Annotated in this window: 50 protein-coding genes and 1 tRNA gene; 34 read left to right on the top strand and 17 right to left on the bottom strand. The window is 51.1% G+C overall.

Going from position 1 to position 57,671, the window contains the following annotated elements; translation table 11 throughout:
* Positions 1-114: 114 nt before the first annotated feature.
* Complete coding sequence (locus AAF564_00255) at positions 115-1,248, bottom strand: L-dopachrome tautomerase-related protein (GenBank protein ID MEM8483942.1); 1,134 nt, start codon at positions 1,246-1,248, stop codon at positions 115-117.
* A gap of 131 nt (positions 1,249-1,379) precedes the next feature.
* On the opposite strand from AAF564_00255, the gene AAF564_00250 reads away from it, so the two are divergent.
* A complete protein-coding gene (locus AAF564_00250) occupies positions 1,380-3,158 on the top strand; it encodes an FG-GAP-like repeat-containing protein (protein ID MEM8483941.1) in 1,779 nt (592 codons plus the stop codon).
* Between the two features lie 68 nt (positions 3,159-3,226).
* Here AAF564_00250 and AAF564_00245 read toward each other — a convergent pair whose 3' ends face one another.
* Positions 3,227-4,714, bottom strand: a complete 1,488-nt coding sequence (locus AAF564_00245; GenBank protein MEM8483940.1) for a sulfatase — start codon at positions 4,712-4,714, stop codon at positions 3,227-3,229.
* A 27-nt stretch (positions 4,715-4,741) separates the two neighbouring features.
* Positions 4,742-6,139: an FAD-dependent oxidoreductase gene (locus AAF564_00240; GenBank protein ID MEM8483939.1), complete on the bottom strand. Its 1,398-nt coding sequence runs from the start codon at positions 6,137-6,139 to the stop codon at positions 4,742-4,744.
* 245 nt (positions 6,140-6,384) lie between these two features.
* On the opposite strand from AAF564_00240, the gene AAF564_00235 reads away from it, so the two are divergent.
* Together AAF564_00235 and AAF564_00230 are read left to right on the top strand one after the other, a co-directional pair.
* On the top strand, positions 6,385-6,579 hold the full coding sequence (locus AAF564_00235) for a type II toxin-antitoxin system VapB family antitoxin (protein ID MEM8483938.1): 195 nt from the start codon (positions 6,385-6,387) through the stop codon (positions 6,577-6,579).
* Positions 6,576-6,977, top strand: a complete 402-nt coding sequence (locus AAF564_00230; GenBank protein MEM8483937.1) for a PIN domain nuclease — start codon at positions 6,576-6,578, stop codon at positions 6,975-6,977. The genes AAF564_00235 and AAF564_00230 overlap by 4 nt, the downstream gene beginning before the upstream one ends.
* A gap of 30 nt (positions 6,978-7,007) precedes the next feature.
* Here the strand turns inward: AAF564_00230 and AAF564_00225 are convergent, their stop codons facing one another.
* The 4 genes from AAF564_00225 to AAF564_00210 form a co-directional block, all read right to left on the bottom strand.
* Positions 7,008-8,042 (bottom strand): serine hydrolase, encoded by a 1,035-nt coding sequence (locus tag AAF564_00225; protein ID MEM8483936.1) that lies wholly within the window; start codon positions 8,040-8,042, stop codon positions 7,008-7,010.
* A 298-nt stretch (positions 8,043-8,340) separates the two neighbouring features.
* Positions 8,341-10,137 carry a GAF domain-containing protein gene (locus AAF564_00220; GenBank protein ID MEM8483935.1) on the bottom strand — a complete coding sequence of 599 codons (1,797 nt, stop codon included), beginning with the start codon at positions 10,135-10,137 and terminating at the stop codon, positions 8,341-8,343.
* Between the two features lie 176 nt (positions 10,138-10,313).
* Positions 10,314-10,859: an NUDIX hydrolase gene (locus AAF564_00215; GenBank protein ID MEM8483934.1), complete on the bottom strand. Its 546-nt coding sequence runs from the start codon at positions 10,857-10,859 to the stop codon at positions 10,314-10,316.
* Positions 10,860-10,886: 27 nt separating this feature from the next.
* Positions 10,887-11,492, bottom strand: coding sequence for a protein-tyrosine-phosphatase (locus AAF564_00210; GenBank protein MEM8483933.1), 606 nt, complete (start codon positions 11,490-11,492; stop codon positions 10,887-10,889).
* 228 nt (positions 11,493-11,720) lie between these two features.
* Here AAF564_00210 and AAF564_00205 point away from each other — a divergent pair, with 228 nt between their 5' ends.
* The 3 genes from AAF564_00205 (at position 11,721) to AAF564_00195 (ending at position 13,618) form a co-directional block, all read left to right on the top strand.
* Positions 11,721-12,572, top strand: a complete 852-nt coding sequence (locus AAF564_00205) for a hypothetical protein (protein ID MEM8483932.1) — start codon at positions 11,721-11,723, stop codon at positions 12,570-12,572.
* 148 nt (positions 12,573-12,720) lie between these two features.
* Entirely contained in the window at positions 12,721-12,873 is a 153-nt protein-coding gene (locus AAF564_00200) for a hypothetical protein (protein ID MEM8483931.1), read from the top strand.
* Positions 12,874-13,147: 274 nt separating this feature from the next.
* Positions 13,148-13,618: an aspartate carbamoyltransferase gene (locus AAF564_00195; GenBank protein MEM8483930.1), complete on the top strand. Its 471-nt coding sequence runs from the start codon at positions 13,148-13,150 to the stop codon at positions 13,616-13,618.
* Positions 13,619-13,757: 139 nt separating this feature from the next.
* Here the strand turns inward: AAF564_00195 and AAF564_00190 are convergent.
* Positions 13,758-13,831, bottom strand: a tRNA-Val gene (locus AAF564_00190).
* 183 nt (positions 13,832-14,014) lie between these two features.
* Between AAF564_00190 and rpmH the strand changes: the two genes are divergently transcribed.
* The 5 genes from rpmH to AAF564_00165 all read left to right on the top strand — a co-directional run bounded on the left by rpmH (position 14,015) and on the right by AAF564_00165 (position 19,965).
* Positions 14,015-14,170 (top strand): 50S ribosomal protein L34, encoded by a 156-nt coding sequence (rpmH, locus tag AAF564_00185; protein MEM8483929.1) that lies wholly within the window; start codon positions 14,015-14,017, stop codon positions 14,168-14,170.
* 14 nt (positions 14,171-14,184) lie between these two features.
* The gene (locus tag AAF564_00180; protein MEM8483928.1) at positions 14,185-14,625 is read left to right on the top strand and encodes a ribonuclease P protein component; all 441 of its coding nucleotides are present in this window, start codon (positions 14,185-14,187) and stop codon (positions 14,623-14,625) included.
* A gap of 79 nt (positions 14,626-14,704) precedes the next feature.
* Positions 14,705-16,558: a membrane protein insertase YidC gene (gene yidC / locus AAF564_00175; GenBank protein ID MEM8483927.1), complete on the top strand. Its 1,854-nt coding sequence runs from the start codon at positions 14,705-14,707 to the stop codon at positions 16,556-16,558.
* A gap of 23 nt (positions 16,559-16,581) precedes the next feature.
* Entirely contained in the window at positions 16,582-17,961 is a 1,380-nt protein-coding gene (mnmE, locus tag AAF564_00170) for a tRNA uridine-5-carboxymethylaminomethyl(34) synthesis GTPase MnmE (GenBank protein ID MEM8483926.1), read from the top strand.
* Between the two features lie 135 nt (positions 17,962-18,096).
* The gene (locus AAF564_00165; protein MEM8483925.1) at positions 18,097-19,965 is read left to right on the top strand and encodes a GspE/PulE family protein; all 1,869 of its coding nucleotides are present in this window, start codon (positions 18,097-18,099) and stop codon (positions 19,963-19,965) included.
* Positions 19,966-20,635: 670 nt separating this feature from the next.
* On the opposite strand, the gene AAF564_00160 is transcribed toward AAF564_00165, so the two are convergent.
* Positions 20,636-21,424 (bottom strand): response regulator, encoded by a 789-nt coding sequence (locus tag AAF564_00160; protein MEM8483924.1) that lies wholly within the window; start codon positions 21,422-21,424, stop codon positions 20,636-20,638.
* 245 nt (positions 21,425-21,669) lie between these two features.
* On the opposite strand from AAF564_00160, the gene AAF564_00155 reads away from it, so the two are divergent.
* The 10 genes from AAF564_00155 to AAF564_00110 all read left to right on the top strand — a co-directional run bounded on the left by AAF564_00155 (position 21,670) and on the right by AAF564_00110 (position 30,063).
* Positions 21,670-22,122 (top strand): hypothetical protein, encoded by a 453-nt coding sequence (locus AAF564_00155; GenBank protein MEM8483923.1) that lies wholly within the window; start codon positions 21,670-21,672, stop codon positions 22,120-22,122.
* A 70-nt stretch (positions 22,123-22,192) separates the two neighbouring features.
* Positions 22,193-24,091, top strand: coding sequence for a tRNA uridine-5-carboxymethylaminomethyl(34) synthesis enzyme MnmG (mnmG, locus tag AAF564_00150; GenBank protein ID MEM8483922.1), 1,899 nt, complete (start codon positions 22,193-22,195; stop codon positions 24,089-24,091).
* A gap of 81 nt (positions 24,092-24,172) precedes the next feature.
* On the top strand, positions 24,173-24,823 hold the full coding sequence (locus AAF564_00145) for an RsmG family class I SAM-dependent methyltransferase (protein ID MEM8483921.1): 651 nt from the start codon (positions 24,173-24,175) through the stop codon (positions 24,821-24,823).
* A 36-nt stretch (positions 24,824-24,859) separates the two neighbouring features.
* Positions 24,860-25,843: a YafY family protein gene (locus tag AAF564_00140; GenBank protein ID MEM8483920.1), complete on the top strand. Its 984-nt coding sequence runs from the start codon at positions 24,860-24,862 to the stop codon at positions 25,841-25,843.
* A 94-nt stretch (positions 25,844-25,937) separates the two neighbouring features.
* Positions 25,938-26,354: a response regulator transcription factor gene (locus AAF564_00135; GenBank protein ID MEM8483919.1), complete on the top strand. Its 417-nt coding sequence runs from the start codon at positions 25,938-25,940 to the stop codon at positions 26,352-26,354.
* 106 nt (positions 26,355-26,460) lie between these two features.
* Entirely contained in the window at positions 26,461-26,997 is a 537-nt protein-coding gene (locus tag AAF564_00130; protein MEM8483918.1) for a DUF4199 domain-containing protein, read from the top strand.
* A gap of 47 nt (positions 26,998-27,044) precedes the next feature.
* On the top strand, positions 27,045-27,518 hold the full coding sequence (locus AAF564_00125; GenBank protein ID MEM8483917.1) for a DUF1579 family protein: 474 nt from the start codon (positions 27,045-27,047) through the stop codon (positions 27,516-27,518).
* A gap of 36 nt (positions 27,519-27,554) precedes the next feature.
* On the top strand, positions 27,555-28,010 hold the full coding sequence (locus AAF564_00120; protein MEM8483916.1) for a DUF1801 domain-containing protein: 456 nt from the start codon (positions 27,555-27,557) through the stop codon (positions 28,008-28,010).
* Positions 28,011-28,181: 171 nt separating this feature from the next.
* A complete protein-coding gene (locus AAF564_00115) occupies positions 28,182-28,706 on the top strand; it encodes a hypothetical protein (protein MEM8483915.1) in 525 nt (174 codons plus the stop codon).
* Between the two features lie 142 nt (positions 28,707-28,848).
* Complete coding sequence (locus tag AAF564_00110) at positions 28,849-30,063, top strand: HAMP domain-containing sensor histidine kinase (GenBank protein ID MEM8483914.1); 1,215 nt, start codon at positions 28,849-28,851, stop codon at positions 30,061-30,063.
* A gap of 126 nt (positions 30,064-30,189) precedes the next feature.
* On the opposite strand, the gene AAF564_00105 is transcribed toward AAF564_00110, so the two are convergent.
* On the bottom strand, positions 30,190-32,664 hold the full coding sequence (locus AAF564_00105) for a S8 family serine peptidase (protein ID MEM8483913.1): 2,475 nt from the start codon (positions 32,662-32,664) through the stop codon (positions 30,190-30,192).
* Between the two features lie 322 nt (positions 32,665-32,986).
* Here AAF564_00105 and AAF564_00100 point away from each other — a divergent pair, with 322 nt between their 5' ends.
* Entirely contained in the window at positions 32,987-36,229 is a 3,243-nt protein-coding gene (locus AAF564_00100) for a two-component regulator propeller domain-containing protein (protein ID MEM8483912.1), read from the top strand.
* 29 nt (positions 36,230-36,258) lie between these two features.
* On the opposite strand, the gene mfd is transcribed toward AAF564_00100, so the two are convergent.
* Both mfd and murQ read right to left on the bottom strand, forming a co-directional pair.
* On the bottom strand, positions 36,259-39,669 hold the full coding sequence (gene mfd / locus AAF564_00095; protein MEM8483911.1) for a transcription-repair coupling factor: 3,411 nt from the start codon (positions 39,667-39,669) through the stop codon (positions 36,259-36,261).
* Positions 39,670-40,473: 804 nt separating this feature from the next.
* Complete coding sequence (gene murQ / locus AAF564_00090; GenBank protein MEM8483910.1) at positions 40,474-41,388, bottom strand: N-acetylmuramic acid 6-phosphate etherase; 915 nt, start codon at positions 41,386-41,388, stop codon at positions 40,474-40,476.
* Between the two features lie 353 nt (positions 41,389-41,741).
* On the opposite strand from murQ, the gene recF reads away from it, so the two are divergent.
* Both recF and AAF564_00080 read left to right on the top strand, forming a co-directional pair.
* Positions 41,742-42,884, top strand: coding sequence for a DNA replication/repair protein RecF (gene recF / locus AAF564_00085; protein MEM8483909.1), 1,143 nt, complete (start codon positions 41,742-41,744; stop codon positions 42,882-42,884).
* A 539-nt stretch (positions 42,885-43,423) separates the two neighbouring features.
* Complete coding sequence (locus tag AAF564_00080; GenBank protein ID MEM8483908.1) at positions 43,424-44,917, top strand: M48 family metalloprotease; 1,494 nt, start codon at positions 43,424-43,426, stop codon at positions 44,915-44,917.
* A gap of 128 nt (positions 44,918-45,045) precedes the next feature.
* On the opposite strand, the gene AAF564_00075 is transcribed toward AAF564_00080, so the two are convergent.
* Positions 45,046-45,552, bottom strand: coding sequence for a hypothetical protein (locus AAF564_00075; GenBank protein MEM8483907.1), 507 nt, complete (start codon positions 45,550-45,552; stop codon positions 45,046-45,048).
* A 384-nt stretch (positions 45,553-45,936) separates the two neighbouring features.
* Positions 45,937-47,376, bottom strand: a complete 1,440-nt coding sequence (locus AAF564_00070; GenBank protein ID MEM8483906.1) for a PLP-dependent aminotransferase family protein — start codon at positions 47,374-47,376, stop codon at positions 45,937-45,939.
* Positions 47,377-47,522: 146 nt separating this feature from the next.
* Here AAF564_00070 and AAF564_00065 point away from each other — a divergent pair, with 146 nt between their 5' ends.
* The 10 genes from AAF564_00065 to AAF564_00020 all read left to right on the top strand — a co-directional run bounded on the left by AAF564_00065 (position 47,523) and on the right by AAF564_00020 (position 54,909).
* Entirely contained in the window at positions 47,523-48,041 is a 519-nt protein-coding gene (locus AAF564_00065; GenBank protein ID MEM8483905.1) for a DinB family protein, read from the top strand.
* 30 nt (positions 48,042-48,071) lie between these two features.
* Positions 48,072-48,719 (top strand): MOSC domain-containing protein, encoded by a 648-nt coding sequence (locus tag AAF564_00060; GenBank protein MEM8483904.1) that lies wholly within the window; start codon positions 48,072-48,074, stop codon positions 48,717-48,719.
* Positions 48,720-48,777: 58 nt separating this feature from the next.
* Entirely contained in the window at positions 48,778-49,665 is an 888-nt protein-coding gene (locus AAF564_00055; GenBank protein MEM8483903.1) for a PhzF family phenazine biosynthesis protein, read from the top strand.
* A 9-nt stretch (positions 49,666-49,674) separates the two neighbouring features.
* Positions 49,675-50,088, top strand: a complete 414-nt coding sequence (locus AAF564_00050; protein MEM8483902.1) for a GNAT family N-acetyltransferase — start codon at positions 49,675-49,677, stop codon at positions 50,086-50,088.
* Between the two features lie 6 nt (positions 50,089-50,094).
* On the top strand, positions 50,095-50,436 hold the full coding sequence (locus AAF564_00045) for a cupin domain-containing protein (protein ID MEM8483901.1): 342 nt from the start codon (positions 50,095-50,097) through the stop codon (positions 50,434-50,436).
* Between the two features lie 106 nt (positions 50,437-50,542).
* Positions 50,543-51,100 (top strand): GNAT family N-acetyltransferase, encoded by a 558-nt coding sequence (locus AAF564_00040; GenBank protein MEM8483900.1) that lies wholly within the window; start codon positions 50,543-50,545, stop codon positions 51,098-51,100.
* A gap of 102 nt (positions 51,101-51,202) precedes the next feature.
* Entirely contained in the window at positions 51,203-52,468 is a 1,266-nt protein-coding gene (locus AAF564_00035; protein MEM8483899.1) for a hypothetical protein, read from the top strand.
* A 108-nt stretch (positions 52,469-52,576) separates the two neighbouring features.
* Positions 52,577-53,023 (top strand): hypothetical protein, encoded by a 447-nt coding sequence (locus AAF564_00030; GenBank protein MEM8483898.1) that lies wholly within the window; start codon positions 52,577-52,579, stop codon positions 53,021-53,023.
* Positions 53,024-53,142: 119 nt separating this feature from the next.
* Entirely contained in the window at positions 53,143-53,601 is a 459-nt protein-coding gene (locus AAF564_00025) for a hypothetical protein (protein ID MEM8483897.1), read from the top strand.
* Positions 53,602-53,637: 36 nt separating this feature from the next.
* Complete coding sequence (locus tag AAF564_00020) at positions 53,638-54,909, top strand: sterol desaturase family protein (GenBank protein MEM8483896.1); 1,272 nt, start codon at positions 53,638-53,640, stop codon at positions 54,907-54,909.
* Between the two features lie 3 nt (positions 54,910-54,912).
* Here AAF564_00020 and AAF564_00015 read toward each other — a convergent pair whose 3' ends face one another.
* From AAF564_00015 to AAF564_00005, 3 genes are all read right to left on the bottom strand, one after another.
* The gene (locus AAF564_00015) at positions 54,913-55,941 is read right to left on the bottom strand and encodes an acetamidase/formamidase family protein (protein ID MEM8483895.1); all 1,029 of its coding nucleotides are present in this window, start codon (positions 55,939-55,941) and stop codon (positions 54,913-54,915) included.
* A 62-nt stretch (positions 55,942-56,003) separates the two neighbouring features.
* Positions 56,004-57,110: a carboxypeptidase-like regulatory domain-containing protein gene (locus AAF564_00010; protein ID MEM8483894.1), complete on the bottom strand. Its 1,107-nt coding sequence runs from the start codon at positions 57,108-57,110 to the stop codon at positions 56,004-56,006.
* Positions 57,111-57,310: 200 nt separating this feature from the next.
* A partial coding sequence (locus tag AAF564_00005) for an MMPL family transporter (GenBank protein MEM8483893.1) occupies positions 57,311-57,671 on the bottom strand: 361 nt, incomplete at its 5' end.

Below are 57,671 nucleotides of genomic sequence, written 5' to 3'. Positions count from 1 at the left end.
TCGAAACGCGGCAATCCTATCTGGATACCGGATCAAGTCCGGCATGACGTGTGGAGATGGTACTGCGTTAACCAACAACCACTCGACAATCGGCATTCGACAATCGGCATTCATCTACCCTCCCGGCACTCCTTCCACATCAGCCCGGAACCGATAGATGTAAAACGGCGCCCGCGCATCAATGTGTGCCCTGGATTGCAGCATCAGGTCGGGGATTGCGCTGTCGGTAAAGTATATGTATCCATCCCCGCCATAACTGATCCCGTCAGCCCAACGTACGCGATCGTCGTCAATCAGGGACTCGAGGTTGCCGTCGGGGTTCATGCGAATGACCCCATTGTGTTCAACGGCTGTGATGTACACATTATTGTCAACGTCAATGGTAAGGCCATCGTTGAGGGGCTTGGTACCCACGCGTTCCACTCGGCTCCCCAACGTTGCTGCATCGAGGGTTTGATCGAGCAAGTCGGCAGTGCGTACCCGGTACAGGCCGTCGTGTGTCATGGCGCCGTAGTACAACCACGCGTCGTCTTTGCTGAGAGCCAGGCCATCGACGCCGGGCTTAAGTGCAACGAGGCCGCCAACAAACACCATGTCTTTGATATCAGTGCGCACAATCCAGTCTTGCGCGACTACCGATTCGTGGCCTTCGAGAAGCCGGCGGGCTTCCTTGCTTTCTATGTCATAGACCACCAGGGCCGGATTTTGTCGCCAGAAACTCACATCAGCAATGTAAATTGTTTGACCATCTGAAGAGACCTGCAAGTCATTCATAAAAGAAAGCGACTCCGCAATATCTTTGGGGAAGGTGTGGTCGTGAACGACGGCGTTGGTGTGCAGATCGAACGCCAACAGGCGGACTGGCTCCAGACCCTGGTTACCTGTGTCGAGGGTCCACAACCGGTTTTGCTGGTCGATGAACATGCCAAGCACGGCTATGAAGTTCGATTGAAAATCCTGACTCGGGTAGGGTACCGGGGCGCCGTCTACCCATTCAAACACTGTGCTACCTCCGACGGGTTTGGACTCGGGGTGGTAGTTGAAAAACAGCCGGTTATCTGCAGAGACCGCGAGGTTACCTGGCGGTTGTTCGAGTGTGGCAGCAACCTCAAGAGAATCTGGACCCCAAAGCGGTGGAGTACTCAGATCGGGGTAGTATTCGCCACCGCCGTAGCGGACGCGCAGCAGGATGGCGAGTACAACAATGAGGAAAAGCGCAAAAGCAATTGCCCTTAGAAACCATTTCATGGTGTATCGTTCATTTAAAAGGGTATCGCAGGTCTTTATTCAACTGTATTGTGATGTGGTTGTGTAGATAGTGCGACCTGGCTGCCGGTAATAAAGAAAGCGAAAACAAACCAGCGAAAACAAACGGGATTATGAGAAAAAAATATGCACTGGGCTGGGTGATTCCTATTTATGTCATGCTGTGCACGCCGCTGGCACTCGGACAGGCCCCGACTGTTACTTCTTTGTTTCCGGCATCGCAAACTGTTACAGCAGCCGCGACTACTGAGCTTATGCTTACATTTGATCTCCCTGTAGACCCCATCTCGGTTGATGCATCTGCCATTTTTGTGTTTGGGCGATGGTCTGGTGTGCGGGAGGGGGCAATCTCGCTGGAAAGCGATAATACTGTGCTTCGGTTTGTGCCGAACAAACCGTTTATGGCCGGCGAATGGGTAACGGTGTCTCTGGCCCGCAGCATCCAGAGCATGGCTGGCGAACCAATGGCCCACGGCTACACCTGGAATTTTTGGACCCGATCTGCGCCAGCTGGCTTTGATTTCTCTCAGATAGACGATATCTCTACTCGCTTTGCTAATGAAGGGCGTGTCCGTTCATACGGTGCGTATGCCGGCGACCTGAACCGGGACGGGTACAGCGACCTCATGATTCCCAACGAAGACGTCAATGACATACGCATATTTCTAAACGATGGCGCCGGCGGCTACAGTGATTTTGATGTGTATCCAATCCCGGAAGGCGACACCCCCAGCCCGATTGAGGGTTCGGATTTCAACCGCGATGGGATGATTGACTTTGCTGTTGGCAACACCCAAAGCGATAAAATTAGTGTGTGGATGGGGCAGGCAAATGGCTCGGTTAGTCACGAACAAAATGCGCAAGCAGACACTGAAGTACGCGGCCTTTGTACCCTCGACCTGGATGGCGACACGATGATGGATATTGTGACTACCAACAGAAGCGGCGTCCGGGGTACCGGCACAATATCGCTGCTGCGCAACAACGGCAGTGGCTCATTTACTGCGCCAGTTAACATCGAAACGGGAAGTTCTGGCGAAACGGCTTGCGCTTCGGCGGATGCAAACAACGATGGCATCCTGGATGTTTTTATAGGCACCTACACCGGCAATGAACTGCTTTTGTACCTGGGTGACGGACAGGGCAATGTCGTGTTTTCCGAAAAAGTATCGGTAGGGGCACGCCCGTGGATGCTGGCCGCCGGCGACGTGAATGGCGACGGATTTGCCGATGTGGTTTCGTCTAATACAGGCAATGCCACAGTTTCTGTAGTCCTTGGTAACGGAGACGGGACGCTGCAAGAGGCTGCAAACTATGAAACCGGCGTTTTCCCGTTGGCGCTAGATTTGGGAGATTTGGATGGCGATGGTGATCTCGATCTGGTTACCAGCAACTTCTCCAGCAACGACTACACGGTACTGGAAAATACCGGCGACGGTGCTTACATCCACCGGCTCACGCTGCCGGCCACAACCGCAGCCTCCTGTACGATCCTGCACGACCGCGATAACGACGGTGACCTCGATATCACCGCCATCGATGAACTTGCTGACCGCATTTTCCTTTTTGATAACATTTCAACAGCCACGGCAGTGGAGGAAGAAACACAGCCCACTGCGTTTAGCCTGAATGCGCTCTATCCCAATCCTTTCAGTACACAAACAACCTTCGACTACCAGCTGGAAAAAGAAGCCGTGGTAAGTGTAGCAATCTATAATCAACTGGGCCAACAGGTACGGCGTATCAATACAGGCGCCCAGGCCCCCGGCAGGTACACGCTAGCCTGGGATGGAAGAAACACAGCCGGCATAAAAGTACCAGCCGGCGTTTACGTTACCTTATTCCAAGCCGGTAATGAGACAATCCGCCAAACCATAGTCTTCACCCCCTAAGCTACAAGCCCAAAGGAAAATAACCTGCAACTTTCAACCTTCAACAGCAAACGAACCATTCGTTTGCCTCAGTCACTGTCGACCCAGTCGGGGGTGCCAAACCAGTCGTGCATTTCTTTTTCGAACGGGGCGACAATTTCTCTAGCCTCTGGCCATTCACCCAGATCACCGGTTTCAGCAATCCAGGTATCAAGCGCAGCCCGCATACTGAGCAGGGCTTCCCGGTGTTCGGGGTTGGTTGATGTTGCGATGTTGTTGATTTCGTGTGGATCAGCTTCGGTGTCGTACAACGATTCGTATGGCATCGGCTGCATGAGATCGAGTGCAGGGCCAGTGAGTTTGCCTTCCGCCATTAACTCGCGCATCAACGGCTTGATCATGAAGCACTTCTCTTTGTAGCGATTCAACGTGGCAAATCCTTCGCCTTCGCTGTAATTGCGGATGTAGTGGTACTTTTTGCCCCGCACCGACCGCATGCGCAGTTCTGTTTCGTCGATTCGGTCGCGTGCGCTGAAAGCATATGTGCGGGGAGGATCTGCTTTTTCGCCGATAATGCGCCGGCTTTGCATACCGCGCGGTTTTTCGAGGCCGGCCATTTCCAGGGTTGTGGCTGTAAGATCGAGCAAGCTGATCACATCGTCATTAACGCCACCCACTTCATATTGCGGAGGCGTATCCATGCCCGGCGGATAATAAATGATCATCGGTACGTGCAGGCCTGTATCCCAGGGCCAGTGGATGCCGCGTGGCTCCATGCGGCCGTTGTCGCCAAAAAATACGATGATGGTGTTGTCCGCCAATTCTTCTTCCCGCAGCCGTTCGAGAATCCAGCCAATCCGGATGTCCATGCCCGAAGTAGAATTCAAGTACCGCGCCCACTCTTCCCGTACAATTGGGTGATCCGGGTAGTAGGGTGGTGGATTTACATTCTCTGCAGTGGCAATTTGTGGGTGTTGCTCTTCGCCGTACCATTTTACGCGGGGATGCTTCCACGTCTGGCGGTCGTAAATGTCGTATTCGCTTTCCGGCATGTTGATCTGCGCAAAAAACGGTTGGCTGGATTGCAGCTGCGACCAGTCATTGGATTGATAAACCGGACCTTCATTGACAAAGTTGAGATCGAGTTTAGCGGTGCCTACTTCGAGCGAATCGATGTACTTGATGTTGGCGGTAAAGTAGCCGGCATCTTGCAAGCGGTGCGTGAGCGGGCGGACGCCTTCGGGCAGCCGATAGTCATCATCCCGGTGCGAGCGCATGTGATGCATGTCGGTGGTGGTCTGGTACATACCAACCATAAACGCAGACCGGCTCGGGGCGCAAACGGGGGAAGTTGCAAACACGTGGGTGTAGCGGAGCCCGTTTTCGGCAAGTGAATCGAGATGCGGTGTGTGGACGTTCGGCATACCGTACACACCCAGGTCGAGGTTCATGTTTTCGCCAACCAACCACAGAATATTGGGTTTGTCGGATTGCCCGGGTTCTGCAACAGAGATTACAGGGGTGTCGCAACTCAGGGCCAATGTACCCAGCACGAGTACAGCAATCAGGCGCATCATATTATTGTAGGGTTTGGCAGGATAAATTTATTTGACAGCAGCAACCATCGAGGGAATGTCAGTAAACTTGAGTCGGGGCCGGCCAAGTGCTACTCCATTGCTTGTTTCGAGCGCATCCAGTTGTTGCCACTCAGCATAGCTGAAATAATCCGGTTGCCGCTCTTTGAGTAAGTTCACAATGGCTTCCGGATTGGTATGGGCGGGCTCTAGTGTTTTGCCGGCCATATAATCTTCGAGCATGCAGTTGGCTGTTTCAACAGCATCTGCTTTGTTGGTGCCGATCACCCCGCTTGGGCCACGTTTGATCCAGCCGGCGGTGTATTCGCCGGTTTGGGGTGCCCGGGTATCTTCGCGCAACACGCGGCCCTGCTCGTTGAGGATCAGATTCCAGTCGCTGTTGAAAGGCACACCCGGCAGGGGCAGGCCACGGTATCCAACAGAGCGGAAAACGAGGCCGGCGTTGAGTATTTCTGTGGTCTCGGTTGACCGCGGCCGTAAGACGCCTTTGTCGTTCAGGTAGAGCTCATTTTTGACGAGCTTCATGCCGCCAACACTCCCCGTCCCATCATCAATAATTTCTGTTGGAGAAACCAGGAAGCGGATAACCAGCTTTTTTGATTTTCCAGACACAGGTGTGCTGGTCATGCCCTGCATGATTTCAAGCTTGCGTGATATTTTACGATCCGGACTGGCTTCCAGGTTGGCCTGGCTTAGCGGGTCCAGTGCGGCTTCTTCTGGCAGGACAAACGCGTCGGCGTCTTCCATTTCGCCAAGCTCTTTTACTTCCGGATTGGTAAACGCAGCCTGTGCCGGCCCGCGCCGGCCAAGCATGTGCACTTCTTTCACGTTGCTGTTGCTCAGCACTTCTAATGCGTAGTCTGCAATATCAGTTTTTGCCAGTTCGTCAGCTGTACGGCACAGAATCCGCGCAACGTCTACTGCTACATTGCCCACACCGATCACAGCAACGCTTTCCTGTGAAAGATCAAACGAAAGGTGTTTGTATTCAGGATGGCCGTTGTACCAGGCAACAAATTCTGTAGCGGAATGGCTACGGTTCAGGCCTTCGCCCGGGATGCCCAGGTTGCGGTCGGTCTGGGTGCCCGTGGTATAACAAATCTGGTGGTAATACTTGCGGAGGTCTTCCACCGAGACGTGTTCACCCAGTGTAACGTTACCGAAGAAACGGAAATTCTCGTGGCTGGCTGTTTTGTCGTACTGCCGTGTGACCGACTTAATTTTCTGGTGATCCGGGGCAACGCCTCCGCGGACGAGGCCAAAAGGTGTCGGCAGTTTGTCGAACAAGTCGACATGGATGGTGTGTTCGGATTGCTTCAGCAGGTGGGCTGCGGCGTAAAATCCAGCAGGGCCGGCGCCGATGATTGCAACACGAAGGGGGGATGCAGCGCTTCCAAGCTTTGCCATATCACGTGCAATATGTTCTGGTAGAACAAACGGGTGGGTTGCATTAAGAAAAGTGCTTTTTTGTTGATTGTAAAGGGTTGCGTGAAAAAGGAGGTATGTATGGCGCAGGAATAGCGTCTATTTAGTGCACGTGGAATGGTGATTCTTTTCTTCGAGCCCAACCCGGTTGTACTTGATTTGCCAGGAAACTCGGTTGAGTTGGGATGTGTATGATGTTTGGGATATATACACATTGGGTTTTGGATATGCGCACCAACATAGTTATTGATGATCACTTGATGAGCGAAGTACTCAAGCTTACGGGTTTGAAAACGAAGCGAGAAGCCGTTGAGTTTGGATTGAAAACAGTTGTTCGACTTGCGCGACAAGAAAAGATAAAGCAACTCCGCGGCAAGGTTCGTTGGGAAGGAGATCTCGACCAAATGCGAACGGACTCATGATCATCGTCGACACAAGTGTTTGGATCGATTTCTTCAATGGAAGAGACACGCCACAAACAAATACGCTCGATCGACTGCTGGGAAACGAGCCTGTCGCAATTGGTGATTTAATCCTTCTTGAAATCCTTCAGGGATTTCGGTCTGATAAAGACTATCAGCAGGCAAAGCAGTTGTTGTCTTCCCTGACAATTTTTGAGCTGCTTGGCAGGGAGAACGCTATCAAAAGTGCAGCATTTTTTCGAACACTAAGAAAGCAGGGGATAACCATCCGAAAGTCGGCAGATGTGATCATCGCTACGTTCTGTATTGTAAAAAAACACGCATTGCTTTTCTCCGACAAAGACTTTCTGCCGTTTGTAGAAGTTTTTGGATTACAAACGATTGGGGCGAGTGTTTAAGTTGAGGCCTGGCGTAGCACTTTATCTCGTTTACCTGTCGCCGCTCGCCCTGAGGGTGGGGATAATCTCTTCAGACAAAAATTGCTGCACTGCCTGGTTGTGATCAACACCGCGTGGCCGATTTCGCAGCGATGAAGTGACTATTACAATCGATTCAAGCTCGGGTAAAATGAAAATGTATTGCCCGCCGTATCCCCAGGCAAAATAGGTTTGCTCACCACCAAACACCCGGGACCACCACAGGTAGCCATAGCGGTGCCCATTCCAGGGGGAGATGGTACGCGGCTCCCAGGAAATTTCTATCCACTCCGCCGGCACCAGTTGCTCACCTTTGTAGCGCCCCTTGTTCAAAAACACCTGCCCGAACCGCAACATGTCGCGGGGACGCAGCGCCATGTTGTTGCCGCCGAGGTAGTACCCCTGCGGATCCTGGTCCCACTTGTGCATCGGGATGCCCAGTTTCCTGAAAAATGCCTCGCGCGCATAAGAACGCAGGTTTTTACCACTGGCGCGTGAAAGGATCACTGAAATCAAATGCGTGTTGCCCGTGCTGTACGTCATGCACGCACCAATCTCACAAGCAATATCCCGGTCAAGCGCATACTTGACCCAGTCCTTCGAAGCGACCCATGCGCCATAGGTCCCAAAGCTTGTGCCTTCGAGTCCGGTTGTCATCGAAAGCACATCGCGCAATGTGATTTGATTTCGATGGGCATCGTCTATTTCTGCATAATATTCGGGGAGAAAGTCAGCAATTTTCTGATCAGGACCTTCCAGTAACCCATCTCGCATTGCAATACCAACAAGTGGAGAAAGCAGTGTTTTAGAAACGGACTTCATGTTTACCGCTTTGTCTGCTTTCATCCCGCGATAATACCGCTCAGCTACAATTTCTCCTTTCTGGTAGATGATCAGGCTGTTAAGCGGCGCGAGTTCGTCCGCGCGATCGAGGAGGGGTGCAAATTTATCTGCGGGTTGTGCCTCAGTGATGGTGGGGAGAACGGCAACAAATAGCCACAGCAGAAGGGTTCTTATCGAAAATGTAGTTGATGCAGACCTGATCATATCAGTATTGGCAATTTGCAAATGATGAAGGGCTTGGCGGTTAACCTGAGACCGTCCATTATAGGTTGACACTTTGATCGCCATGTTGCCCCGTTGACCGTCATCCCCAACTTGATTGGTTATCCACCCGGATAGCATTAAACATCCCTGTAGAGCATCATGCCTGTGGATCCCCCGTCAAGCTGAGGATGACAGTGTGCTGGATCAGGAAGTAGTGCGTAATAGAAAAGACCCATCAAGATTAAATAGGTCGCCGCTAACGTAGATGACGGCCCTTTTCCTGGTGAGCTATTGACGCTCAACCAGGCAGCGCCGTTTCATCTGCCATTTCTTCTTCGCGTTTGGGTAGGGTAACGCGGAAGCAGGTGCCTTTGTCGGGTGTGGAGGAGAAGGCGATTTTGCCTTCGTGGTCTTCGACAACCTTCTTTACGATGGCGAGACCAAGGCCGGTGCCTTCTGCCTTGCCGGCAGTGGTAAAAGGTTCAAAGAGCCGGCCCTGCATTTCTGTGGGGATGCCCGGTCCGTTGTCTTTGAATTCAAAGATGAGGCTGTCGTCAGTTGTGCTGGTTCGAATCCTGAACTCGCCGCCATCGGGCATGGCCTGCATCGCGTTGCGCGCCAGGTTATGGATAACGCGCATGATTTTGTTTTCGTCGAAATGCGCTACACCATTATATGCTGCTTCAAGCTTGATCTGCACGTTTTTGTCGGCAAGCTCGTGTTCGAGCTGTTTGACCATGTCATCCAGAAAACGCGAGAGGTATACCTTTCGGATAATGAGATGGGATTCTCCGCGTGCAAATGCGAGTACTTCGCGCGTCATCCCATCCATCATGTCGAACTGGCGTTTGATCAGTTCTGTGTAGGATTTCCGCTCGTCCTCATTTTCTATCTCCGCCATCATATCTGCATACCAGGAAACGACGGTCATCGGCGTTTTGAGGTCGTGCATCACGCCGGCCATCATCTGGCCGATGGTGGCAAGGCGATTTTCATTTTCGCGTTCTACATTTGCACGGGCAAGCTGCACCGCGCGAGAAACCTGGCCGGCAATCAATTCGAGCAGGCGTAAATCATCTTCATCAAAAACAGGGGAATCGCCCCGTGTTGACGGGCCAAGCTTGTCAATGATCTCGATGGCGCCAAGCGTTTCGCCGCCATAAACAAGCGGCGCGCACAGAATATGATTGGGGTTCAGTCCGATCCGGTCAGCAATTTCAGCAGCGTGACGCGGATCTGCGTCTGGGTTGTTGACGATGGCCGGTTTGCCATTTGCTGCAACCCAGCCGATGACGCCTTTACCAAGTTGTAGCCTGTGTTTGAGAACGCTGTCGCCGTGCTGTCCGGCTGTGGTATGGAAACGCAGGTCGCCCATGCGTTTTGAAATCAACGCAATGGAGCCGGCTGTAGCGCCAACAATTTCGATGGACCGACGCAAAATGCGTTCGAGCAACTCATCGAGATCGTGCAGCGAGTTCATTTCGCGCTCTATATCATAGAGCACGTTTAGTTCGAAGCCACGCTGTTTGAGCTCTTCCTGGGTTTCGTAGAGCTCTTCGTTCTTTGTAACAACCGACTGGTAGAGTTTGGTATTCTCGATGGCACTGGCTGCGAGGCTGGCGAGGGCTGCAAGGAGCTCTTCGTCGTCCTGCATAAACGGGCCGGCTTTTTTATTGAGTACCTGAACGGCCCCAATGATATTCCCGACGTGGTTGCGCATCGGGATGCATAAAATCGATTGGGTGCGGTAGCCCGTTTTCTGGTCGTACGCCGGCTGAAACCGATCGTCGCTGTAGGCATCGGGGATGTTGATGGTTTCTCCCGAAGAGGCAACCCAGCCGGCGAGGCCTTCTCCAATTTTGAGATGTATCTCTACCTCTTCGTTGCCCTGGGCGAGCCGCGACCATAAAAACTGCCCGTCTTCCGAGAGCAGATATAACGTAGACCGGTCTGCCTCCATCAACAGCGTAATATTCTCCACGATGAGCTTGAGCAAAGACTCAAGGTCCATCGCAGAGGAAAGCGCGCGCCCGACTTCTTTTACAAGCGCCAGCTTCTTTTTTTCTGCTGATAGTTGGGCTTCTATCGTAGGCATTGGAAGATAAAGTTAGGGTTTCAGGCTGAGGGGGTAGTTATGAGATTGGTATCTGATGCCTGAAACTACCTCATGATTTCGTGCCAAGTTAGAACTATTCCAGACGTTTCTCAACTGTTTTAGCCAAACGTTGGGTTGACTCGCTCAAAATTGACCGTACTGAAAGGGCAAATAGTCTAGCCTAACAGGGCCAATACCCTGGGGCGCGCTAACATCCAGGCGGCGAGTGTCATGCCGTCCCAAATGGTATTCTCACGGATGAGGGCATCAACTTCGTGAATGCTGTACTGGTGTATTTCAAACTCTTCGGTCAGATCTGGTTTTGCTTCCGTTGGCGTGAGGTCTGATCCTACGTATACGTGGCAAATCTCACTGGTGACGCCGTTGTACGGGTTGAAGTGGCCAACATCAACGAGGGTGCCGGCTTCAAAGCCGGCTTCTTCAGCCAGTTCATGGTGTGCTGTTTCTTTATGGTCGCTGCCTTCATTAATGCTGCCACAAGGGAATTCAAGGCTTTCGCGGTCGCACAAATATCTATACTGCTTAACCAGTAAAATTTTGCCGGCAGCTGTTACTGGTACCACGGCACTGGAACCGCGTGTATAAACAAAATGATATTCTCCGCTTACGCCATCGGGAATTTGAAAGGTATCAACTTTGTACGTCCACCATGGATTTACAAATCGAACGGTTTGGCCGAGTTTTTTCCAACGTTTTAACATGTTATACCGTCTGAAGGCAGGGCAGCGTTAACGCGCAGCACTGTGCATGGCGTAGAAGAGTTCGGTGCCAATTTGCCGTACACGTTCATCGTAGCGTGCGGTTTCCTCTGGGGTGTCGTCAGCTTCTTTTGGGTCTTTGTAAGTCAAGGCAATGCGTGTAGCGCCGGGGATGAAGGGGCAATGGGCGTCTGCATGATTGCAGGTCATGACTGCTGCAAATCCCGTTGATGGGTTAACCGGATCGTCATAGGTTTTGGAAAAACAGGTTAGCGCCGGCGCGTTTTTTGCAAAGCTTACCAGGTACTGCGGATTGATACCGCCGGGATTGTGAATCATGAACCCGGCCCGCTCCATAGCTGCTACTGCCCGCGGGTTAAACGCTGTTGCTTCGGTACCGCCGGAGTAACAGGTGGCCGCTATATTATAATAGTGTGCTGCTGTAGCGGCCCATATCTGGCTGATATGGCTGCGTCGCGAATTATGGGTACAGATAAAATTCAGCTTAGCTGGTTGTGGCTGTGTATTTATATAAGCAGCCAATTGTTCGAGGGCAACCTTCCGTGCAGCCGGAATCTGATCGAAACTATGGATCAGGGACGCGATGTAGGTTGATAATCCGGGGTAAATTTCCACAATAATCAAGTGTTGTAAAAAACAAACTACGAATGCCTGCATATCATAGGCATCAGCTCCCCGGCTGGATGTTAAGGCAATGATAAATTGTGCTGGCATTTGTTATGGGACACCTGAAAAGACACTTCAAATCAGCACTTCATGCGCTCAGGGATGACTAATAAGTACATGTCCAGGACCCACATGTCTGTTTAGCTCTACCCGTACCTAACACCTTGGTGTAGCTAAATGTATGCGAATCAAAACGCACTGGATCGAGATACAGCGCGCCAGAACGGCATGGTTGTGATTGTACCTGAGAAGGGAGATCACTCGATTTTGCTGTTGAATGATGTATTTGCCACTGTTGAATTACGTAGCCTCTCCAAATTGGGCGGGCACGGATTTGGGTATGGTATTGTTGCTACCGTACGGGCAACCGGTCACTATAAACTTGTACTGGAAGCCTCTAGCCACAACGATGATGCGGGATTCTTTTTTGTGTTTCCATCAAAAACCATCGTTGCAGAAGCTGTGACCCAGGGTAAACGTTGGGTTTACCACTATCTGGAAAAACAATACGGGGTTGACCCGCACACCGAACCCATACAGTGCAAACTGGCGGTGCGCCGGCACGAAAAAGCCACACTTGATCGGTTTGTGCAGTGGCTCTATACTGAACAGGGTATCCGTTTTTACAAGCAGGCTGAACCTGAAGAGGCACAGCGCTTCTTGCCGGCCAATGTTGTGCAACACCAGTTGACAGCAGATTTTCTTGGCGTTGACCACGACGCCTGGATGAAGGAGAAGGCCCAGGTCTTTCTCGGCGCAGTAAACAGGGAGCAGCCGGCGCAGCCGCGCACCTATGTCCCTGTTTCCAGAGAGATTCCGGCTTTCCCCGAGTTTCGCCCCTGGCCCGTGGAAGTTGCCAAAGAAGGCAACCCGGATGAAAAAGCTGTACCCGGAGAATTGCCAAAGCCTCGCCGTAAATCCGACCGGTTGTCACCCATTTCATGGCTGTTCAAAAAACGGCCGGCTGAAGGCAAGCACAAAAAACGATTTGGTATTTTTGGTGCCGCTGATTCCAAAACTGACGTTTGACAGCCCGTTTTCCAGGCTGAATGCGTTAAGAATTGAGCGCAGTGCCTAAATCGGATTGAAAATTTTGATGTTTCCTTGGCATAACCCGATATTGTACAATCCCCATTCGGCATTCGAAACTCGGCATTCAAACTAAACCCCTACCCAAATGAATCGCCCCGATCGCCAATACACTGAAGCCCTTGAGGTTTTCCGGCGGCTGGTTACGATAATGACGCGAAAGAAAGTTGTGGAGAAAATGCTGGCTGACGACAAGAAACTGTCTGCTATTTCTTTTATTGAGCGTACAAAACGGAAGTAGATTGCTTCGCAAAGGCAGAGCATATCGATAAATTTACCGTTTGTTGGCGATTTCGCTTGTGTTGTCAAGTGTACTACCACTTGTTGGGCAAAAATGGTGAACCTTTCGAGGAGAAGCCTGGCGTTGAGGATGAGCACGCACACGGATAGTGCTGTGTGAAGGATCGTAATGCCTTTAATATCTCTGGAAGAAAAGTGCAGTATTGCAGTCTGATGGTGCAGTCCTGCGAGCTGGTTCATTCGGCCAACAAAAAACAAACCACAACCAGGCAACAATGGCTAGAATTGTGATGCTGCTTTTTTTGATGCTGACTGCGGGTTGTCAGAAAGCACCTGATCCTGCCCGCCAAGAAGCTGTTGCTGAACGCGGAGCGGAAGTGATGCCATTCGAGCTGGACCGTTCCACCCACGTATTCGACAAACGGGAAGATGGTGGTTTGCAGCAAGTATACTCGGATGACGGCGATGCTTCAGAGGTTGCACTGATCCGCGCCCATTTGCAGGAAATTGCCGGCAAGTTTGCTGCGGGGGATTTCCACGAACCCGCCATGATCCACGGCCACAACATGCCGGGTCTTCATGCACTGGCGATGGGGCACGAGCAACTCGATATATCGTACAGTGAAATCGAGAATGGCGGTCAAATTCTCTATACGAGCGAGGAAACCGTGCTGGTAGAAGCGATTCATCATTGGTTCGATGCACAACTTTCTGATCATGGAAGTCACGCGCAAGGGCATGATTAAGCATGCCGATTATACAATGGTTAGGGTGAACTGTTGAACGGTCGTTACCCTTGGCGGGTGAGGATCTGTGGGCGAGAGATGCTGTGTGATCCGATTGAAAACAAAAAAGCCTCACAAACGGTGTTTGCAAGGCTTCAAGTGGGCGATACTGGATTCGAACCAGTGACCTCCTGCTTGTAAGGCAGGCGCTCTAACCAGCTGAGCTAATCGCCCCAATATCAAAAGGCAATGTCAGCATACCTTTGAAAGAGGGCGATAAACTTAACCTTTACAATAAAAGTTTCCAAATCCTGAGAATTCGTTAAACAGGGGAGAAGGGCGAAACCCGGCGGGGGGCAGTGCATTAAACCCTGCTCTCTTTTTAAGAAGCAGGATCATTCAGCTGAATTTAGATCAATGAAACGCACTTACCAGCCCAGCCGACGCAAGCGCGCCAACAAACATGGCTTCCGCTCTCGTATGGCTACAAAAAACGGACGCAAACTGCTCGCCCGCCGGCGTGCAAAAGGTCGTAAAGTTCTCACTGTTAGCGATACTCGCAGCGGTAAATAAGCCCGGCGCCCGGTGTGGCACAGGACCCGTCAGTTCGTCGACTATCGTTCCCCCCTGGCTTTCGCCTCAAGCGGAAACGCCTCATTCGTCCCCTTTTTGATCGACACAGACAGGACGTCCAAACCGTTACTGCCGGCTGCATCCGCCTTGTATTCAGACAAGTAGCCCCGGATGAGCTTGCAGCTTCGGTACCCCTGCAAATTGGATTTACCACCGGCAGAGGTATCAAACGAGCCGTCGACCGCAATGCCCTGAAGCGGCACATGCGCGAGGCTTTCAGGCGCAACCAGCATATGCTGCTCGATGCATGCGCAAGCCAGCCTGGTACCACATTGACCATCATGGTTATTTTCAGGGGGAGCCTCGACGCTGCTGCGCAGCAAATCCCCCGGCATATACCCACCGCTTTTTCGTCGCTTGTCAGGAAAATTCAAGAAGGCTACACGCCCGATTGAACCTTTCTCCTTAAACTACAGGTAGAACAACGACTTACGGCCCATTTACAAGGCCGCGTGGACTAAAAAGGACAAGACTTTGGATCGCAACGTAGTCACTGCAACCGTACTCATCACCCTGATTCTGCTGGTATGGTTCTATTTCATCACCCCGCCTTTGCCGCCTCCCGGTGAAGGCCCAGGTGCTGATTCTACCCTCGTTACTGAACAAATCCCACTCCAGGCCGAAGAAGAGCGTGCCCAGGAGCCCACGCTGCAAGCAGCGCCACCCGTTGTCGTTGATTCTACAACTGCCGCCGCGCAAACTGGTGAAGCACGCATTATTACCGTAGAAACTGACCTCTACGAAGCCCAATTCTCCACAAAAGGCGCCACCCTGGTTTCTTTTGAACTGAAAAACTTCAAACAGTTTGACCAGGAAACGCCAATCAATATCGTTGATACCACTAAAGTAGGCTCACTTGGTCTGTTCTTTACAACCCCATCGAGCCGCAATGTTGATACGCGGTCTTTCTTTTTTGAAACTGACTTAAACGGCGATGTTATTCGCCTGGATGAAGGTGACGACCCGGCAACCCTGCAGTTTGCTGTACAGGTAGGGGAGGGGCGCATTATACAGACGTATACGTTCACCCCGGGCAGCTATGAAGTTGGCCTTTCCCTTCAACAGGAAGATGCCCTCTCATTCTCTACCCGCGAAGGATACGATCTCTTTTGGGATGGCGGGGTGCCGTTCTCTGAAGGTGACCACGAAACGGAAGCCATCAAAACCGCCAGCTATGCCCGCGCCGGCAAAGATGTTGTTGGCATTACCCTCGACGGCGAGAACTACGAAGAAGAAGACGTCCGGGGCTCGGTTTCCTGGATTGGCGTAAAGAACCAGTATTTTGCCGCGATTGTGATTCCTTCCGGCGATACACGCGGGGCCGAGCTCATTGGCGAGCGCTTTGGCGAGCTTGAAGATCCGGATATGCGGGAAGATTACGAGGCCCGCCTGCAAATGCCGGCTGCTACCGGCGACGTAGACGAATTTCGCCTCTACCTGGGCCCCATGGAATACAGCCGCATATCTGCCTACGACCTTGGCCTGTATGATATGGTGGATTACGGGTGGGACTTCTTCGAATTTCTGACCCGGCCTATCGCCAAGTTTGTCTTTATCCCGGTATTCAACTTCCTGGATAATTACATCCCAAGCTACGGTATCATCATCATTATCATGGCTTTCCTGATAAAAGGAGCCGTATACCCGCTTACGAAGAAGTCTTACCGCAGCATGGCGCAAATGCGTGAGCTGCAGCCGAAGCTCGAAGCGCTCAAGGAGAAGTATGGGGATAACCCTCAGAAGCAGCAGGAAGCGACGATGAAGCTTTACCGGGATTCCGGTGTGAATCCGCTCGGGGGCTGTATGCCGATGCTGTTCCAGTACCCCATCATTATCGCGTTGTGGCAGTTCTTGCCGCAGTCGATCGAAATCCGCCAGCAGGGTTTCCTTTGGGCAAATGACCTGTCTGCACCAGACAAAATCCTGAGCTTGCCGTTTGAAATACCACTTTACGGTGACTTTGTAGCTGGTTTCTGTATGTTGATGGGTATTTCGATGATCATCCAGATGCGCATCCAGGCATCGCCGTCGACCAATCCGCAGGCGAAAATGATTATGTACCTGATGCCGGCGATGATTTTCTTCATCTTCAACAAATGGGCATCTGGTCTGAACCTGTACTATCTCTGCTATAACGTAATTACAGCGATTCAGCAGAAGTTTATCAACAAGTCGATCGAAGCTGAGAAGAAGCTTGAAGAAGAGCAGGGTGGGCCACGCAAAAACGCAAAAGGCAAAGCTGCTACAAAATCCAAAACAAATGGTCGCTCGAAAAACGGGCGCTCCAATGGCCGGCAAAAAGGCAAGTCGCCTCGCGTGAAGCGATAAACAGCGGACAAACCCAAACGCGTATGTCCGACACCATCGCTGCAATTGCTACGGCCCGTGGTGAGGCTGCCCTTGCCATTGTTCGCCTGTCGGGCCCCGAGGCCTGTACCATTGCCGGGGCCTGTTTTCGTGGCAAAGATCTCAAAACGGTCCCTTCCCACACCGCCCACGTTGGGTACATTCAGGATGCTGCTGGCACTGATATTGACCAGGTTGTCGTGGTCGTGTTCAAATCTCCCCGCAGTGTCACTGGCGAAGACGTTGTAGAAATCTCTTGCCATGGCGGTGACTTTGCCTCGCAGTTTATCCTCAAGACCCTGGTAGACCACGGTGCGCGCCTTGCCAATCCTGGTGAATTCACGCAACGGGCTTTCCTAAACGGAAAAATGGATTTGACGCAGGCAGAAGCCGTTGCTGATCTCATCCATGCTTCTTCAACGATGGCCCACCGCGTTTCGCTGCACCACATCCAGGGAAGGTATGCTGAACAGTTGGCCGGCTTGCGAGAAGAACTGCTTTCTCTGTGCGCTTTCATTGAACTGGAACTGGATTTTTCAGAAGAGGACGTAGACTTCGTCGATCGGGACCGCCTGACAGCCTTGCTGGAGCAGATTCGTGTGTTGTTGGAAGCACTGGTTGGTTCCTATCAATTGGGCGTTCTGGTGCGCGATGGTGTGCGGGTTGTAATAGGCGGCCGGCCAAATGCCGGGAAGTCTACCTTGCTCAATGCGCTGGCCGGACGCGATAGGGCCATCGTGAGCAATATTCCGGGTACCACCCGCGATGAAATTGAAGCGGAAGTTGAAATAGAAGGCCTGCGGTTTCGGTTTGTTGATACCGCCGGCCTCCGCGATGCGCAGGATGTGATTGAGGCAGAAGGTGTACGCCGCGCGCAGCGCTCCATTGAATCAGCAGACTTGCTGCTCTACGTCTACGATATAAATACCGGACTCGATGCGGAAGAGGAAGCGTGGCTGACTTCGATGCGTGCATCCCAGGAGCATCTGCCCATTATTCTGATCGGCAACAAGCTCGATGCGTGGCCTGAAAGCAAATCAAAACCAGCAACCACCCCCGAGCACCAGATGCTTTCGTCTGAGAAGGGCCGGCACGATGCATCCTTGCTACAACCCCTCATCGACCAGATGCTCGCCATTGCCGGCACTGATCTGAAAAATATAGAAGCATCGCCTGTCGTGATGAATCAGCGACACCAGGCACACCTTGAAAACGCGCTCGGCGCCGTGCGTTCTGCGCAGCAGGCAATGGCAATGGATGCAACGGGAGATACGCTTGCCCTCGACCTGCGCGTTGCACTGCATGAGTTGGGACACATAACGGGCGAAATCACCAACGAAGACGTGTTAGATCAAATCTTTTCCCGTTTCTGTATTGGAAAGTAGGGGAGGGCGAATTCCTATGGTACAGGGCTATAGATCCGGGTACCTCAGCCGATCCTTTTAAGAGGCCGATTCACATCGATCCATCTGTAAACGGCCTGTTGAAATCGACCATCTGAGTGCCAGGACTTTCTGATTATGAAATTAGCCCGTTCCGTTACGCAGGCAACCAAACCAGCTCCCGAAGAACAACCTGCCGAAGAATTTTCTTTGCTTGAATTGCGTGATCGCGTTGTGATCATGATGAGTTTCAAGCAACTGGTGTCTATCGAGAAAATCGAGCACGCCTGGAGGCAGTGGAAAGAGGGGGGAGAGATTGCATCCGCGGATACCTTGTGGCGCGTATTGGCAAAAGATCCTGATCTCAACAAAGACGAAATCTATGCCTGTGCAGCTGAGGTCTATGCGTTCGATGAAGGGAAGATTTCTGCTGAAACGTACGGGTTTGTGCAGCAGCAAAAAGAGGCATTCTCTGAGACAGCCTGGAAGATGTTTCGCGACCATCACATGGCACCCATCGGCCGGCAGGGGAATACATGGCTCTTTGCTACACACGATCCGACAAACAACAAAGTCTCTCGCATCCTGCGCGGCTGTGGCATCAAGAATTACGAACTGCGGTTTGTCCCTGAATCAGATATTGTTACGCTGATCCAGGAGGGCTTCCCGGTAATTGAGAAAAACGAGTACCTGGACCGTGTTGAAAATGGAGAAGATGCTGCACTAGACCTGGGGACCTCGTTTGAAGCTGCCAAGTCAACCGGGCTCATCGATGAAGACGCCCTCGAAGCAGAAATTGGACGCTCGTCGCTCATCAACCTTTTTGAAGCGACCATTCTGGAAGCTGTTAGGAAAGGGGTATCGGATATTCACATCTTCCCTAACAAAGACCGCAAAATTGAAATCCATTTCCGCGTTGACGGTCAGCTTGATTGCTGGTATGTGGAGAAGCGGTTTGATGCAGAAGCCTTTCTCGCTGTTGTAAAAGACAACTCGCTCAACGTCGACCGTTTCGAGCGCGAGTCGGCACAGGATGGATTTATTCAGCGCGTGATAGATGATACGCTCATTCGATTTCGTGTCTCGGTGTTGCCCATTGCAAACGCCTCGCAGGATGTGAGATCTGAGAGCATCGTTATTCGAGTGCTTGATGATCGAAACGTAATTACCGACCTCCGGCAGCTTGGTTTGTTGGAGCAAGCGCTGGATCGATTCAACAATGCAATCCGGCAGCCAAACGGCATGGTTATCCTGACCGGTCCGACCGGGTCAGGTAAAACGACAACCCTGTTTGCCTGTTTGCACCAGGTGGTGACACCGAAGGTAAACGTACTTACGGTTGAGGATCCGGTGGAGTACATCATCAACGGGGTACGCCAGATCAAGCTGAGTCACAAGCTGGATTTGAATGGTGCCATCCGCGCGATCCTCCGACACGACCCGGATATTGTGATGGTGGGGGAGATGCGTGACAAGCCAACAGCCGACCTGGCGATCAAGCTTGCAAATACGGGCCACTTGTGTTTCTCCACGCTGCATACCAATGATGCCGCAAGCGCTGTTAGCCGTCTGTATAAAATGGGCGTTGAGCCCTTCCTGATTGCTTACGCGATTAACCTCGTGGTTGCACAGCGATTGATCCGCCGGCTGTGCTCGAAGTGCAAGGTGCCCGACAAAACCCAAACAAACAAACTGCTCAAGAGCATCGGCTTCACCGATGACGAAATCCAGGACAATACCTTCTACAAAACTGGCAACAACAAAAATTGTAAAAAGTGCAAAGGTAAAGGATACAAAGGCCGGCGCGCGATCACGGAGACCCTGGCATTTTCGCCGGCCATTCGGAGCATCATTGTAGACTCCAAAGAGAACATCAATGAAGCCGCCATTGTCAAGACTGCCGTTGAAGAAGGCATGATGACCCTTCAGGATTCTGCGCGCGAATACGTCAAGCTTGGCGAGACGTCTATCGAAGAATTGGTCCGTGTTGTTGCTACCCAGGTTTAGTGTGATCGGTTACAAAACCAGTTACCTTCAAATCCAAACAGACTGAAATCCAAACAGCTGCATGCCCCCATGACCTGGCAATTTTTGGTCACAAAAATTGACGCGGACAGGTGTCGTGGGTCTTATGGTTTGCAATGGATAAATCCAAACAGTTGAAGATCCGTTGCCTTTGGTCAACGTGCCTGGTTTTCGCCGGCCGAAACGTCACAGTTTCGATGTACGCTATCACATGCGCGTTATCGTAAGCCGGCATTTGAGACAACTGCCGGCTCAAATCCAAACAGCCCTGAAAGCCCCTTTCGCGACCCTTTTGCTGTAGCTTAATTGGTAACGGTTACCGTAAAACGGCGTTTTTGGAGGTATTTGAGGGTGTCTGTTTTGGAACGAGGATGATACTGGCCAGGCCCATTCCATTTTAAAACAGCGCTTAATGCCCGCTAACACGTAACGCATGGGCGGCAATAAAGAGGTTGGTTGCGTTGTGGCGCTTGGGTGGAAGGTCTTTGCGGTGTGTAGACCGGTATCCAAAAAAGGGAAGGTTGTGCGGTAAGGAAAGTGATTGCTGCGTTGCCCGAGTGAAGGCGAATTGAGGTCGGTTAAACTGCGCAAGGTAAGGGTTGAAGGGATACCGGTAGGTTTCAAAACGAAGGGTCTCATCACCTGTTTTAATTTAGGTCAGGTGGCATTTTACTTTTTCGATGAGTCGGGACATGTTGAATGGTTTCGAGATGTAATCGGTTACGCCGTACGCAAGGGCTGTTTGGATTTGTGCGATGGTAACGCGGCTCAGTGAGGTGAGAAAAATCAGCGGCACATCGAACAAGTCGTCATGGGTTCGGATTTTTTGCTGGACCGCAAAGCCGTCCACTTCGGGCATCTTGATGTCCAGCAGAATCAGGTCGGGTAAATGTTGGGTGGCCAGCGCGATACCACGCAAACCTCCAGCGGCTTCGTAGACCAAAAAGCCGGCTTGCTGAAAGCTCGACACTATGTGCCGGCGCATCAGGTCGGCATCTTCAATAACCAGGATTTTCCGAGGCGATGCATTGGGCGCTACCGATTCTTTATAGCTTTCTATTGCCGTTATTGTGTCTTGTCTGAACAGGTTCTTGTGCTGCTCCTGGTCAACAAACGCAGCCTGCTTTAACTGGTTGATGTAGCGATCGACGGAAGCCTGGATTTCCTGGGCTGGCGGCGTTAGCTCTGGTGTACAGATATTGAGTGAGGCAACGAGTTTGCCGGCAAGCTGCGTGACTTCCGGGTAGCCAAAAAAGGTACCTTGCCCGTACAGGTTGTGGGCAATGGTGTTTAACCTGTTCAGGGATATGCTTCCCTCCCCTCTTTTCTCGAGAAAGTGCTGCCAAGTTGTTTCGAGCAAATCCAACTGCTGCACCAGATGGCCAGAGAAAGCAGCAGCAGCAGCTTCGAGCGTTGCGTGAAATTGTGGGTCTGCCGACATGCGCAGGTAGTGGAAAAATAAAGGCTTTTTATCAGTAACAGTTTCGGCATTATATTAATCTGGTAAAGCTTCGCTGCCGGTCGCAGAGGAACAGATACGTCTGGAATTGATAACAAATAACGAGGGCGTAACATTTACATGTGGTTTACGCTTGTAGAATTGTCACGTATGCAGCCGGTGTATACCTGCAATTGGTACAGTGTTTTCCCTTCCGTACCACCATCAAAAATTGTCGGCGAGATAACATGAAGAACATTTTCTATGCAGGGCTAATTCTATTGACCAGTGTAGCTGTGGCCGGGTGCGCAACTTCCCAGACAGATGGCACAGGAAAAACACTGTCCTCTTTGTATGAAGGCGAATCTGTTCAGGTTTTTGTAGAAGGACGTGACAAAGGATTTACGCCTATGACTTTGCGTGTTCGTCGCAGCCTTGGGGAATACGAAGTAGCGCTTAAAAAAGGCAAGTCTATCGTACGCCAGTTTGAGATTGGTATTGAAAGCAGCTCCAACCGTTCACCTGAGCGTCAGGCTGTATTCATGGATTTGGAACGTGATCAAAGCGTAGTCGGTTTGCGAACCTTCGGTATCGAAGACCTCGACTCGCAAAATGACACGCTTTATTATATCCCGCACTATAACGCAGACCTGTCCATTGACGACGTTAGGTACGGTTTGACCCTTATTATTACCGATTAAGGAAACAAAACTCCGCTTTAAGTGCTAGGCTGATAGTTTTCGGGCTAGCACTTATTTGTTTATAGGAAGTATGGCTGATTATTTCGAATACGATGTCATTGTTGTTGGCGGTGGGCACGCTGGCGCTGAGGCTTCTGCCACAGCAGCCCGGATGGGTGCGCGTACCCTGCTGATTACCATGAACCTGCAGGCAATTGGTCAGATGTCGTGCAACCCGGCCATCGGTGGGATCGGAAAAGGCCAACTGGTCCGCGAGATTGACGCGTTGGGCGGACTCATGGGCCGCGTTACGGATGCTACGGGTATCCAGTTTCGTATGCTAAACCAGCGAAAAGGACCGGCTGTTTGGAGTCCGCGTGCCCAGAATGACCGCATGATGTATGCGGAAGCTGTCCGGCGCGACCTGGAGTCCATACCGAATTTGTTTATGCGGATGGACATGGCAACAGCGGTTGAAGTTGAAGATGGGCAAATTGTTGGGGTGCACACGCAATCTGAGCAGTACTTCAAAACGCGTTGTGTAATTCTTACCAGCGGCACCTTTATGAATGGCACCATTCATATTGGTAAAAAGCAGTATGGTGGCGGCCGTGCCGGCGAGCGTGCATCGGTTGGATTGACGGCCTGTTTGCAAAAGCTCGGCTTTGAAAGCGGCCGACTCAAAACCGGTACCCCACCCCGTATCGATGGCCGCTCTGTGGATTTTGCAAAGCTGAAAGAGCAACCCGGTGACCCCGAGGCAAGTCCGTTTTCGTTTATGACTGACAAGCTGCCGGACAGTCAATTGAGCTGCTGGCTGACAGAAACGACGCCGGCTGTGCATGACATCTTGCGGGAAGGATTTGCGGATAGCCCCATGTTTCAGGGGCGTATCCAGGGCCGTGGGCCGCGTTACTGTCCGTCAATCGAAGATAAAATTGACCGTTTTGCGCAGAAGGAAAGCCACCAGGTTTTTCTTGAGCCTGAAGGCTGGGAGACGTATGAGTGGTACGTAAACGGATTTTCGACGAGCCTTTCTGAGGAAGTGCAGTATCGTGCCCTGCGCGAAATTCCGGGGCTTGAAAATGTGCACATGCTTCGCCCGGGCTATGCCATTGAATACGACTACTTCCCGCCTTACCAGGTGCGATACAGCCTCGAGACCAAACTTGTCGAAGGTTTATTCTTTGCCGGACAGATAAACGGCACAACCGGATATGAAGAAGCCGCAGTCCAGGGATTGGTTGCTGGCATTAATGCCGTACAGAAACTGCGCGACAAATCACCGGTAATCTTTAAGCGTTCCGAAGCCTATATCGGGGTGCTCATCGATGACCTTGTGGCAAAAGGGACGGATGAGCCCTATCGCATGTTTACATCGCGCGCTGAGCACAGGCTGCTACTGCGGCAAGACAATGCCGATCTGCGCCTCACTGAAATGGGGTATACGCTAGGCCTGGCAACCAAAGAACGATACGATCGCATGCTTGCTAAAAAAGCGGCGATGGAGGCGATGGAAAAAGTGGTTCGCGATAGAAACGTAAAGCCCGACGTGGTTAACGATTACCTGGAGCAAATAGGGACCTCCCCTATCAAGCAGCCAGAGCGTATTGCCAAGCTTGCGGTGCGTCCCCAGGTGTCCTTGCCGGACCTGCTTTCTCACACTGGGTTGCAGCAGGAAGTGTCTGCTGATGATACCGGACTGGAGAAAATCGCAACGCTGGTTGAAATAGACCTGAAGTATGCCGGCTACCTGCAACGCGAAAGCGAACTGGTCGACAAAATGATCGAACTGGAAGCATGGACCATCCCGCGTGACTTTGATTTCCATCAGGTGCAAAACATAACCATGGAAGCCCGAGAGAAATTAGGGAAAATTCAGCCAGATAACCTCGGCCAGGCGTCTCGGATTAGTGGCGTGAGCCCAGCGGATATATCCGTATTGATGGTTATGTTGAAGAAATACAAGAAGCCGGCCAAGGCAACCTGATAAACGCAGGCCGTTGCAGGGTCTGCTGGCAGGGTTTGTTAAAGCTGGTTTGCCCGCTACACGTACCATTTTAGAAATTCCTTGCAGTCCATCAACGACAAGGCGCCGGTATTATCCCCCGCGCAACAAGAACAACTTGATCAATATGCTGCGCTTCTCGCGCGGTACACTACCAAGCTCAATCTCATTTCTCCCACAACCATCCCCTTCATCCAGGAACGGCACATCGCACACTGCTTGCTGATTGCACGCCGCGGTTTTCCTGCAGGGTGCACGGTGGTTGATTGGGGTACCGGCGGCGGCTTGCCGCTTATTCCCCTTGCCATTGTATTTCCCGACGTCCAGTTCATTGGCGTTGATGCGGTAGAGAAAAAATTACAGGCCATTCGCGCGATGGCGCGTACGATAGGATTGCCCAATCTTAGCACCTGGCATGGTCGAGCAGAAAAATGGGATGGTACGCTGCACTACTCGGTTTCACGCGCTACCGCCCCCCTGTCGACGCTGTGGTCATGGCATACACGCTGTTTCAACACATACAGCCAAAACGCCGCACATAACTGGTCGCAAGGGCTTATTTGCTTGAAAGGTGGCGACCTGGATGCTGAAATTGCATCTTTACATGCGGGTTTTCCGTCTTTAAATGTTGAAAAATCATCAATTGCCGCAATTGAACGTGCATCATTCTATAAAGAGAAGTATATTTTGCACATATGTGATACATTAGAGTGATCGCATCCACCACATTTCCAGTTACCAGTTCTTGTTATGGCTCGCGCTGACCGCATCCTGAACCGAACCGAACGTCTTTTCGCCCTGGTTCTGTTGTTACAAACCCGCCCCAATATGACGTCCCGGGATCTAGCTGAACACTTTAGTGTGAGCCGGCGCACCATCTTTCGTGACCTGCGCGCACTCGGTGAGTCGGGCGTCCCCCTGACTTATGCAGATGGCGGTGGCTATGAAATTTTGGAAGGCTACCAACTCCCCCCACTGATGTTAACGGCAAGGGAAGCTGCTACGCTGTTGCTGGGTACCGAGTTTATGAAGCTGCAGTCCGATGCTTCCCTTGCAAAAGACGCAGATCTGGTAGGTATGAAAATACACCAGGTGTTACCGCGGGAAATCCAGGACTATGTAGAACGCCTGCAGGAAAACACCGTCATGGATCCGTATTGGCTGCACCGCCATGAGCCCAACATTACGGATGCGGAAGAAGGACGGTGGTATGAATTGAGCCAGGCTGTCGCGCGTCAGTATAGTGTGCTGATGGAATACCATGTGGTGAGCAGAAACGAACTTACCCGGCGCACGGTGAATCCGCTTGGCCTGGTTTATTATACAGATCACTGGAATCTGATTGCGTTTGATCAGTTGCGCAGCGACATACGGAGCTTTAGACTCGAAAATATTCAGTCTTTACGCGTGTTGCTCGAGAAGTTTGAGCGTCCGGAAGGTTTTGATCTGGCTGCGCATCTCGCAGAACGCGGTGAGAGTCCCAAAAATATTCCAGTAGCCATTCAGTTCGACAAGTACATGTACCGATGGGCGCGTAGCAGCGTACCGGCTGTTATTGAGGCTGAAGAGGAGGCTGAAGACACGGTTACGGTTCGATTCGAATTCGAAAACATGGACTATCTCGCCGGCTGGTTACTGCGTTATGGCCCAACAGCGCAGGTGCTGGAGCCAGACCAGCTGAAACACCTGCTCAGGGCAAAGGCTGAGCAAATTGTCGCACAATACAACGCTTGAGCAGGTTAGTGGCAATTTCTTATCTTGCGCATCCCCCCTCTTTACAGGCTTTGTCAAGTATTTTGCGTGCTACCTTTCAGCGTTTAGAAATAAAATGAAGCGGTCAATTTTGGTTTATAGTGCCGTGATCGGGCTGGCTGCATTCTCGCTGCATTGGCTAAACTATAAATACACGGTCCGCATTTTCTCGCCTGAAATTTATGCCCTGATCATTGCGCTCACCTTTACCTGTCTCGGCATATGGGTTGGCTTAAAGCTTACCGGTAACCGCAAGGCAGCCGACACGTTCGAAAGAAATCAGCGCGCCCTCGAATATTTGGGTATCAGCGATAGAGAATATGACGTGCTATTGTTATTGGCAGAAGGCTTGTCAAATAAAGAAATAGCAGACCGCCTGTTTGTCTCCCCCAACACCATCAAAACCCACCTGGCCCACTTATACCAGAAACTGGAAGTGTCTCGCCGGCAGCAGGCAATCAACAAAGCGAAAGAGCTGCAGATGATTCCCTGAACTCATTAAAATGGGTGAATGGGGCAAAATCACCCGCATGGGTGATGCTATTCGTACCACTGCCGGCTAGTTTCATCGCCAGTTATTTTCTAAACCGAGGCGTAAAATGAAAAAGCATATTGTTCTCTATGGTGTCATTTCAGGATCAATTATTATCAGCAGTATCATCCTGAGTTTGGTGACTTCAAACGCAGACACTTCGATGGCAGCGCTTGAATGGTTGGGTTATCTGGTCATGCTGGTTGCGCTGAGTGTCATTTTTGTGGCCATCAAGCGGTACCGCGATCAGGAATTGGGGGGTGTGATCAAGTTTGGGACGGCCCTGCTGATGGGATTGGGCATTTCTCTTGTTGCAAGCCTGATTTACGTATTGGCCTGGGAGGCGCACCTGGCAATTACAGATTATGCGTTTATTGATACCTACATTGCTGGCGTTATTTCGGCCAAAGAAGCTGCCGGTGTAACCGGGGCAGAACTGGAGCAAATTGTTGTAGAAATGGACCAGTTGAAAACGCGTTACAGCAATCCGTTATTCCGTTTGTTTATTACCTTCAGCGAGATTTTCCCTGTAGGCTTGTTGGTGTCTCTGATTTCTGCAGCTGTACTGAGAAATGCAAAAGTTCTGCCGGCTAACGTTGCCTGAATTTCTTTGCTGTCTAAATTCCTTTAACGTTTTTAATCTGAAAAACAATGGAAGCGCAAATTGCATTATTGAAAGCCATGGTCGGAAACTGGAAAGGGACATGCCGTACCTGGTTTGAGCCCAATAAACTGGCTGATGAGTCAGCTGTGGAAGGTGAAATGCAGATGTTGCCGCACGGTCCTTTTTTACGGCACACCTATACCGGTGAGATGCAGGGCAAAACCAGGGCCGGCGAAGAGACCATCACATGCAACAAAGCGACATCAAATTTTGAAGTGTCATGGTTCGACAGTTTTCATATGAACTATGCTATCATGTTTTCTGTTGGCCCCGCCGCTGATAGCGAAAGTAATGCATTCTCTGTTGCGGGCACGTACAGCGTTGGGCCAGAATTTCCTGATTGGGGATGGCGCACTACCTATGCCCTCGAAAATGAAAACAAGCTGGTCATCACTGCTTACAATATCACCCCGGAAGGGTTGGAAGCGAAGGCCGTTGAAACAGTTTACACAAGGGCTTGAACGCGCAGCGCTTCGAAGTCCAATTGAGAGCCTATTATGAAATACGAAGTATCATCTGTAGCAGAATACCTGGAAGCTATACCCGAGGAACGCAAGCCAGCCTTTAATAGGTTGCTCGAAGTTATTCAGGAAAATATCCCCGAAGGCTTTGCGGAAACCATGCTGTATGGTATGCCAGCGTTTGTGGTACCCCATTCGATGTATCCGGATGGCTATCATTGCAAACCAAGCGATCCGCTCCCATTTGTCAATATCGCTTCGCAGAAGAATTTCATTGCCCTGTATCACATGGGCATTTATGCAGATCGCGAGTTGCTTGCCTGGTTTGAGGGGGAATATCCGAAGCATAGCAAGACCAAGCTCAACATGGGCAAGAGTTGTATTCGCTTCAAAAATATAAAAACAATTCCGTATGATCTGATCGCAGAGTTGATCAGAAAGATGCCACCAGAAAAGTGGATCGGCATTTACGAAGCGAGCCGGCAGAAGTAGTTGGTACATCGCTGGGAATTTGTTCTGGCTACTGGTTGGATGCAGGCATCTTGCTGTTGAGTTGAGCGTAGGATAGAAGGCGCTTATCCACCTGCGCCCCGGTATCATCAGGATCAGCATTTTGTACATATGTACTACCGTTCCATCGTGGGATTAGTGTTTCTGTTCAGCATGGCTTCATGCTTAGGCATGGGGTGTGGTGAATTGCGTCCTACCCATGATGATGCCCGTAAGGCTTTTTCAGAATTGCTGCTCGTTCAGGAGGCGCATCAAAAGTCGATTGCTGATCTGATTCTTGCTGAAGCGCCGGCTTATCAGGCCATAGTTGCCCGTGATACCGCACTTGTACTCGACACATGGCGGCGCCGGCAACTGCAATTTGAATACCTCCTCAACTCCGATCCCGACAGGTTGCGGTTGCGTCGTGGGCGCGAAGGCATGGTATCTTTTGGCTGGACCGAAGAAGATGCTGCACAACTTTCACGTGAAACACCCCGGTACGAGCAACTCGAACAGGCCATCTTATCCCATGAAACGTGGCTTGCCGCATACAAAATGCAGGACGCTGATGCTGTTGCTTTCTTTGATGATATGGACGCGACTGTTGCAATGCGCAATTTACGGCGGGTATATGGCCGGGACGAGCAAGCCATTGTCTTGCGCTATCGCCTATCAGCGATTCTGAAAGAAGAATAGCGCGCTACGGGGTTATAGTACTGAAGTCAACTGTTTCGTTGTGTAGTTGATTAGTGCCGCGCTATACTGGGTGCCTTGAGGTTGCTTGAATGTAACCGATACTGCAAATCAAATCTGGACTCAGCATTTGAATAGCAGAAGCATGTTTTGGGTATCCCTTATTTTCGCCCTGATCTTTTCTTTTCCGGTTGATAACCGGACAACTGACCACCTTGTGCAGCAGGATGCCACCGTGCATGAGGTAGCAATGGTCGAACGTTCCATGAACCCACCCGAGCAGCCGGCCTGGTCGCGCTCTGTGTGGGGCACCCTTCTTTTTGTATCGCTTGTCATTGCGCTCATTTTTGGTGGTGCATACGGCATACATCTATACCAGATGCGACACCTCCACAAGCGCGCAGACGAACTGGAGCACGTCGTTTCTCTTCGTACGGATGAAGTTAACCGAATCAACCAGGCGCACAGCGATGTAATCAATGCGCTCGCGGCTACCAATGGTGCCCTGCTTGACACAAACGACTTGTTGGAGCGCGCTAATGATCGCCTCAACTGGGCGAATAGCCAGTTGTCGCATACCAACCGTTCGCTTGAAATGCGCACGGCAGAATTGAATTTTGCCCTGGAGCAAAATCGGGAAATTTTAGGGGTTACCGTACACGATCTCAAAAACCCGCTTGGCGGCGTGCTGGGCATATCCGAAATAATCCAGGAAGACCTCGCGTATATGCCGAACCACGAACGTATGCCGGATGTGCAGGAAAATGTCGGCCTTGTACACCAGGCTGCCAAGCAGATGTTGCTTAATGTTGAAGGGATGCTGGACAGGCACGGGCATGGTGCAAAAGGGCCGCTTCAGAAAGAGGAAGTGTTTCTCAATGACATCATCGTTACCACGCTGAAATGGAATCGTGTACATGCAAAAAACAAAGGCCTGAAAATCTTCTTTAGTGGTCAGCAAGAAAAAGTAGCCGTTCGGGTAGATGTGACTGCGATGCAGCGTGTGCTGGACAATCTGCTTTCAAATGCAATTAAATACAGTGCAATGCACGGTCGTATCTGGGTTGAAATGTTGACGCAGGAGAAGGATGTATGGGTAAGCGTACGCGATGAAGGTCCCGGATTAACAGACGAAGATTTGCAACTTGTGTTTGGCAAGCAGCAACGGTTATCGGCCCAACCAACCGCCGGCGAGCACTCTTCCGGATATGGCCTCTACATTGTAAAGCAATTCATCGAGCAGCATGGTGGCCAGGTGGGTGTGGAAAGTGTATTGGGAGAAGGCGCTGCATTCTGGTTTAAAATTCCTGTAGCTGAATCTGTAGCCGCGCCGAGTTATGCCCTTGGTGCTCTCGTATAGACAGCTTGGATAAACAAGAAGGTTGCCCGCTGCAAACTACCGCCTCGATCCTACGGTGTTTGCAACAGGCAACCTTTATTGCTTACTCGGTTGTCTTGGTCTATATCGGGTTAAAAGGTGTGTTGTTTATTGCCAGGTTACGTGCAGTACGGCAGCTGATTGTGCCCCGTTTTCGTAGGCTGCAAAGTTTCGCCATCCGGTGCCTGAGAGCCTGAAAGCAAGCGCGTTGTTGCTGTTCCAGCCTGGCCGATTAACAATCTCCTGGACAATTGCAGACAGGTCAGGTGTTTGCTGCGCCGGCCCGGCTTCACCTTCTGTATTCCAGGCAGCTGGGACCCAGTTTGCCGAAGCATTCGTGACGGCTCTCGAAGTAATATTCCGTTTTGAATTCGAGAAGGTCGCAGCATTATCCGCATCCATACCTGAGATCGTCAGGTTGGTGTGCGTGCTTGAGACTGCATACGTCGTCATCTGGATATAAGCACCCGTGATGGTTGCACCCTGCGGAATATTCAGATCGGTGAACCGGAGGCCGGTGTGCCATGCACTGCTACCATTTCCGAGATAAATCTCGTCATAACCCAGATACATGCTGCCGCGTGAAGGGCTTTCTTCTGCATCGTCAGACGGACTGCTGATCGCAGCGGTAGCACTATTGCCACCACTTCCACCTGTTGAAGGTGCCGGCGTGAAGCCTGTGTTCAACCACTCAATGTGCAAGACTGGCGCTGCAGAAGGGTTGGCATCATACGATACGGCTGCATGGCTACCTGAACCCGTAAGCATAATGGCGAGGCTATTGCCGGCCTGCCAACCCTGCTGGCTGACAATTTCCTGCACAACTTCTGCGATGTCACTTGTACGCTGGGCAATCCCACTGTCGCCTTCATCATCCCATTCGCCTGGCGTCCAGGTTGCAGACGCATTGGTGAGCGGACGGTTTGTTAGCGAGTAGTCTGTATAGGCAAAGTACCCGGCATTTGCTGAAGCTTCACCCTTGATAACCAGTGACGTGTTACTTTCCGATTCGCGGTCAGCCGTGAACTGGATGTAGGCATTGGTAATGGTTGCGCCTTGCGGGATGTTGATCCCGTTGTACCGCAATCCTACCATTTGCCCGGCACTGGTGTTTTGCGGGTCGTCTGCCAACTCCAGATCCGGGCTCTGGTTATAGAACACGCCATTTGTGGTCCCCTGCTCAGCATCGTCTGCGGCGTTGTTAATTGCAACCGAGAACATTTCTGTAGATGCATTGCCTACCCAAACCGATTTGTTGGTTGTGGAGTTCGGCGTACCGACCACGTAGTCTTTTGCATCTTCAAGCAGGGCTTCCAAAACCTGTCCTGGTGTTGCGTACGGATTATGGGCAAGGTAAAGGGCTGCGGCGCCGGCTACGTGTGGCGCTGCCATCGAGGTACCGGTCATCGACATGGGTCGGCCATTGCCAGACTGACTTGCTTCCAGCGAAATCACTGCTTCACCCGGTGCAAGAATATCGATGGCCGGACCAAAGTTGGAGAAGGTCGAAAAAACACCGTTGACATCATACGACCCTACAGTAATGGCATCACGGGCATGAGCCGGTGTTACTTTGGATGCGTTGATGGCCTGGTTTCCTGCAGCGACAATCATCACAATGCCGGCATCTGATGCCGTTTGTACTGCTTGATCCAAAGCCGTGTAGGTTTCCGTTCCAATGTCTTCACCAAGGCTCATGTTGACAACCATGGGCCGTGACGGATTGGCTTCTTTCTCCTGGATGAGGTATTCAACAGCCGCAATAACCACAGAGACATCGGTTCTGCCGTCATCGTTCAGCACTTTGTAATTGTGTACCCGAACACCCGGCGCAACACCAACAAGGCCATCGTAATCGTCGATAGCGCCGATAATGCCGGCCACGTGCGTACCGTGTCCATCATAATCAATCGGATCACCGCTCAAGGTGCTGTCCCGGAAATCAATTGAAGTTGAGATGTTTAATTCATCATTGGTCACGCCCGTGTCCAATACATAAACATCAACATCAACAGCGCCTTTGCCGTCTCCGGAGCGCGCCCAACTGTCTTTACCACCAACGGTAGCGACGCTCCAGGGAATCATTTGGCCGGAAGAACTTGTGCCGGCGGCGGGTAATGGTGTTTCAATGTTGAAGTCAGGTTCGATCCAGAGGATATCCGGATCGGACTCAAGCATGTCGAGGAATGCGTTGTATTCAGAGAGTCCTTCAAGATCATCTACTGAAATAGCAAAACCTTCAAAGGCTTCGCTGTATTCGTAGCGGTCGAGGATTCTGTAGCGATCCAGAATACGATAGCGGTCGAGGATTCTGTAGCGATCCAGCACACGCTGGGGTTCTATAGCGATAATCAATCCGAGGCTGTTACTCCCTGATTTGTTCGCTTGTCCTTGTTTTACTGCCTTATCCAGCAAGCTCTTATGCCGGAATTTTTCATCGGGGGTAGTTGCCAGGTCGATAATGTCTGTTTCGTCGCTGTTGAGCAAGCCATCACATCCTTGCAGGATTGCTGGGCTCAGGAACAGGAAAGCGAGGACAGCCAGGCTGTACCAACTGGTTTTTTTGGGGGGGATTCGACTCATGTTTCACCGAATTAATGCAATGGTACATCTTCGGCGGGTGCGGTTGATCGAGTCCTTCTTTTAGGGGGTGGTAAAATGATGGTATTGTGATTGCTATCAAAGAAGGTGCCGGAATTGAATGATAGAAAACAATACCAAAAACGCAGATTTGCATGTTACCAGTATCTGGCACTGGTTTTCGAATTGTAATGCCGCGAGAAAAAAAGTGATGCCCCGACCCATTGTTTTTATTCCATACGTATTGATTAAGGCTCTAACGATTGGGGTCGATAATTTATTTACCGCTGGCATCCCCGTCCAATCTCGAACTTCCCTTACTGGCATGTACCGGCAAAAAACGCTTGTGCTATCCTTTTTCCTCATCCTGCTTACGGCATGCGGGATTTTGTCCCCTTTTGTGCAATTTGCACGGGCCCAGTACCTTAGTCCAGAAAAAACCCTGACGCAGTTTGTCCATAATGTTTGGGGAACGGAAGAAGGATTGCCCCAGGGATCGGTGAATGCGATTGCGCAAACAGATGACGGATATCTGTGGTTTGGCACCCAGGAAGGATTGGTTCGCTTTGATGGAGAGGAGATGCATGTCTATGACAAGCGATCGGTTGCTGAGTTTGAATCCAATGACATCCGCATATTGCACGTCGACCGACAAGGTACATTGTGGATTGGTACCCGCGACGCCGGCTTGATGCGGTACAAAGGCGGACGCTTTGCAGTGCCGGTGCGGCAAGACAGCTTGCGCGATGCCCGCATTTCTGCAATCGCCGAGGGCCAAAATGAAGATCATCTCTGGATCGGGACTTCTGGCTCCGGATTGAAAAAACTGGCCCGTGGGAAAATCTCCAGCGTACCGGGTGTCGAAACCGGCCACATTACTGCGCTTTACGAAACCCCTGATGGTGTCCTCTGGATTGGCACCCACGACGCCGGCCTGATTCGCTATGCCCATGGCGAAACGCAAACCTTCACTGTCGAAGAAGGGCTCCCTGATAATAACATTACGGCCCTTTCCAGCAGCCGGCATGGCGGAATATGGATAGGTACCAAAGGCGGGCTGGTGCATTATCATGCGGGCAGTTTCTTCACCATAACCGTTGAGCATGGCCTTTCAGCTGACAACATCACTTCCCTTTTTGAAGATAAAATTGGTAGCCTCTGGATAGGCACCAATCAGGAAGGTGTTGACAGACTTGTGCTGGATTTGCCTGCGATGGAGTCGCAAATCGATGCACAAGCCATCACCACAAAGCCAGAACTCGTGCTGGCAATGCATGCGTCCTTTCATGACCACATGCAAATTGACATTTTTGCTACCCAGCATGGGTTGAGCTACCACACCGTCAAATCGCTTTTCCAGGACGAAGAAGGCAACATGTGGCTGGGTACTGATGGCGGTGGTGTGAATATGCTCCGCGAAGGTAAGTTCACGACTTACACGTCTCACGAAGGTGTTGCGGATGACTTTATCCTTGCCATCCATGAAGCAGATGATGGCAGCATGTGGTTCAGTACGGAGAAAGGGGTCAGTCGGTTAAAAGACGGCAATATCACCTCGCTCACTGCAGCAGACGGTTTGGGCGCAGACTACGTTATCTCAGTAGAAAGCACGCCTGATGGTAGTTTATGGTTTGGCACCTTTGGTGGCGGTTTATCCCAGTTGAAGAACGGTGTCCTGAAAACCTACACGACAGAAGATGGCCTACCAAATAATGCCATCTTTGGCCTCTATACGGCGAAGAATGGGGACCTCTGGATTGCAACAGGCAGAGGCGCAGCGGTTTATGATGGTAACACCTTCGTCCCTTACACAAAAGCTGAGGGGTTATCCAGTGATTACGTCACCGTTATGCTCGAGCGTGCAAACGGTGATATGTGGATCGCCACGTATGACAATGGCATTAACCGCGTTGTTGATGGCCGCATCGAGCCGCTCAAAACCAAAGATGGCTTATCACATAACGAGGTGCTTTCGCTGCATGAGGATGAAGACGGCGTAATGTGGATTGGTACCTATGGCGGTGGACTGAATCGCGTGGATGGTGAGTCGGTGACGGTGTATTCAACAAAAGAAGGCCTATTTAATGACAACATCCAGGAGATCCTGGAAGATGACAATGGCAATTTGTGGATGAGCTGCAACCTGGGGCTGTTTCGGGTAAATAAAGCGGAGCTTAAAGCTTTTGCGGAAGGCAAGGCTGATCGCATAACCTCTCACGCTTACGACACCTCTGATGGATTGAAGACGCGAGAATTCAATGGTGGTGTTCAACCCGCCGGCTGGAAAAGCCAGGACGGCCAGCTCTGGTTTCCCTCGAGCAAAGGGGTTGCGATGATTGATCCAGATCACATCTTGCAGAATCCTTTCCCGCCCAGGATGATTATGGAGCAGGTGTTGATTGATGGCGAGGAGGCTTCCCTTGCTGGTAACCTCGAGCTATCTCCCGGGAAGAACAAAGTGGAATTTCATTATGTCGGGCTCAGCTATATCTCCCCTGAAAATGTTCATTACCAGTATAAATTGGAAGGAGTAGATGAGGATTGGGTGGATGCCGGCTCCCGGCGCGCTGCATACTATACCAACCTCGAGCCCGGGCCTTATACGTTTTATGTCAAAGCGTTTAACAATGATGGCCTTGAAAGCAAAGCTGCCATCACGTACGGCTTTTATCTACGCCCTTTCTTTTACCAGACCATCTGGTTCTATATCTGCCTGTTTATAACTATTGTTCTTGGCTTTATCGGCATTTACAGATGGCGTGTGGCGAAAATTAAAGCACACGAGAAAAAGCTGGAGCACCTTGTTGATCAACGGACCCGTAACCTTGAAGAACGCACCGCTGATCTGATGCAGGCACTCGAAGAGAACAAAGAGATTCTCGGCATCACGTCGCACGATTTAAAAAATCCACTGGGCGGCATTATCGGTCTTGCTGATATTCTTATAGAAGACCTGAACCTGTTGACGTCAGATCCGACGGTAGATGATGGAATCGAGAATGTGCGATTGATGAAAACCGAAGCTGAACGAATGTTACGGATTGTGACGGACCTGCTTGATCGGCACAACAGGGAAGAATTGGTTAATCACGGTCGCGAAACGATTAATTTGGTTGATCTGGTAAAAGACTCGATCCGTCGCAACAAGCCGGCCGCTGAGAGCAAAGAAATTGCGATCCATTTCGAAAACCAAAACGTACTGCTTGTCGAGGCTGATGAAGATGCTATGCTGCGTGTGGCGGACAACCTCATTTCCAATGCCGTCAAATACAGTCCGTCCAACCGCAATATCTGGATTACTCTAACACCTGATGGAGACGAGGTGTGCATGCGTGTCAAAGATGAAGGGCCAGGGCTGACAGAAGAAGACAAACACCACGTGTTTGGTAAGTTGCAACGCTTGAGTGCCCGGCCCACCGCCGGCGAACATTCAAGCGGACTCGGGCTCTTTATTGTTAAACAACTTATTGAAGAAGTTGAAGGCGCAGTTGGTGTGGAAAGCGAATTTGGCAATGGCGCCTGCTTCTGGGTACGCCTGCCGCTACAGAATGCATTTGCTGCTGTATAATTGGCCTTAAGTGCTTAATAAACAGTGTCTTATGCTTGTGATTCCTCTGTCTTCTTTTCTGTTAAGGGTGCTAGGGATTTGATAATGGCATATGCTTCTTTGAGGGTGGGCACATCCTGAACAATCGCCCGTAGTTTGCCTGCTTTATTCTCCTTGAGTACATACCGCCGAGACGCATCATTCAGGATTTTGAGCAGGGGTTGAAAGAGCAATTCATAGAAGTAGGCGTCGTCTTTCTGGTTAGGGAAAACGAGGAAGAGCCGCTGGTTTTTGTAGACGAGTCTGGAGAGCCGCAACCGCTGTGCAGTGTTGCGCATCCCGGTAGCCATCAGGAGATGCTCCACCTCCTTGGGCAGCGGCCCGAAACGGTCTTCCATTTCTTTCTGCATCTCATCGAGGGTGGTGTTGTCTGATGCCTCGCTGAGGCGGCGATAGAGGTTCAGGCGTTCTACGCTGTTGGACAGGTAGGCATCCGGGATATAGGCATCTTCCTCTACATCAATAACGGTATCAGCAGCCGGCGGAGGTGGTGCGTCTTTGAAGAGGGATTTGAATTCTTCAGAGCGCAGCTCCTGGACTGCTTCGTCGAGGATTCTGTGGTAGGTCTCATATCCTACATCTGCAATGAAGCCGCTTTGCTCTGCACCGAGCAGGTTGCCGGCGCCACGGATGTCGAGGTCGCGCATCGCGATATTGAACCCACTGCCGAGGTCACTGAATTCTTCTACGGCCTGGAGCCGCTGTTTGGCTTCCCGGGTCAGGCTGTGTATTGAGGGGACGAGGAGGTAGCAGAAAGCTTTTTGATCAGACCGCCCCACCCTGCCGCGCAACTGGTGTAAGTCTGCCAGTCCAAAGTGATTTGCCCGGTTGATGATCATCGTGTTGGCATTTGAAATATCAACGCCTGATTCCACGATGTTTGTACTTACCAGTACGTCAAACTTATGCTGGATAAATCCGGTCATGACCCGTTCAAGCTCGGCCGGCTTCATTTGTCCATGTCCAACCTGAATCCGGATGTTGGGGATTAACATCCGGATCATGTCTGAGATTTCCTCGATGTTTTGCACGCGATTGTGCACAAAGAAAACCTGCCCACCGCGGTTGGTCTCGTGCAGTATAGCGTCCCGGATGAGGTCTTTGTCAAAGGTGTGGATCTCGGTAACGATGGGTTGGCGGTTTGGCGGCGGGGTTGTCATAATCGACAAGTCGCGCGCGCCCATCAGGGAGAATTGAAGCGTACGGGGAATAGGCGTAGCTGTAAGGCAGAGGGTGTCCACCTCGGCTCGGAGCGCCCGGAGTTTCTCTTTTGCAGATACGCCAAATCGCTGCTCCTCATCAATGATGAGCAGGCCCAGGTTCTTGAATGCGATGTCTTTTGAAAGCAGGCGATGGGTGCCAACGATGATGTCGACTGTGCCGGCTTTGAGTTGTTTGAGCGTTTCTTTTTGCTCTGCGCTTGTACGAAATCGGGAAAGCTCTGCTACGCGTACCGGAAATTGGCCAAGTCGATTCGCAAACGTTTTGGTATGCTGCGAAGCAAGGATGGTTGTAGGGACAAGAATGGCAACCTGCTTCCCATCTTGTACAGCTTTGAACGCTGCGCGTACAGCAATTTCTGTTTTTCCAAAGCCTACGTCGCCACAAACGAGGCGATCCATGGGAACGCCCTGCTCCATGTCTCGCTTCACTGCCTCAGCAGCGCTCCGCTGATCTGGCGTATCTTCGTATTTGAAAGAAGCTTCGAGTTCGCGTTGCCACAGGGTGTCTTCCTTGAATGCAAACCCGCTGGAGGCTTTGCGTTTGGCGTATAGCTTGATCAGGTCTCGGGCAATATCTTTAACCCGTTTTTTCGTCCGGGATTTGGTGCGTTCCCATTGCCCTGAACCCAGCTTGGTCAGCCGTGGCTGGTGCCCTTCTTTGCCCGTGAATTTGTGCAGTTTGTAGAGCGCATTGACATTGACATACAAAACGTCATTGTCCCGAAATAGCATCCGCACAGCTTCTTGTTGTTTGTTGCGGACTGTGATTTGTTGTAGTCCCGCAAACTTGCCAATGCCATAATCGATATGAACAACAAAGTCGCCTGGCGATAAATTGCGCAATTCTCGCAGGCTGATACCGCCGTGCTTTTTTCGTTGTTTGCGCGTTGTTGGGCGATGAAAGCGATTAAAGATCTGGTGGTCGGTATAGACTGCCAGGCCCGTATCGGGCAGCATAAATCCCTCGTGCAGAGATTCCACTTTCAGTTCTACCTGGCCGCGTTCAATTTCATCTTCAAGGATTTCAAGCATCCGCGCTTCCTGTCCCCTGTTGTCGCAGAGGATGTACGTGCGTACTTGGCGCAAATGGTTTTCCTGGATGTTGTTGCGCAGGTGACGCAGGTTGCCATTAAAGGACGGTTGTGGCCTGGTCTCTGCTGTAATTACCTCGTCTGCAGTATTGCCTGAGAAAGTACCCAGTAGTAATCGCGGGTGTAAGAGGAAGGTGTGGGTGAATGCATCAGGGTGCACAAACCTGGCTTCCGGCGGGAGTGCATGTGTAGCGCGCTTTACATCTTCTTGCTGGGTTGCTTCTGCGAGGGCATTGTACGTTTCTTGCGCTTTCTCGAACAAAGCTGTTGCCTGCTCTTCAAGGCCGGCGCTGTTAAACAGCGCAAGCAGCACGTCTTCCGGGAAGTAGGAAAAGATGGACTTGAAGGCGCTGGCTTCTTTGCGTTGCGCAAGAGTATTGTCGAGATTGGGAATTAGTCGCGCTGTTTTGAGCCGGCTAATAGAGCGCTGCGAGTGTACATCAAACTCGCGAATGGAGTCGATCTCATCGCCAAAAAACTCAATACGAATGGGGTACGTGCCGGCAAAAGGGAAAACATCCAGGATGCCCCCTCGAAGGGCAATCTCGCCCGGAGCAGCAACAAACTCTACCGGATTAAAAAGCTGCTTTACCAGTTGTTCGAAGAGCGCATTGGGCGTATTGGTTTCGCCTATCGAGATGGTTTGTGTTTCTTGTTTAACGTTGCTGGCGTCAGGTACCTTTTCGTAGGCTGCCTCCAGGCTTGTGACAAAGATACCGGTGAAGCCGGCAGACAATTGTTGCAGGACATCCGCCCGGGCAATGACGGCCTGCGCGTCAGCCATTTGCTCAGGGTCGTATGGTTTTAGCCCGGATGGCTGAAGGTGCAGCAACGGTAGTTCCTCCCCTCCTACCTGCTCAAGGTCGCTCACGAGGTAGGCTGCTGCGTCCGCATTGGGGAGCATACATATGAGTGGCTTCTGCTGTTCTCTGTGCACCCAGGCAAGCACAAAGGCCGACAGGGAGCCGGCCAGTCCCTTAACCTGCAGTGCCTCTGGCGCGTTGGGTGCCAGGCCTTCAAGCCAGGCAGAAAGCCTCGGGAAAAGGTCCAGTGTGTAGATCTGCTGTTGAATAGATTTGAGCGACACGGCCAGTAAATACGTTGTGGTGTTAAACGGCTTGCGAATGAATCCGGCTTGTCAGTGTCACATCGTGTGCATTGACAGGCCCTTATTCGTCTGTTGTACGCGCTGCTAACCATACCGAAAGCTAATTTCCAGCCGGCCCGCAGGATGGATCTGCCGTGCAGTACCGCTAAAACAGGTATAACAGCGAAAGGCCGTAACCCTTTTTTTGTAAAGCGTTACGGCGACAGATTTGGGCGTCAAACGACACAGCAATAGATAAGGTTCAGCGAAGGTGATCGGCTTGGTGTTCCACGTGGAACACTGGCGTGGCGAAAGCAGGGTGAGGAGTCCTGGGGCATGTCATGCTCTGCTCTCCATCATGCCATGCTCTCCGCGCTGTCATGCCGCACTTGATCCGGTATCCAGAGAAAGGCTGGGTAAACAGGCCCTCGCTAAAATGTCTGGCGGCTGTCCTCCTTAGCCAGCCAAAGATCTCTTGACGCATAGCAGCCAATTGGGAAATGTTAGTTGCTGACTGGCGAGTGTTCCACGTGGAACACTGAAGATTGCGACCCAGGGGATTACACTTTCAGTGCACAACTACTTTCGGTGCTTAACTGCTGTCATCCCTGTGGATGCCCAATCGAGTTGGGCATGACGGCTGTGGTGTTAGCTGTGGCGTTAGTGCTGTAGAGTTAAAGCGGCGCTAAGGCTGTGGCGCTAAGGCTGTGGTGCAATACTGGCGTTAGTACAAAAAAAGCAGGGCGGCTGGTGTGCTTTGGTCCAGTTCATTGCTTCCCCATCCAATTACAAATTTCCCCTTCCCTATCCATCAATGGCCTGGCGAACGAACCCGTTGGCGCGGGCGAGGCGGTTGCGGGCTTCTTCGGGAGAAACGTCGGCGAGGATTACAACAAGGGCGCGTTTGACGTGGCCCTCAACGGCAGCAAGGACGCGGGCTGCTTCTTCGTAGCTGATGCCGGTGACCATCATCACTGTGCGGCGAGAACGTTCAACCAGTTTGGCGTTTGTCATTTGCAGATCCACCATCATGTTCTCGTACACCTTACCCATCTTTACCATGGCAGTTGTAGTGATCATGTTGAGGATCAGCTTTTGCGCGGTTCCACTTTTCATCCGCGTGGATCCCATGATGACCTCTGGGCCAACCACGGCGCACATGGCAACGTCTACATCGAGATCAAACGTAGCCCGCGGGTTGCAGGTGATGAAGAGGGTTTTGCAGCCGATGCTGCGTGCATACTTGACTGCTCCGACGACATAGGGGGTTCTACGGCTCGCTGCGATCCCGCAGACGACGTCTCCCGCCATTACGCCCGATTCCTTGATGTGGGCCTCTCCGTTCTCTTCGAGGTCCTCAGCGCCCTCCTGAGAGCGAAATACGGCTTGGGGCCCGCCGGCAATCAAACCCTGGACCATTTCAGGGGGGGTGCCATAGGTAGGTGGGCACTCAGAGGCGTCCAGTACACCCAGCCGGCCGCTGGTGCCGGCGCCGGCGTAGAACAGACGTCCCCCTTGCTCAAAGGCATTTACAACAATGTCCACCGCTTGCTCGATATAGGGTAGCTCCTGCCGCACAGCGATAGGGACCTTGTGGTCCTCCGTGTTGATCACCTCGAGAATCTCACGTGTGCTCGCTGTATCGAAATGCATGGAGGCAGGATTGCGTTGTTCGGTTGCGAGTTGCTTGAGCTGGTTGAACAGGGGTGATTCTTGCATGAACTGATCTGGTTTTTGGGGTCGAGTTTCCGGGGTGGTTTTAAAGGCGACGTTCAGGGTGAAGTTAAGGGTGAAGTTCAAAGAGGAAGCGTTCGCCTGAGTACAAAAAGTTTATAACGTTTTTTTGCCGGGCAGCGCTTAACTTCGGAGGCAACAGGTACTGCTCTGATCCACTGCACGTTTCCAGTTTGCGTTTTCAGTGTGTGTGGCAATGCTCAAAGCAGACAAAGAATATGAAGTTCCTGCCGGATCTTGTGCGCCTGAACGCTTGTCACTAAATCCCGATTAGCGTTTCCTGCGCGCAATTGCGCCGGCGTTCTCCAGTACCTCCTTCCTGGATCCTCGTATACAACATGCTCATCAACACGCTCCGACTTACTTCTTTCCGTGCGCATAATGCATCCGAGGTTGCGTTTGGTGAAAAGGTTAACTTGATTTATGGCCCCAATGGCGCCGGCAAAACAAACCTGCTGGAAGCCATTCACTATCTGGCACTTTCCAAGAGTTTTCTTACGTCTTCAGACAGTTACGTCCTCCAGAAAGGCGCCCCGTTTTTTGAAGTGGAAGGACGCTTTGCCGGCACGCACCGGCGTGCGTTTGGGGTACGGCTCGTTTATATGCCAAAAGAAGGCAAGCGCATGTTTGTGAACAAGTCTCCGCTGGAAAGACTTGCAGGCATCGTCGGACAAATTCCTGTTGTAATCTTTTCTCCCGCTGACCAGGCCCTCACGGCAGAAGGCCCCGAAGTGCGCCGGCGATTTATCAACAACATCCTGAGCCAGGCGCGCCCTGTTTACCTCGATGACTTGATGAAATACCGCCGCGTACTCAAGCAGCGGAATGTACTGCTCATGCAGTACCGTCGTACCCGGGCTTTGTCGAGCGAAGTGCTTAGCTCGTGGGATGCAGAGTTGATCCGTTTAGGCAGCCGGGTCATACTCAGTCGGCTCAAGTTTGTGAAGGCGTTTTCTGTTTTTCTGGATGAAGCGTATGCGCGGATTGATACCGCCAGCGAGCGCCCCCATATGGCTTATCGAACGATTGCTGACTTTGATGAGGAAGCTGACGAGGAAGCCATTCAGCTTGCATTTACGAGCCGGCTCCAGAAATCTACAAGAAGGGCCCTCGAACTTGGGCGTACACTCGTAGGCCCACACAGAGATGAACTGGTGTTCACCTTGAACGACCTTGAGGTTCGCCGCTATGCTTCCCAGGGGCAGCACCGGACCTTTGGGATGGCACTCAAACTTGCACAGTTCTTCTACCTCAAATCTCAGGTCGACGAGTCCCCTATTCTGCTACTTGATGACTTGTTCGGAAACCTGGATAGTCACCGCACGCGTGTCTTTCTGGAACTGCTACAATCTGATGTTGTCGGGCAAAGCCTGATCACGGCTGCACAGCGCGCGCCGTTTGATGAAACGCTCTCGTTCTCGCGTGAGCAAAACCTGGCACTCGAAGTTGCAAATGGTGTAGTCTCCCCGGTTGCGCAGTGAATTGATACCAATGAGCCGGCAGTGTGGATAGCTGTGCAGGACGTCGATCTTTTCTGAACAGGAACCCGCCCGCCCTACCGCATCGTATGACTTATCCCACGTAGCTTTATCCCAAGTACCTATCAGCGCGCCGCCTTGCTGTCCGGTGTATCCCTCGGGCAAATCAGGTTTAGCCGCTTACCGACCCTTCCCTGTTGTTGCGCTATCACTGCGCTTTTGTTGTCTATTGCCGGGTATTTGCATTGCGGATATTTGCATTGCTGGATATTTGTAGCGTGATAGTGTGGCAAGTGCGGGCATCTTGTTTCCAGTTGTTCTCGACCACAGGTTTGCCTTTAAGCGCACCCTAACGGGAAACGGCGTGTTTCTCGTATTGGATGTGTGCAGATGACTGTGATCGAGCATAGATAATCTTTTACATGTTTTGCACATATATTGGTGTTTGGGCGTTTTCTGGGAGGAGCGTAACCAAATACCTTGGAAAAACGCTAGTTTATTTCTAACCTACAGCATTACACAACTTATAATTGAATACTAAAATGAAGGCAGTCATTAGCTTGCGGAATCTGACCCTTTTTCTTGTCGTAGCCATTTTGGGCAGTGGATGTGTTGTGGATCGAAGCCTCGTTACAGGCAAGAAGCGCGCATATGGATATAGCTGGCAGCAGGAAGTACAGATAGGGCAGGAAGCAGATCAATCTATTATTGCCCAGTACGGGCTCTACGATGACCCTGAGTTGGAGCAGTACATCACCCGGCTTGGCGAAGAGCTACTGGCGGTAAGCCACCTGCGTCGCCCCGATACGCCGGCTGAGATGAAGAATACACCGTTTACTTTTCGGCTGCTTGATAGCCCGGTTGTAAATGCGTTCGCGTTGCCTGGCGGATACGTGTACATCACCCGCGGCCTGCTTGCGCATTTGGATAATGAGGCACAGCTGGCTGTTGTCCTTGGTCATGAGATCGGCCATATCGTAGGGCGTCATTCGTCGATACGTGCTGCCACGCAGCAGTTCGGGCAACTGGGTGTTATCGGCGCCGCCATTGGTGCCCAGGGTATCTTCGGCGGAAACGCAGCACAAGAAGTGTTGAACACTGGCAGTACGCTAGCCGGCTTGATGTTTCTGAGCTACGGGCGCGATGATGAACGCGAGTCTGACCGGCTTGGTGTTGAGTATGGCGCGCTTGAAGGATACGATTCTGCAGAAGGCGCAGAGTTTTTCCGCTCGCTCAAACGCTTGAGTGACAAAGCCGGCCAAAGCATTCCAAGCTTTATGTCTACCCACCCCGATCCCGGTGAGCGCGAAGGTACAATCAAGCGTATGGCGGCTGAATGGAAGACGCAACGGCAGATGAATAAAATTGAAGCTGAAGCCTATCTCGCCCAGGTAGATGATATCGTAATTGGGGATGACCCGCGGCAGGGCTATGTTGAGAATGGCATGTTTTACCATCCTGAATTACGCTTTCAGTTTCCGGTACCGAATGGCTACACCGTAATCAATCAGCCCACCCAGGTGGCACTGGTTGACCAGGAGCAGAAAGCGATTATGGTATTCACAATTGCTTCTGATGTGCAGACAGCCAAGGACGCCGGCACCAAATTCGCCGCCCAGGAAGGGATAACGGTCATCAGCCAGAAAGCATCCAGCATCAACGGCCTCTCTGCGTATGACGTATCTGCTACCGCTGCAGACCAGCAGGGCGGTGAATTCGAGCTGGCTGCGCGCTACATCGAATACAGCAACAATGTGTATTCATTTCTTGCCTATACCGCAGCAACTTCTTTTGATACTTACAGCCGTGGATTTTACAACACGCTGGATGGATTCAGAACGCTGACAGACCAGAGCAAAATCAATGTGCAGCCTTCGCGGATCGATGTGATTACAACCTCTCGGGCCGGCACGATCAGCTCGTTTCTGCCCAATCCGTTGCCGCGTGGATTCACCGCTACTGATATTGCAATTATCAACCAGGTGGAAGAAAACGAAACGCTACCACGTGGAACGAAAATTAAAATTCCTCGCTAAGCGCCGTAGAGGCCTGTGGTTGTACAAGCAAGTTGCCGTAAACTTAAAAGAGCCAGTCCGCTTTGGACTGGCTCTTTTTTGTTGAAGCTTGTTGCTGCGTCTGGGCGTGCGATGCATGCCATTAACGGTTACCAAACCGCACGCCGAATGGGTACTTCAGGGTTGGCCCACAAAACGCGGTACTTGACGCGTTCGCGCTGGCTTGTCATTTTACCGATCATGCCACCGAGCATGCCAAAGCCCATGCCGCCCAGTACAGCAATGGTGCTTTTCTCCGAAGCGGCAGCATCGCCGCTCAGGCCAAACATCACACTCATGGAGGCGCCGGCCAGCATGCCCATGCCAAATCCGTTGTTTGAACGTACCTCCTGTTCACGGATTTTTATATCGACAATTTCACTTGTTGGAATGGTTACGAAGCGTCCTGATGTAGCGTCTACCCAGGATGTATGGGTTGGTGTAATGTTCAGCTTCCGTGCCGCAGCACGGCGGTCTCCAAAATGGTGAACATACAGTACTTGCGAAGTTGCTATCTGGTTGACCGACTGTATGGTTTGCCGGCCATTATCTATCGGGTACAGGCTAACGCAGCCAGAGCAGGCGAGCAGCAGCACTAAAGGTGTGAGTGTTTTCATGGGCTTTGCAACGGAAAGAGTTTTCTAAACACACTTGGTCCTGAGGCAGTAAGCCATCGTCATCCTCAATGAGGCGTTAACGGTACCCGTTTACCTTTGGCTTCAATGAAGTGGGGAGAATCTTTACCTGCTTGCAGCAGGGGAAGCCGTGGGGAGCGCAAAGTGTTGGTACCAACGCCGCATGTTTCTACAGGGACCAATCGGTTTACAAGCAATGTGAGACAAACCGTGGCCCGGAAAGCTGCTTCCCAAAATCGCGCCAAATATCGCCAGGATCTCCGAGTGAACTACCTCCTCAGGATGTAATTTTCGGCGAGGCTGGTTAAAGCTTGAGGCCCGTCATCACTTTTTTACAACTCTGGTGGTTGTGTTCAATGGCGCGGATTACGGCAGTAATGCTGCGGCAAGCTCTCCCAGTGTTTTTAGCGCTGCTTCGATGCGTGGCGACCAGGGGTAGCCGCCATTTAATCTAATACAATTAGCATAGGCATGGGTAGCAGAGAACAGCGGCCCCGGTGCCACGCCAATTTTCTGTTTGAGTGCGCGTTGGTAGAGTTGCATCGCATCTACGCCTTCAGGGAGTTCAATCCATAACACAAAGCCGCCGCGAGGCCGTGTTGCACGTGTGCCGGTCGGGAAGTGGGTGCGAACAGCTGCTGTCATCCGGGCAAGATTGTGTGCATATGCCCTGCGAAGTCGGCGGACGTGGTGGTCGTATCCGCCTTTTTTCAAAAACTCGTTGATTGCCATTTGTAACGGCGCGGCCGTTGCGATTGTACTCGCCATTTTTGCTTGCATAACAGTTTGCATATGCCTGCCGGGCACCGCCCAACCTACCCGGAAGCCGGGTGCCAGTGTTTTGGAAAAAGAGCTGCAATACATCACACGCTCATCTTTGTCGAATGCCTTGAGCGCCTTGGGCCGTGGTGGCTCGTGGAATATGTCACCATACAGATCATCTTCAATAACAGGAATCTGGTAGGTAGCTGCCAGGTCAGCAAGGGCCTGTTTCTTTTTGTCCGGCATCACACAGCCAATCGGGTTGTGGAAGTTGGGCATAAAAAGACAGGCTGAAACCTGCTGTTTTTGAAAAGCCGTTTCCAATGCTTCCAAGCTAATGCCATCTCGTGGATGCGTCGGGATCTCAAACGCTTTCATGCGGAGGCTCTCGATGAGCTGCAGCACGCCAAAGTATGTTGGCGACTCTACGGCGATTGCGTCTCCTTCTGAAGCCACAGCCCGAAGAGAAAGAGACAAAGCCTCCATGCAACCACAGGTTATGATGATGTCTTCAGCAGAAATGTTGAAGCCCCAGTCGAGGCTGCGTCTTGCTATTTCCTGTCGTAGTGCAAGGTCGCCCTGGGGAAGCAGGTACTGGATCGTCCGTTCGCCTTCGTTTCTTGCAACGGTTGCAAGCAATCGGTTGAGTTGTCTGGTTGGCAGCAGTTCGGGGCTGGGAATGGCAGCACCAAGTGGTACAATGTCGGGGTCGAGAACTGTGGTGCATACTTCGATAATAAGCGATGTAACAGATACGTCTTGGGCCGCTTTGGGTGGCGACGAAATTTCGGGTTCGTGCGGTCGCTCGCCAATCTGGGGGCGTACGTAAAACCCGGATTGTGGTCGCGCCTCGATTAGTAGCCGGTCTTCGAGATTTCTGTATGCCTGCATTACCGTTGAGATGCTTACGCCATGCTTCTGACTGAAGCTACGCACAGACGGCAGCCTGTCCCCTGGCCTGAGGCTGCCGAGGTCGATACGTTGAGTGATGTCGGCTACAATCTGCTCATACAAAAACGAAGGTTTCGCAAGTGTGTTTTTCATAGCGTTGTATCAGTACAGTTTGGGAAAAGCAGATTGTTACCATAACAATTTAAGAAACTGTATCTGTTTTGTTTTAAAGAATTGCGATAAAATGCAGGGCATTGAGAAAGGAGATACGCCGGCCTGGATAAAACCCGAGGAGTTCGATGGATTGGTTTGAAAGAAAATTCTCGTTTGACCTGCCTTTGTGGATGAAGGACAATGTTGTGGAGCGGCTGCGTGGTACGCCGGCGCGGGTAGAAGAACGCATGCAAGGGTTAAGTGCCCATCAACTCGTACAGCAACGCAATGGGAAATGGTCGATCCAGGAAGAGGTGGGCCACTTGCTAGACCTTGAGCCCCTCTGGCTCGGCCGTGTGGACGACATCCTGGGCGGCGCGGAAGAAATGCGCGTTGCTGATCTTGAAAATCAAAAAACACACCGCGCAAACCATAACACCCGCCCACTAATTTTTCTGCTATCAGCTCTTCGAACGCAGCGGCTGGCACTCATCGAGCGCGTTGAAACGCTACCTCAAGAGGCATTTGGGTTGACAAGCCGACATCCTCGCTTGAAACAACCAATGCGGATGATTGACCTCCTGTTTTTCACCGCTGAACATGATGACCACCACCTGGCCGTCATTTCACGGCTGATCGGTCAGGCCGCCATGCAGGACACCTAGTCACCTACCCTTAAGCCATCACCAGAAACCATGCGCATACTATCTGTAAATGTTGGCAAATCAGCACCCCTCACTTGGGACGGGCAAACGGTACATTCATCCATTGTAAAAACTGCTGTTGCAGGACCTGTTCAAGTAAACAAGCTTGGTCTCGCTGGAGACACGCAAACGAATCTCAAAGTCCACGGTGGTGCGTTGAAGGCTGTGTATGCTTACGGAAAGGAGCATTATGCATTTTGGGCATCAGAGCTCGGCCTCACAACAATGCCCCATGGCATGTTTGGAGAAAACCTCACGGTTGCCGGCCTGGATGAATCTGTAGTTCAGGTTGGAGATACCTTTCGCATTGGCACAGCTGTGGTTTTGGCGGTGCAGCCACGTCAGCCCTGTGACAAACTGGCTATGCGCTTTCAGCGGCAAGATATGATCGAGCGGTTTCTGAACAGCCTCCGTTGCGGTGTGTATTTCGCTGTGCTCGAAGAGGGTGTTGTAACAGCCGGCGACAAGCTGGAGCCTCTGGATCGAATGGCGCATGGCATTTCGGTAGCCGACATCGTCAGGATGAAGTTGATCGAAAGAGATGATGTAGCCGGCATGCGCCGCGCAGTAGACATTGAAGCGCTGCCGGAAAAAATAAAGACGCTTTTCAAAACGCGATTGGAAAAAATGGTTGGCTGAGCGCTGCTTCAAACAACAGCCAGAATTACACAGCAAGAAGAACATTGTGGAGAAAACTATGCCTTTGCCTTTGATGCAGGTTGATGCATTTACGAACCACCCCCTTGGCGGTAACCCTTGTGCTGTGGTATTTGATGCGGATCATCTGACGCCGGCTACCATGCAAGCGATCGCCCAGGAAATGAACCTCTCCGAAACGGCATTTGTGATGAAGTCATCGCGGGCAGATTTTCGTGTCCGATACTTCACACCAGCCGAAGAAATCCCGATGGCTGGTCACCCGACTATCGCTACAACCTTTGCCCTGGTCACTGCTGGCCGGCTGCGCCTCACGGAAGCTGTAACCACAATCACCCTCGAAATGCCGGCCGGGCTCATCCCTGTTGCAATTCATCAGACAGATGGTGAAATCGAGCAGATTGTGATGACGCAAAACAAGCCTGCTTTCTTGCAAATACACCGGGCAGAAGAGGTGATGCCAGCTTTTGGCCTCTCGCCTGACGATGTCCTCCCCGGCGCATCAATACAAACAGTTAGCACAGGAACCCCGCAGCTTATGATTCCGCTGATCAATCATGACGCTTTGCGGCGCGCAGTGCTGGACATACCAGTTTATGGTCGCTTGCGTGAGAAATCTGATTTTTTCAGCCCACATCTTTTTTGCCTCCAGGGGGCTACAGAAGCAGGACAAACGTTTGCCCGGCATTTCGGTACGCCGCCGGATACCATGGAAGATCCGTTTACTGGTTCTGCAACAGGAGGGATGGCCTCCTATCTCTGGCATCACGGCTTGCTCGATGCCACTTCGTTTGTCGCTGAGCAAGGCCACTGGATGAACAGGCCCGGCACAGCAACCGTCACCTGCGTAGGGACGCCGGCGCAATTGGAAGGTGTAAATGTAGGCGGGCAGGCAGCCCTTGTCTTTTCCGGACAGTTAATGCTTTGAGGTTGGACCATGCAATGGGAATACAACAGCTATGTTTTATACGATGAAAAAGATCGGGTAGACATCACGGCACTCCATGCTTTGCTGCGGCAAACATATTGGGCCGGCAGCCGGTCGCGTGAGAAGGTCGAAAAACTCGTGGCCAACTCTACCTGCTTTTCACTCTACAATGGGAAAGAGCTGATAGCCTTTGTTCGGGTTGTCAGTGATTTTGCTTCAACCAGTTGGGTGGCCGATATGGTGGTTAAGTCTGCCTATCGCGGAGAAGGGCTCGGGCAATGGATGATGGAGCAGGTGCTTGCACATCCTGAACTGTCGCACACCCAATTTGCACTCCAAACCAAAGACGCCCATTCGTTCTATGAAAAGCTAGGCTTTGCGCAGCGGCCAACACTTATGAGCACAGCCGTTACTTACCTTTAGATGACAATGAACTATCACAAAACGTTGGCGGAAGCATTAGCCCGTGTACCCGATGCAGCAGGTAACCGGTTTGCGCCGGTCCTGTCTCACGGCTCCATGGAAGTTGAGATCTATGCTCCGCTTGGCACCGATCCACAGCAGCCCCATACCCGGGATGAGTTGTATTTTGTGGTCACGGGAAGCGGTATGTTTGTTAATGGCGACAAGCGCCATGCTTTTGGCCCCGGTGATGTGCTATTTGTCCCCGCGGGTGTGATACATCGTTTTGAAGCGTTTACAGACGACCTTGTTGTATGGGTTGTGTTTTATGGTCCGGAAGGTGGTGAGTTGTCGAACACTGTTAGATAATTTTGGCGCAATGATTCCTGCGTTTCCGGGTCTTAAACGCAGCCTAGTGATGCTGAAGGATTTGCTGAAATGCGCCGAACACTGTTAGATACTTTATGGAATTTGTATGTCCGCGACAAAGATTAGAGCAGGCTTGTCTGAAGAATGGCCGGCTATAGCACAACTGCATAGCCAAAGCTGGGAGATTGCCTACCGGGATATTCTTTCTAATGCGTTTCTGGATAATCACGTGCTGGCCAACCGGATGCAGTATTGGGAAACGCGGTTTAAGGCAGGTATCCCTGATCATACATTTATCCGGGTTGCAGAACAAGGGGATCGCTTGGTTGGCCTCGTGTGTGCCGTTGCCGGCGCTGATCCGGTGTGGGGAACGTTGATTGATAACCTGCATGTGTTGCCTGGATCACAACAACGGGGTCTCGGTCGACAGCTGATACAGCAAGCTGCGCAGTGGGTTTTGGGCCGGCCCGATGTAAGCGTGCCTACAGAAGCCCCGATGTATCTTTGGGTATACCGAGAAAATGTGAGGGCACGTACGTTTTATGAGAAGGTACACGGCGAAGCGGTCGAAGAAAAAACAGAACCCCAGCCAGATGGGAGCATGGCCCCTATCGTGCGTTATGCCTGGTTCACCGAAACGGCAAAAATTCTTGCCGGCCAATAGCGTCCACCCCTGCACTGCAAAAAATGGCCGGATGTCGTGATATGGTGGTTATATCCCGCTTTATATATTAGATGGGCATACGAAGCATAACCGGACATTGCCATGGAAACCCTCACCGTTGCCGCACCCTGGACGCGCACTCAAAAAGTCCTTTTTCGCTTTTCGTTTTGCTACGTGCTCCTCTATGTTTTTTTAGATGGCATGCTCAGCGTCATTTTTCATGCGCTTCCATTCTCAGCACCTTGGGACAGTTTTATCTATTGGATAGGCGATGCCGTATTAAACATTGGGTATGAGATGCCGGAAAAACCTAATGGGAGTGGCGATACAACCTACAACTATGTACAGTTGTTGGCCATTCTGTTTGTTGCGGTAATGGCTACAACCGTTTGGAGTGCTGTAGATCGGGAACGCACCAACTATGCACGGCTCGCTGAAGGGCTACGCATCTTTGTTGCCGTGTATGTTGGGTTAATCATGTTGATGTATGGCCTGGCAAAGGTATTCAAAACACAATTCCCCTATCCGGGCGAAGCGCGTCTTGCGCAGACTTACGGCGACTCTTCTCCGATGGGCTTGCTTTGGACCTTTATGGGCTACTCTTACCCGTACAACTTCTTTGCCGGCATGGGTGAAGTTGTGGGGGGCATATTGTTGATGTTTCGCCGGACAACTTTGCTCGGCGCACTTGTTGTAATTGGTGTGATGTCAAACGTTGTGGTACTCAATTTTAGTTATGACGTACCCGTCAAAATTTACTCAAGTCATCTGCTACTATTTGCTTTCCTAGTTGCAGCGCCAAATGTATCCCGGCTCTACAAGTTCTTTATTACTAATGAGCCGGTAGAAGTGGAGAAAATTCAGCCCTTCAGTATTGACACCAATTTGAGTATGGGATTAACCATGTTGCGAGGTGTGGCTTTGCTTACAGTTTTTGCGGTTACTGTAGGCGGGGTAATTAATGTGTCAAAAAGAACAGCAGCTGCAAAGTTTGAGACTGATGCAGTACTGGAAGGTCTGTACGAGACTATTGAGTTTAACGCTTCAAGCGATGCCTATCCACTTCGCTGGACGCGGCTAAAAGTCATGAAACATGGAAGTGCCGTTGTATCAACTGCAGATGGATCTGATGAGGAGGTTTCTTTTAATCCTGACACAACAAACAAGACCATCGCGGTCTATGCTTTTGCAGATTCACTCATGTCTTCAACGCTAATGTATGAGGAGCTCAACGACAGTACGTTGTTTATAAGCGGCCTGTACAAGCAGGATTCCATCGAGGTGAAGCTGCGTGCCCAGGCGCAAAAAAATAGCCTGCTGATGGAGCGGGGCTTTCATTGGATAAATGAGCAGCCTTTTCATCGGTAGGCAGAGAAATATGGTGTTGCCCACATAATCTTTCAGCAGGAGCGTAACTTTTCCGAAAGAAAACCAGTAATGGAATTATGTTAAAAAATTAGCATAACTACCACTACGATGAAAACACCACTACTCGTTGTACTGCTTTTCCTTTTTGCCGGCATCACCGTAGCCAACGCACAGACCCGCGTTCACTACAAAGACCTGAGCGGTACCTGGAAGCTCGAAATCACGCTTGATGAAAAAGATCTTGAGGAGAACTCCGCCTGGGATCGCATTGTGAGCAAAACAGTGGATGGTGTGCTTGACGAGATAAACATTTATTTCGAGTTCAAACGTGAAAATGAACTCCGCGTAGTGGTTGATGCATTTGGCGAGAAAGAAGTCGAGTACTCAGAATGGCACATTGATGATGGTGCATTGTACTTTGGCGATGGCGAAAACTTCGATATGGATGACAACATCTGGATGTTTGATGGCCGTAATCTTGCTGCATACACTGAAGATCGGCGGGGCAAGCTGGTGAAAGACAACCAAAATGTCTACTTGCATCGCGTTAATTGAGCATCAGGATAGCATGGCTTCCAGGTTGCATGGTTAAATAAGTGCCTTGTGGCAAAAGTGGCAGGTTGTTAAGTATATAATTATATACGAAGCACATAAGCTACCACCACAACAAAGCCATGCATACACTTCTTACCCTTGTTTTAGCCACCAGCCTTGCATTAGCTACGCCGGCCCAAACACCGGAGGACAACTTCGAACCCCTTATTCAAGAAGTTGAGCAAACCCTGCAGCACTACAAACGCTGGATGAATGTCCCCCAGGTTACAACTGTGCTTAAAGGCACCAACCACGCTGCACGCGCAACAGCGCTAATCGACGGGCACCTGGATGTATATGCAGAAGATATGCCACAAGAAGGCCCGCGGGTAGGGTTGCGTGCCATTCGTGCTGTGCTGTTAAAGCAAATGCGGATTCACGTCGACATGTTATCCACCTATGTGCCGGCTGAGCTTGTGACCGAGTTCGATGGGGACAGAAGGGCAGCCATTGAAATTGCCCTCGCTGAGCAGTTAAATTTACTCGAACAGTCGCTTCAAGAATTCAAGCGACATCAAACCAAAAAATCAAGCGAGTAAATTGCCGGCATGCATTGTTGCCGGCCGGGCGAATACATGCAAACTTATGCTAATGCACTGCTGGTTGCCATTCCAGCCTTTATGGTACTCATCATAATTGAGGCCGTATACGGCGTCGTAAAAGGCAAGCAGACCCTGCACAGCTTTGACACCATTTCGAGTTTGAGCTCCGGGATTACCAACGTGATCAAAGATTCGCTCGGCGTGGTGATCATCATTGTATCCTATCCCTTTCTCCACCAACACCTCGCCTTACTCTCCCTTGATTCGTCTGTGTTGGTGTACCTGGTTGGATTTGTTGCGATGGATTTTGCCGGCTACTGGTCTCACCGCCTGAATCACAGTGTCAATATTTTTTGGAATAACCACGTCATCCACCACAGCAGTGAGGAGTTTAATCTTGCCTGTGCACTACGACAGTCAATTTCCAATATTATTGGGATCTATGCACTCTTTCTGGTGCCGGCTGCGGTGCTGGGGGTGCCGGCAAATGTGATTAATCTGCTTGCACCCATCCACCTGTTTCTACAATTCTGGTATCACACCCGGCACGTACCCAAACTTGGCGTGCTGGAATACGTCATTATTACGCCATCCCAGCACCGTGTACATCATGCAATAAATCCGGAGTATTTGGATAAGAACCTTGGCCAGATCTTCCCCTGGTGGGATCGCATGTTTGGTACGTTCCAGGAAGAGCTCGATGATGTACCTCCTGTTTACGGCATCACGCGGCCGGCGCAAACATGGAATCCTATTCGCATCAATTTCCAGCATGTCTGGTTGCTCATCAAAGATGCCTGGCGTACGCGCAACTGGCTGGACAAAGTGCGAATCTGGTTTATGCCAACAGGGTGGCGCCCACCCGACGTAGCAGATCTGTACCCGGTACACTACATCGGAGATGTAAACAACTTCGAAAAGTACAATGCGCCGGCATCACGGGCGCTTGTAATTTGGTCGTGGTTTCAGTTTGTAATGACTGCGCTGCTGTTGCTGTACATGCTGTACGGGTTTACCGCAATTGGATTCCCCGACTTGTTTGTATACGGCGGGTTTGTTTTTGCCGGGATTTATGGATTTACATCGCTGATGGACCAACTGCGCAGTGGGCCGTGGATTGAAATACTCCGCGGCGTGGCAGGTATAGCCTTTATTGCAGCTACATCTACCTGGTTTGAAATTGGCGCACTGCTCCCTTTCGGCGACCAACTTGTTGCGGCTTATTTTGGATTGACCGCGCTGGGTGGTCTGTATTTCACCAGCGCACACCGGCGAATGCCATCGGTGGTCCCCATTGAGGGGTAAGGTCTACTCGATGCCAAGCACGTCTTTGGACATGTGCATGGTAACCAGTACGTGCGGCACGTCAACCACTTCAGCAATTTTGAGGTCACCAGCGAGTGAGCAGAGCATGTAAGCTTCCTGCCGGCTCAGCCCGTGGACCGATTCCAGGTAATCAATCATATAGCGGGTTGCTTTTTTTGCGGCTTCATCGATGGTTGTGGCAAAGCCAGTTACGGCGTAATACGAATCCGTTTCGTACTGCGGCTCCTGGATGGTGTGACCGCCTTTGATCAGATTCAACTCATACACAAAGCGCATGGGCGCTTCAATTGCTGTACCGCTTACTTCTCCGAGGCCCTGGACCGCATGGGCGTCGCCAATCGAAAAAAGCGCGCCTTCCACCAGCACCGGGAAATAGACAGTTGTGCCTTCTACAATGTTGGGGTCATCCATGTTACCCCCGTTTTCTCTTGGGGGGATGGTGGACAATAGAGAATCTGTTGCTGGTGCAACACCCATTACGCCGGGAAACGGACTTAGGGGAATGGTAATGCCGTTTCCAAAGTCGATCGATTCAGCATCTTTGCCGAGGGCAAAGGTTTTGAGTGCGGCATCCGGGAATTCATCAGCAAGAAAACCAAAACCGGGTGCAATGGCGGTCCATCCCCATTCTCCCATTTCAACTTTATGCAAGGTTACGGCAAGCACATCACCTGGTTGGGCTTCTTCAACGTAAACTGGGCCCGTGAGGGGATGAATCGGTTCGAAGTCAAGGGTGGCCACAGCATCTACAGTGGAGCCCAGTTCAAATTGCTGGTCTGAAGCTTCTTCTGTAAAGGCTTCGATGATGGTGCCAGACGGTACCGTCAAGACCGGGGGAATGGTAGCGCTGAACTTGTTGTGGGTTTGGTCAGCGGTAAGCGTGAAGTCTGGTGTAGGAATGAGGCGTTCTTCGGCGCCGGCGTTACTTTCGGTAGAGCAAGAGCGCAGCACAAAGGCAAAAACAACGAGGCTAAAGAGACTTACGCTGAGGAAGGTGTTGACGTTATACATTATAAAGTGGGGAGAATGGATAGATATGTCAAAATACCCTCCCCGGATGCTCAACTGCAACTTTAACCAGCCGGCTCAAGGCCGTAGTTGAAGGGCAACCAGTTACAAATGCCGCTTTCCCAGTTCCAGTAGCCGTACCGGGCTATGTCGAATGCATTGTTTAGAAACCCTATTTCATTAAAGATTGCGTTGCCATCTGTCGTGCGAATCACAGCACGAACAGGTTCTCTGGAGGCGCTGTAGCTGATCAAGTCAGCGTCATAAAAATCCCGATGCATCGTTTCTTCGTTGTAAATAACATGCAAGAATCCAGAGAAATATAATTCTCGTTCATGGGGAAGGGTATGGGGTTTTATATAGTCGGCAGGTTTCACATCCGCCTCTATTCCTTCAAAAAAGTCAATGAGCTTTTTGTGAGGACGTTTCCAGTAAAGCGAATCCGTCAGGTATACATCAAAGCCTTCTTTAACCAATGTACCCTGGGCTGCACTGCGTAGAAAATGTTGAAATGAACCATTGTAGGTTTCGGTTCTTCGCTTTTTCCAACGTTCGGCTTCTTTATCATCTCTAGGAGGCAGTTCTACAAAGAAGGGCTCTCCCTTAAATCTGAATAAATTTTGTCCTGTACTAAATAAATCAAGGAGATAAGAAATTCTATAACCAAGGTATTTATTGGTTATAACGATGGGTTGGTTGGATGATGCTTCGAAGAACCCCGAGAGCCTGGTAAATTCGATCACGTGAGGATTTTCGATCTCGCAGCCTTGTCTCGTTGGTGTAGTACCAAGAAACATGCGCTTGAACCTCGTAAGGTCACGTCTCCTCTTTCTGGACGGTTTTGAGGGCCTGTTGTCCGTTACAGTGATTGCTCCGACTTCATAGATTTGTTTTGTCAGCTTAAATGGGGTGTCTTTAAGGGTATCTGTGGAAATGCGTATAGTTTTTCGGGCTGGTTGAAATCCAATGATACGCGCGATGATCTGATACGAACCTGCCTGGACATCCTGAATGCTAAAATAACCGTTAGCATCCGTAATATCCCCAATGGTTGTATTGGCCAGAAAAACGTGGGCACCAGGAATTGGTACGTCTGTTTCGGCATCACGAACAACACCGCTTATCGAGCCTGTATTTTGCGCATATACGCTTCCTGATAATACCAACAACATGCAGATCGAAACCGCGCATCGCAAAATACTGCATCGTCGGGAGTTTTCTGTGCTGTGACTAAACATGGTCTCAAGAATTGGCTGGCCTGCGTCAGCAACAGAGAAAGAAGTAGTGTAGGAATACTACCAATTGTTTAGAAGAAGGCAGGATATAGAAAATACTGCCCTAAAGCGCACAACTACAACTTTAACCAGCCGGCTCAAGGCCATAGTTGAACGGCAACCAGACCTCCTTTGTTTACATTCCAATCAACTAATAATCTCGTAATAAAAATTGCTGTAAATAATGATGTACCAATACCGATCAATAAGGTAGTAGCAAATCCTTTAATAGGCCCAGAACCAAAGATGAATAAGATTAATGCTGTTAAACCTGTAGTAATATTGGCATCTAAGATTGAAGATAAGGCATTAGAAAAACCATCTTTAATAGATTCTTTTTGCCCTTTACCTTTAGCTAGCTCTTCGCGTATACGTTCAAAGATAAGTACATTAGCATCTACCGAAATACCAATGGTTAATACAATACCTGCAATTCCAGGAAGGGTCAATACCGCTCCT

This window comes from Bacteroidota bacterium (assembly GCA_039111535.1).
GTDB lineage: Bacteria > Bacteroidota > Rhodothermia > Rhodothermales > JAHQVL01 > JBCCIM01.
Note: the sequence above shows the minus strand (reverse complement) of the source record. Positions and strands in the feature narration are given on the sequence as shown.

Coding starts and splice junctions, on each gene's coding strand:
- AAF564_00255 (MEM8483942.1), bottom strand. CDS start 1,248: ATGAAATGGTTTCTAAGGGCAATTGCTTTTGCGCTTTTCCTCATTGTT.
- AAF564_00250 (MEM8483941.1), top strand. CDS start 1,380: ATGAGAAAAAAATATGCACTGGGCTGGGTGATTCCTATTTATGTCATG.
- AAF564_00245 (MEM8483940.1), bottom strand. CDS start 4,714: ATGATGCGCCTGATTGCTGTACTCGTGCTGGGTACATTGGCCCTGAGT.
- AAF564_00240 (MEM8483939.1), bottom strand. CDS start 6,139: ATGGCAAAGCTTGGAAGCGCTGCATCCCCCCTTCGTGTTGCAATCATC.
- AAF564_00235 (MEM8483938.1), top strand. CDS start 6,385: ATGCGCACCAACATAGTTATTGATGATCACTTGATGAGCGAAGTACTC.
- AAF564_00230 (MEM8483937.1), top strand. CDS start 6,576: ATGATCATCGTCGACACAAGTGTTTGGATCGATTTCTTCAATGGAAGA.
- AAF564_00225 (MEM8483936.1), bottom strand. CDS start 8,042: ATGATCAGGTCTGCATCAACTACATTTTCGATAAGAACCCTTCTGCTG.
- AAF564_00220 (MEM8483935.1), bottom strand. CDS start 10,137: ATGCCTACGATAGAAGCCCAACTATCAGCAGAAAAAAAGAAGCTGGCG.
- AAF564_00215 (MEM8483934.1), bottom strand. CDS start 10,859: ATGTTAAAACGTTGGAAAAAACTCGGCCAAACCGTTCGATTTGTAAAT.
- AAF564_00205 (MEM8483932.1), top strand. CDS start 11,721: ATGTATGCGAATCAAAACGCACTGGATCGAGATACAGCGCGCCAGAAC.
- AAF564_00200 (MEM8483931.1), top strand. CDS start 12,721: ATGAATCGCCCCGATCGCCAATACACTGAAGCCCTTGAGGTTTTCCGG.
- AAF564_00195 (MEM8483930.1), top strand. CDS start 13,148: ATGGCTAGAATTGTGATGCTGCTTTTTTTGATGCTGACTGCGGGTTGT.
- rpmH (MEM8483929.1), top strand. CDS start 14,015: ATGAAACGCACTTACCAGCCCAGCCGACGCAAGCGCGCCAACAAACAT.
- mnmE (MEM8483926.1), top strand. CDS start 16,582: ATGTCCGACACCATCGCTGCAATTGCTACGGCCCGTGGTGAGGCTGCC.
- AAF564_00165 (MEM8483925.1), top strand. CDS start 18,097: ATGAAATTAGCCCGTTCCGTTACGCAGGCAACCAAACCAGCTCCCGAA.
- AAF564_00160 (MEM8483924.1), bottom strand. CDS start 21,424: ATGTCGGCAGACCCACAATTTCACGCAACGCTCGAAGCTGCTGCTGCT.
- AAF564_00155 (MEM8483923.1), top strand. CDS start 21,670: ATGAAGAACATTTTCTATGCAGGGCTAATTCTATTGACCAGTGTAGCT.
- mnmG (MEM8483922.1), top strand. CDS start 22,193: ATGGCTGATTATTTCGAATACGATGTCATTGTTGTTGGCGGTGGGCAC.
- AAF564_00140 (MEM8483920.1), top strand. CDS start 24,860: ATGGCTCGCGCTGACCGCATCCTGAACCGAACCGAACGTCTTTTCGCC.
- AAF564_00135 (MEM8483919.1), top strand. CDS start 25,938: ATGAAGCGGTCAATTTTGGTTTATAGTGCCGTGATCGGGCTGGCTGCA.
- AAF564_00130 (MEM8483918.1), top strand. CDS start 26,461: ATGAAAAAGCATATTGTTCTCTATGGTGTCATTTCAGGATCAATTATT.
- AAF564_00125 (MEM8483917.1), top strand. CDS start 27,045: ATGGAAGCGCAAATTGCATTATTGAAAGCCATGGTCGGAAACTGGAAA.
- AAF564_00120 (MEM8483916.1), top strand. CDS start 27,555: ATGAAATACGAAGTATCATCTGTAGCAGAATACCTGGAAGCTATACCC.
- AAF564_00115 (MEM8483915.1), top strand. CDS start 28,182: ATGGCTTCATGCTTAGGCATGGGGTGTGGTGAATTGCGTCCTACCCAT.
- AAF564_00110 (MEM8483914.1), top strand. CDS start 28,849: ATGTTTTGGGTATCCCTTATTTTCGCCCTGATCTTTTCTTTTCCGGTT.
- AAF564_00105 (MEM8483913.1), bottom strand. CDS start 32,664: ATGAGTCGAATCCCCCCCAAAAAAACCAGTTGGTACAGCCTGGCTGTC.
- AAF564_00100 (MEM8483912.1), top strand. CDS start 32,987: ATGTACCGGCAAAAAACGCTTGTGCTATCCTTTTTCCTCATCCTGCTT.
- murQ (MEM8483910.1), bottom strand. CDS start 41,388: ATGCAAGAATCACCCCTGTTCAACCAGCTCAAGCAACTCGCAACCGAA.
- recF (MEM8483909.1), top strand. CDS start 41,742: ATGCTCATCAACACGCTCCGACTTACTTCTTTCCGTGCGCATAATGCA.
- AAF564_00080 (MEM8483908.1), top strand. CDS start 43,424: ATGAAGGCAGTCATTAGCTTGCGGAATCTGACCCTTTTTCTTGTCGTA.
- AAF564_00075 (MEM8483907.1), bottom strand. CDS start 45,552: ATGAAAACACTCACACCTTTAGTGCTGCTGCTCGCCTGCTCTGGCTGC.
- AAF564_00070 (MEM8483906.1), bottom strand. CDS start 47,376: ATGAAAAACACACTTGCGAAACCTTCGTTTTTGTATGAGCAGATTGTA.
- AAF564_00065 (MEM8483905.1), top strand. CDS start 47,523: ATGGATTGGTTTGAAAGAAAATTCTCGTTTGACCTGCCTTTGTGGATG.
- AAF564_00060 (MEM8483904.1), top strand. CDS start 48,072: ATGCGCATACTATCTGTAAATGTTGGCAAATCAGCACCCCTCACTTGG.
- AAF564_00055 (MEM8483903.1), top strand. CDS start 48,778: ATGCCTTTGCCTTTGATGCAGGTTGATGCATTTACGAACCACCCCCTT.
- AAF564_00050 (MEM8483902.1), top strand. CDS start 49,675: ATGCAATGGGAATACAACAGCTATGTTTTATACGATGAAAAAGATCGG.
- AAF564_00045 (MEM8483901.1), top strand. CDS start 50,095: ATGAACTATCACAAAACGTTGGCGGAAGCATTAGCCCGTGTACCCGAT.
- AAF564_00040 (MEM8483900.1), top strand. CDS start 50,543: ATGTCCGCGACAAAGATTAGAGCAGGCTTGTCTGAAGAATGGCCGGCT.
- AAF564_00035 (MEM8483899.1), top strand. CDS start 51,203: ATGGAAACCCTCACCGTTGCCGCACCCTGGACGCGCACTCAAAAAGTC.
- AAF564_00030 (MEM8483898.1), top strand. CDS start 52,577: ATGAAAACACCACTACTCGTTGTACTGCTTTTCCTTTTTGCCGGCATC.
- AAF564_00025 (MEM8483897.1), top strand. CDS start 53,143: ATGCATACACTTCTTACCCTTGTTTTAGCCACCAGCCTTGCATTAGCT.
- AAF564_00020 (MEM8483896.1), top strand. CDS start 53,638: ATGCAAACTTATGCTAATGCACTGCTGGTTGCCATTCCAGCCTTTATG.
- AAF564_00015 (MEM8483895.1), bottom strand. CDS start 55,941: ATGTATAACGTCAACACCTTCCTCAGCGTAAGTCTCTTTAGCCTCGTT.
- AAF564_00010 (MEM8483894.1), bottom strand. CDS start 57,110: ATGTTGTTGGTATTATCAGGAAGCGTATATGCGCAAAATACAGGCTCG.